47 protein-coding genes are annotated in these 57,671 nt (G+C 73.3%); 25 read left to right on the forward strand and 22 right to left on the reverse strand.

The window, feature by feature from the left end; genetic code table 11:
* Positions 1-146 precede the first annotated feature (146 nt).
* The 8 genes from ABEA04_RS02270 to ABEA04_RS02305 form a co-directional block, all read right to left on the reverse strand.
* On the reverse strand, positions 147-596 hold the full coding sequence (locus ABEA04_RS02270; protein WP_345454108.1) for a response regulator: 450 nt from the start codon (positions 594-596) through the stop codon (positions 147-149).
* Positions 571-2,166: a sensor histidine kinase gene (locus ABEA04_RS02275; protein ID WP_345454110.1), complete on the reverse strand. Its 1,596-nt coding sequence runs from the start codon at positions 2,164-2,166 to the stop codon at positions 571-573. Before ABEA04_RS02275 ends, ABEA04_RS02270 begins: the two co-directional genes overlap by 26 nt.
* Entirely contained in the window at positions 2,163-3,317 is a 1,155-nt protein-coding gene (locus ABEA04_RS02280) for a PP2C family protein-serine/threonine phosphatase (RefSeq protein WP_345454112.1), read from the reverse strand. The genes ABEA04_RS02275 and ABEA04_RS02280 overlap by 4 nt, the downstream gene beginning before the upstream one ends.
* A 227-nt stretch (positions 3,318-3,544) precedes the next feature.
* Positions 3,545-4,321: an alpha/beta hydrolase gene (locus ABEA04_RS02285; protein WP_345454114.1), complete on the reverse strand. Its 777-nt coding sequence runs from the start codon at positions 4,319-4,321 to the stop codon at positions 3,545-3,547.
* A gap of 21 nt (positions 4,322-4,342) precedes the next feature.
* The gene (locus ABEA04_RS02290) at positions 4,343-4,666 is read right to left on the reverse strand and encodes an STAS domain-containing protein (RefSeq protein ID WP_345454116.1); all 324 of its coding nucleotides are present in this window, start codon (positions 4,664-4,666) and stop codon (positions 4,343-4,345) included.
* Positions 4,667-4,975: 309 nt separating this feature from the next.
* A complete protein-coding gene (gene gabT / locus ABEA04_RS02295) occupies positions 4,976-6,346 on the reverse strand; it encodes a 4-aminobutyrate--2-oxoglutarate transaminase (protein ID WP_345454118.1) in 1,371 nt (456 codons plus the stop codon).
* Positions 6,343-7,572 (reverse strand): saccharopine dehydrogenase family protein, encoded by a 1,230-nt coding sequence (locus tag ABEA04_RS02300; RefSeq protein ID WP_345454120.1) that lies wholly within the window; start codon positions 7,570-7,572, stop codon positions 6,343-6,345. The genes gabT and ABEA04_RS02300 overlap by 4 nt, the downstream gene beginning before the upstream one ends.
* 162 nt (positions 7,573-7,734) lie before the next feature.
* On the reverse strand, positions 7,735-9,177 hold the full coding sequence (locus tag ABEA04_RS02305) for a gamma-aminobutyraldehyde dehydrogenase (RefSeq protein ID WP_345454122.1): 1,443 nt from the start codon (positions 9,175-9,177) through the stop codon (positions 7,735-7,737).
* 144 nt (positions 9,178-9,321) lie between these two features.
* Between ABEA04_RS02305 and ABEA04_RS02310 the strand changes: the two genes are divergently transcribed.
* The 4 genes from ABEA04_RS02310 (at position 9,322) to ABEA04_RS02325 (ending at position 13,137) form a co-directional block, all read left to right on the forward strand.
* Positions 9,322-10,821, forward strand: coding sequence for an APC family permease (locus ABEA04_RS02310; protein ID WP_345454124.1), 1,500 nt, complete (start codon positions 9,322-9,324; stop codon positions 10,819-10,821).
* On the forward strand, positions 10,818-11,234 hold the full coding sequence (locus ABEA04_RS02315; RefSeq protein WP_345454126.1) for a universal stress protein: 417 nt from the start codon (positions 10,818-10,820) through the stop codon (positions 11,232-11,234). The genes ABEA04_RS02310 and ABEA04_RS02315 overlap by 4 nt, the downstream gene beginning before the upstream one ends.
* A 70-nt stretch (positions 11,235-11,304) precedes the next feature.
* Positions 11,305-12,672, forward strand: a complete 1,368-nt coding sequence (locus ABEA04_RS02320; protein WP_345454128.1) for an aspartate aminotransferase family protein — start codon at positions 11,305-11,307, stop codon at positions 12,670-12,672.
* A 12-nt stretch (positions 12,673-12,684) separates the two neighbouring features.
* Positions 12,685-13,137: an Lrp/AsnC family transcriptional regulator gene (locus ABEA04_RS02325; protein ID WP_345454130.1), complete on the forward strand. Its 453-nt coding sequence runs from the start codon at positions 12,685-12,687 to the stop codon at positions 13,135-13,137.
* 141 nt (positions 13,138-13,278) lie between these two features.
* Here the strand turns inward: ABEA04_RS02325 and ABEA04_RS02330 are convergent, their stop codons facing one another.
* Both ABEA04_RS02330 and ABEA04_RS02335 read right to left on the reverse strand, forming a co-directional pair.
* Positions 13,279-14,220: an endonuclease domain-containing protein gene (locus ABEA04_RS02330; RefSeq protein ID WP_345454132.1), complete on the reverse strand. Its 942-nt coding sequence runs from the start codon at positions 14,218-14,220 to the stop codon at positions 13,279-13,281.
* A 335-nt stretch (positions 14,221-14,555) separates the two neighbouring features.
* Positions 14,556-15,887: a GH1 family beta-glucosidase gene (locus ABEA04_RS02335; protein ID WP_345454134.1), complete on the reverse strand. Its 1,332-nt coding sequence runs from the start codon at positions 15,885-15,887 to the stop codon at positions 14,556-14,558.
* Between the two features lie 61 nt (positions 15,888-15,948).
* Here ABEA04_RS02335 and paaK point away from each other — a divergent pair, with 61 nt between their 5' ends.
* Positions 15,949-17,265 carry a phenylacetate--CoA ligase PaaK gene (gene paaK / locus ABEA04_RS02340; protein ID WP_345454136.1) on the forward strand — a complete coding sequence of 439 codons (1,317 nt, stop codon included), beginning with the start codon at positions 15,949-15,951 and terminating at the stop codon, positions 17,263-17,265.
* A gap of 117 nt (positions 17,266-17,382) precedes the next feature.
* On the opposite strand, the gene ABEA04_RS02345 is transcribed toward paaK, so the two are convergent.
* Together ABEA04_RS02345 and ABEA04_RS02350 are read right to left on the reverse strand one after the other, a co-directional pair.
* Positions 17,383-19,314 carry a glycosyl transferase gene (locus ABEA04_RS02345; protein ID WP_345454138.1) on the reverse strand — a complete coding sequence of 644 codons (1,932 nt, stop codon included), beginning with the start codon at positions 19,312-19,314 and terminating at the stop codon, positions 17,383-17,385.
* A gap of 122 nt (positions 19,315-19,436) precedes the next feature.
* Positions 19,437-20,702 (reverse strand): MFS transporter, encoded by a 1,266-nt coding sequence (locus ABEA04_RS02350; protein ID WP_345454140.1) that lies wholly within the window; start codon positions 20,700-20,702, stop codon positions 19,437-19,439.
* Between the two features lie 71 nt (positions 20,703-20,773).
* Between ABEA04_RS02350 and ABEA04_RS02355 the strand changes: the two genes are divergently transcribed.
* Together ABEA04_RS02355 and ABEA04_RS02360 are read left to right on the forward strand one after the other, a co-directional pair.
* Positions 20,774-21,733: a MerR family transcriptional regulator gene (locus ABEA04_RS02355; RefSeq protein WP_345454142.1), complete on the forward strand. Its 960-nt coding sequence runs from the start codon at positions 20,774-20,776 to the stop codon at positions 21,731-21,733.
* Positions 21,734-21,761: 28 nt separating this feature from the next.
* Positions 21,762-22,178 carry an ATP-binding protein gene (locus tag ABEA04_RS02360; protein WP_345454144.1) on the forward strand — a complete coding sequence of 139 codons (417 nt, stop codon included), beginning with the start codon at positions 21,762-21,764 and terminating at the stop codon, positions 22,176-22,178.
* A gap of 4 nt (positions 22,179-22,182) precedes the next feature.
* Here ABEA04_RS02360 and ABEA04_RS02365 read toward each other — a convergent pair whose 3' ends face one another.
* On the reverse strand, positions 22,183-22,509 hold the full coding sequence (locus ABEA04_RS02365) for an STAS domain-containing protein (protein ID WP_345454146.1): 327 nt from the start codon (positions 22,507-22,509) through the stop codon (positions 22,183-22,185).
* A 75-nt stretch (positions 22,510-22,584) separates the two neighbouring features.
* Here ABEA04_RS02365 and ABEA04_RS02370 point away from each other — a divergent pair, with 75 nt between their 5' ends.
* The 3 genes from ABEA04_RS02370 (at position 22,585) to ABEA04_RS02380 (ending at position 26,110) form a co-directional block, all read left to right on the forward strand.
* Positions 22,585-23,931 carry a PP2C family protein-serine/threonine phosphatase gene (locus ABEA04_RS02370; protein ID WP_345454148.1) on the forward strand — a complete coding sequence of 449 codons (1,347 nt, stop codon included), beginning with the start codon at positions 22,585-22,587 and terminating at the stop codon, positions 23,929-23,931.
* Positions 23,928-24,971: a cobalamin B12-binding domain-containing protein gene (locus ABEA04_RS02375; protein WP_345454150.1), complete on the forward strand. Its 1,044-nt coding sequence runs from the start codon at positions 23,928-23,930 to the stop codon at positions 24,969-24,971. Before ABEA04_RS02370 ends, ABEA04_RS02375 begins: the two co-directional genes overlap by 4 nt.
* 95 nt (positions 24,972-25,066) lie before the next feature.
* Positions 25,067-26,110, forward strand: coding sequence for an aldose epimerase family protein (locus ABEA04_RS02380; RefSeq protein ID WP_345454152.1), 1,044 nt, complete (start codon positions 25,067-25,069; stop codon positions 26,108-26,110).
* Here the strand turns inward: ABEA04_RS02380 and ABEA04_RS02385 are convergent.
* From ABEA04_RS02385 to ABEA04_RS02400, 4 genes are all read right to left on the reverse strand, one after another.
* Positions 26,100-27,050 carry a GNAT family N-acetyltransferase gene (locus tag ABEA04_RS02385; protein WP_345454154.1) on the reverse strand — a complete coding sequence of 317 codons (951 nt, stop codon included), beginning with the start codon at positions 27,048-27,050 and terminating at the stop codon, positions 26,100-26,102. The two genes, ABEA04_RS02380 and ABEA04_RS02385, sit on opposite strands and share 11 nt — an antisense overlap.
* 76 nt (positions 27,051-27,126) lie before the next feature.
* A complete protein-coding gene (locus ABEA04_RS02390) occupies positions 27,127-27,693 on the reverse strand; it encodes a YceI family protein (protein WP_345454156.1) in 567 nt (188 codons plus the stop codon).
* A gap of 665 nt (positions 27,694-28,358) precedes the next feature.
* Positions 28,359-28,490 carry a hypothetical protein gene (locus ABEA04_RS02395; RefSeq protein ID WP_345454158.1) on the reverse strand — a complete coding sequence of 44 codons (132 nt, stop codon included), beginning with the start codon at positions 28,488-28,490 and terminating at the stop codon, positions 28,359-28,361.
* 172 nt (positions 28,491-28,662) lie between these two features.
* On the reverse strand, positions 28,663-29,484 hold the full coding sequence (locus ABEA04_RS02400; RefSeq protein WP_345454159.1) for a TrmB family transcriptional regulator: 822 nt from the start codon (positions 29,482-29,484) through the stop codon (positions 28,663-28,665).
* Between the two features lie 223 nt (positions 29,485-29,707).
* Between ABEA04_RS02400 and ABEA04_RS02405 the strand changes: the two genes are divergently transcribed.
* The 3 genes from ABEA04_RS02405 (at position 29,708) to ABEA04_RS02415 (ending at position 37,671) form a co-directional block, all read left to right on the forward strand.
* On the forward strand, positions 29,708-30,388 hold the full coding sequence (locus ABEA04_RS02405; RefSeq protein ID WP_345454160.1) for a helix-turn-helix domain-containing protein: 681 nt from the start codon (positions 29,708-29,710) through the stop codon (positions 30,386-30,388).
* Between the two features lie 95 nt (positions 30,389-30,483).
* Positions 30,484-34,863, forward strand: coding sequence for a S8 family serine peptidase (locus ABEA04_RS02410; protein WP_345454162.1), 4,380 nt, complete (start codon positions 30,484-30,486; stop codon positions 34,861-34,863).
* Positions 34,864-35,922: 1,059 nt separating this feature from the next.
* Positions 35,923-37,671 (forward strand): DEAD/DEAH box helicase, encoded by a 1,749-nt coding sequence (locus tag ABEA04_RS02415; RefSeq protein ID WP_345454164.1) that lies wholly within the window; start codon positions 35,923-35,925, stop codon positions 37,669-37,671.
* A 68-nt stretch (positions 37,672-37,739) separates the two neighbouring features.
* Here the strand turns inward: ABEA04_RS02415 and ABEA04_RS02420 are convergent, their stop codons facing one another.
* On the reverse strand, positions 37,740-38,675 hold the full coding sequence (locus ABEA04_RS02420) for an NAD(P)/FAD-dependent oxidoreductase (RefSeq protein WP_345454166.1): 936 nt from the start codon (positions 38,673-38,675) through the stop codon (positions 37,740-37,742).
* A 57-nt stretch (positions 38,676-38,732) separates the two neighbouring features.
* Here ABEA04_RS02420 and ABEA04_RS02425 point away from each other — a divergent pair, with 57 nt between their 5' ends.
* The 3 genes from ABEA04_RS02425 to ABEA04_RS02435 are packed head-to-tail and all read left to right on the forward strand — an operon-like array spanning position 38,733 to position 42,155.
* Positions 38,733-39,194 carry a MerR family transcriptional regulator gene (locus ABEA04_RS02425; RefSeq protein WP_345454168.1) on the forward strand — a complete coding sequence of 154 codons (462 nt, stop codon included), beginning with the start codon at positions 38,733-38,735 and terminating at the stop codon, positions 39,192-39,194.
* A gap of 37 nt (positions 39,195-39,231) precedes the next feature.
* Positions 39,232-40,176 (forward strand): SGNH/GDSL hydrolase family protein, encoded by a 945-nt coding sequence (locus tag ABEA04_RS02430; RefSeq protein ID WP_345454170.1) that lies wholly within the window; start codon positions 39,232-39,234, stop codon positions 40,174-40,176.
* Positions 40,177-40,229: 53 nt separating this feature from the next.
* Entirely contained in the window at positions 40,230-42,155 is a 1,926-nt protein-coding gene (locus ABEA04_RS02435; RefSeq protein ID WP_345454172.1) for a penicillin-binding transpeptidase domain-containing protein, read from the forward strand.
* 35 nt (positions 42,156-42,190) lie between these two features.
* Here ABEA04_RS02435 and ABEA04_RS02440 read toward each other — a convergent pair whose 3' ends face one another.
* Positions 42,191-42,652: a barstar family protein gene (locus ABEA04_RS02440; RefSeq protein WP_345454175.1), complete on the reverse strand. Its 462-nt coding sequence runs from the start codon at positions 42,650-42,652 to the stop codon at positions 42,191-42,193.
* A 161-nt stretch (positions 42,653-42,813) separates the two neighbouring features.
* Here ABEA04_RS02440 and ABEA04_RS02445 point away from each other — a divergent pair, with 161 nt between their 5' ends.
* Positions 42,814-43,365 (forward strand): VanZ family protein, encoded by a 552-nt coding sequence (locus tag ABEA04_RS02445; RefSeq protein WP_345454177.1) that lies wholly within the window; start codon positions 42,814-42,816, stop codon positions 43,363-43,365.
* A gap of 173 nt (positions 43,366-43,538) precedes the next feature.
* On the opposite strand, the gene ABEA04_RS02450 is transcribed toward ABEA04_RS02445, so the two are convergent.
* Both ABEA04_RS02450 and ABEA04_RS02455 read right to left on the reverse strand, forming a co-directional pair.
* Entirely contained in the window at positions 43,539-44,549 is a 1,011-nt protein-coding gene (locus tag ABEA04_RS02450) for a DUF2510 domain-containing protein (RefSeq protein ID WP_345454179.1), read from the reverse strand.
* Positions 44,550-44,669: 120 nt separating this feature from the next.
* Positions 44,670-45,896: an HNH endonuclease signature motif containing protein gene (locus ABEA04_RS02455; RefSeq protein ID WP_345454181.1), complete on the reverse strand. Its 1,227-nt coding sequence runs from the start codon at positions 45,894-45,896 to the stop codon at positions 44,670-44,672.
* Positions 45,897-46,018: 122 nt separating this feature from the next.
* On the opposite strand from ABEA04_RS02455, the gene ABEA04_RS02460 reads away from it, so the two are divergent.
* The 6 genes from ABEA04_RS02460 (at position 46,019) to ABEA04_RS02485 (ending at position 51,837) form a co-directional block, all read left to right on the forward strand.
* The gene (locus ABEA04_RS02460) at positions 46,019-46,246 is read left to right on the forward strand and encodes a hypothetical protein (RefSeq protein WP_345454183.1); all 228 of its coding nucleotides are present in this window, start codon (positions 46,019-46,021) and stop codon (positions 46,244-46,246) included.
* Positions 46,247-46,370: 124 nt separating this feature from the next.
* A complete protein-coding gene (locus tag ABEA04_RS02465; RefSeq protein WP_345454185.1) occupies positions 46,371-47,831 on the forward strand; it encodes an MFS transporter in 1,461 nt (486 codons plus the stop codon).
* Positions 47,832-47,864: 33 nt separating this feature from the next.
* Positions 47,865-48,254, forward strand: a complete 390-nt coding sequence (locus ABEA04_RS02470; protein ID WP_345454187.1) for a hypothetical protein — start codon at positions 47,865-47,867, stop codon at positions 48,252-48,254.
* Positions 48,255-48,281: 27 nt separating this feature from the next.
* Positions 48,282-48,788: a SigE family RNA polymerase sigma factor gene (locus ABEA04_RS02475; RefSeq protein WP_345454189.1), complete on the forward strand. Its 507-nt coding sequence runs from the start codon at positions 48,282-48,284 to the stop codon at positions 48,786-48,788.
* Positions 48,785-49,927, forward strand: coding sequence for a hypothetical protein (locus tag ABEA04_RS02480; protein ID WP_345454191.1), 1,143 nt, complete (start codon positions 48,785-48,787; stop codon positions 49,925-49,927). Before ABEA04_RS02475 ends, ABEA04_RS02480 begins: the two co-directional genes overlap by 4 nt.
* 119 nt (positions 49,928-50,046) lie before the next feature.
* Positions 50,047-51,837 (forward strand): SpoIVB peptidase S55 domain-containing protein, encoded by a 1,791-nt coding sequence (locus tag ABEA04_RS02485; protein ID WP_345454193.1) that lies wholly within the window; start codon positions 50,047-50,049, stop codon positions 51,835-51,837.
* Positions 51,838-51,878: 41 nt separating this feature from the next.
* On the opposite strand, the gene ABEA04_RS02490 is transcribed toward ABEA04_RS02485, so the two are convergent.
* Positions 51,879-53,384, reverse strand: coding sequence for a SulP family inorganic anion transporter (locus ABEA04_RS02490; protein WP_345454195.1), 1,506 nt, complete (start codon positions 53,382-53,384; stop codon positions 51,879-51,881).
* 172 nt (positions 53,385-53,556) lie between these two features.
* Here ABEA04_RS02490 and ABEA04_RS02495 point away from each other — a divergent pair, with 172 nt between their 5' ends.
* Positions 53,557-53,958, forward strand: coding sequence for a MerR family transcriptional regulator (locus ABEA04_RS02495; RefSeq protein WP_345454196.1), 402 nt, complete (start codon positions 53,557-53,559; stop codon positions 53,956-53,958).
* 98 nt (positions 53,959-54,056) lie between these two features.
* Positions 54,057-56,819 (forward strand): helix-turn-helix transcriptional regulator, encoded by a 2,763-nt coding sequence (locus ABEA04_RS02500; RefSeq protein WP_345454198.1) that lies wholly within the window; start codon positions 54,057-54,059, stop codon positions 56,817-56,819.
* Positions 56,820-57,671 lie beyond the last annotated feature (852 nt).

The following is a 57,671-nucleotide window of genomic DNA, read 5'->3' on the forward strand; positions in this document are numbered from 1 at the left end:
CGAGGAGCCCTGGCGACGAGCCTCGAGACCGCCGGCCCTTCACGCGAACGTCCGCGAACGGCGTCCCTTCGACAGGCTCAGGGTCCGTGGGCGGGTTCGCGTCGACGGCCTCGAGCGGGCGTTGGGCCCGCTCGATGAGCGGTGACTCAGTCGGGCAGCTGGGCGACGTTGCCGAAGAAGTCGTCGATCTGGCGGACGACCTCGGTGAACTGGTCGAAGTCGACCGGCTTGGAGACGTGGACCGAGGCGTGGAGGTCGTAGCTGCGGGCGACGTCCTCCTGGGCCTGGGAGGTGGTGAGGACGACGACCGGGATGCGGCGCAGCTCGGGGTCGGCCTTGACCTCGGCCAGCACCTCGTGGCCCGACTTCTTGGGCAGGTTGAGGTCGAGCAGGATCAGGTCGGGGCGGTCGGCGCCGGCGTAGTCGTCGGTGCGGCGCAGGTAGCTCAGCGCCTCGACGCCGTCGGTGACGACGTGCAGGTCGGTGGAGAGCCGGCCGGCGGCGAGCGCCTCCTGGGCGATCATCACGTCGCCGGGGTCGTCCTCGACGAGCAGGACCGACAGGGGCTGATCAGGTTGCAGCGAGTGACGGCTCATCCGGGTCCACCTCGTCGACGGGGGCCTGGGTCACAGGCAGGGTGAATCGGAACCTAGCACCAGGCCCGTCCTTCTCCGCCAGCCAGATCCGGCCACCGTGGAAGTCGACGATCTTGCGGCACAGCGCGAGCCCGATCCCGGTGCCCTCGTACTCCCCGCGCAGATGCAGCCGCTGGAAGATCGTGAAGATCCGCTCGGCGTACTGCGGCTCGATGCCGATGCCCTCGTCGTCCACGGTGACCACCCAGGAGGCGCCGTCCAGCTCGGCGCTGACGTGCACCCGCTGCGGGCGGTCGGGGTCGCGGTACTTCACCGCGTTGCCCACCAGGTTCTGCAGCAGCGCGGTGAGCAGCGTGGGGTCGCCGGGCAGCTGGGGGAGCGGGCCGTGGGTCACGGTGGCGCCGGCCTCCGCGATCGCCGTCTCGAGGTTGGACGTCGCCCGCTCCAGCTTGACCTCGAGGTCGACCTCCGAGAGCTCCCCGTTCGAGCGGCCGACCCGCGAGAAGGCGAGCAGGTCGGTGATCAGCACCTGCATGCGCCGGGCGCCGTCGACCATGAAGCCGATGTAGGTGCGCGCCTTGTCGTCGAGCTGGTCGGCGTACTGCCGCTCGAGCAGCTGGCAGAAGTTGGTGACCTTGCGCAGCGGCTCGGACAGGTCGTGGGAGGCGACGTAGGCGAACTGCTCGAGGTCGGCGTTCGACCGGGCCAGCTCGGCGCCGCGTCGCTCGAGGACGGCGCGGGCGCGCTCGACGCGGGCCAGCTCGTCGGCGAGGCGCTCGCGCATGACGTCGACGTCGTGGGCGAGGGCGACGACCTCGGCGGGTCCGGTCGGCTCGATGCGGCGCTCGAGGTCGCCGCCGGCGACCAGGCGGGTCTGGGCGGCCAGCCGGTCCATCGGGTCGAGCACCGAGCGGCGCAGTCCCCGCCACAGCACCAGGGCGGCCGCGAGCAGGACGGCGATGCCGAAGGCCACCGAGTACCAGACCAGCGTGAAGGCGCGCTCGCGGGCCGCGGCCGCGTCGTCGCGGCGCTCGTCGATGACGGTCTCGAGGGCGGAGGCCGCCTGCCGGACGGCGTCGAAGCGCGCCTTGGCCGCCTGCGACCCGCTGCGGGCCGCGGCGCCGCGCTCGCCGTCCCGAGCCGCCGCGATGACGGGTTCGGCGACGTCGGTGTGCCACACGTCGAGGGCGCCCTCGAGGTCGTCGAGCAGCGCCACCAGCTCGGCGTCGCCCGCGAGCAGCTCGCGCAGCTCGGCCCGCTGGTCCTCCTCGACGACCAGGTAGGTCTCGTAGGGGTCGAGCAGCCTCTCGTCGCCGCCGACGGCGAACCCGCGCACGCCGGTCTCCTGGTTGACCGAGGCCGTGAGCACGCCACGGCTGGCCACCACGGCGGGGTACCAGCGCTCGATCACCTCGTCGCCGGTGCTCTTGGCCCCGAGCAGCGAGACGACGACCAGCACGATGAGCACGACGAGCAGGCCGAGGATGACCACGATCGAGGTGGTGACGCGGCGGCGCAGGCTCCAGGCGGAGGCGGCGCCGCGCCCCGCGTCGGCCTCGGCCGGGGTCACGCGTCGTCCGCGACGGTGAGGACGATCACCGCCGTGTCGTCGGCGGCCCGCACCGGCGCGTTGCGCACCAGCTGGGCCATGAGCGCCTCGGGCGGCAGGCCCGAGACGACGGCGCGGGTGGCCTCGGCGGCCAGCTCGTCGGCGCCGATGCTGGTGACGTCGTCGGCGCGGCGGTAGGCGTCGAGCAGGCCGTCGGTGAACAGCAGCAGCGAGCTGCCGGGCCGGACGACGGTGCGGGTGACGGGCCACTCGGCGGCGATCGGCAGCCCGCGCAGCCCCACCGGCGGGCCGACCTGCGCGTCGACGTAGCGCGCCCGCTCGCCCTCGCACAGCAGCGGCGGCGGGTGGCCGGCAACGCGCACCGAGACACCGAGGTCGCGGTCGATGGTGACGTCGCAGAGCGTGGCGAACCCGTCGTCGCCGCCCTCGGCCTCGAGCAGCCGCGCCAGCACGTCGAGGATCTCGTCGTCGGGCGCACCGGCCAGCACCAGCGCCCGCCACGCCACGCGCAGGTGGACGCCGACCGCGGCCTCGTCGGGACCGTGGCCCATGACGTCGCCCACCACGGCGCGCACCCGGCCGTCGGCGGTCTCGACGACGTCGAAGAAGTCGCCGCCGAGGACGGCCTGCGCGCGGCCGGGCCGGTAGTGGCTCACGCACATCACGAACGGGGTGCGCAGCATGGGGCGCGGCAGCAGGCCGCGCTCGAGGCGGGAGTTCTCGGCCGAGAGCAGCCGCTCCTCGCGCAGCTGCAGCTCGGTCAGCTGGGTGCGGCGCCGTTCGACGGCGTAGCGGATCGTGCGGTCGAGCAGCTCGGGGGTGATGTCGTCCTTGACGAGGTAGTCCTGCGCGCCGCCGGCCACCGCGTCGACGCCGGCGCGGTCGTGGCGGCCGGTGAGCACGATGACCGGGACGTCGGTCTCGGCCGCGACCAGCGCGTGCAGCGCGTCGAGGCCCTGCGCGTCGGGCAGGCCGAGGTCGAGCAGCACGCACGTGGTGTCGTGGTCGAGCGCCGCGACGCCGTCGTGCACGGTGCGGCGCCACACGACGTCCGACTCCGCGAGCCCGGCCTCGCGCAGGCACTCGCGCACGAGCAGGGCGTCGCCCTCGTCGTCCTCGACCAGGAGGACGCCGCTCAGGCTCTGCGCCATCGCTGCTCCTCATCGTGGGGGCCGGGGTGCCCGCGTCTCGCGCGCCCCGCAGCCTACGGGCGCGGGAGGTGCACGGTGGCGGAACCGTCCGATCGCGGTCGCCCGGGCGTGGCGGCGGGTCTCGCCCGGTGCCGCGGGGTGGTCGTGGCGCGGGTCGATTCGTTCGATTGAACGGTTCGGGCGCGGGATCGGCCCGACCGGCGGCCCAGATCGTTCGATCGAACGGATCAGGGGCCGGTCGCACCCAGCGGCAGCCACGCGACGACGTCCTTGACCACCGCGTCCCACAGACCCCACTCGTGCTCGCCGGGGCGCTCGTCGGTGGTGACGGGGACGCCGCGCTCGCGGGCGCGGGCGGCGAGGCGGCGGTTGGCGTCGAGCAGCAGCGGCTCGTCGAGCCCGCAGGCGACGAACAGCCGGGGGAGCGAGGCCGGGTCGGCGGCCTCGAGCAGCGCGAACAGGTCGTCGGCGTCGCCGATGCGGCCGCCGAAGACCCGCTCGTGCAGCTCGGACCGCTCGGGCCGCTCGCGGATCAACCCGATGTCGGCGACGCCGGAGAGGCTCGCCGCGGCGGCGAACCGCTCGGGGTGGGTGAGCGCGAGCTTCAGCGCGCCGTACCCGCCCATCGACAGGCCCGCGACGAAGGTGTCCTCGCGCGCGGTGGAGACCCGGAAGAACGAGGAGACCACCGTGGGCAGCTCGTGGGAGACGAAGCGCCAGTAGGGGTGGCCGTGCACCTCGTCGGCGTAGAACGAGCGGCCCACGGCCGGCATGACGACGGCGAGGCCGCGGGCGGTCGCGTAGCGCTCGATCGAGGTGTAGCGGGTCCAGGCGGTGTGGTCGTCGGACAGCCCGTGCAGCAGGTAGAGCACCGGTGGCGGGCGGTCGGCGTCCCCGCCGCCCTGGACGCCGATCTGCTCCTCGGTGGCCTGCGGCAGCACCACGGTCATCGAGGTGCCCACCTGCAGGGCCTCGGAGAAGAAGTCGCAGCTGATCAGGGCCATGCGCCCAGCCTCGCAGGCCGGTCAGCTCGCGAGCAGGGGCTCCACGAAGTCGAAGTGGTGCCGGCGTCCGGTGGCGCGGGCGAGGTCCCAGAACCGGTCGGACGCGGCGGCGAGCCGCAGCCCGACGCCGTCGGCGCCGGCGGCGGCCCAGTAGCGGGCCAGCTGCCCCATGCCCGAGGAGTCCACGAAGTCGACGGCGCGCAGGTCGACGTCGAAGCGGCGCACGCCGTCGCCGGCGAGCGAGCTGACGCACTGGCGGACGTCCCAGGCGCCGGCGACGTCGAGGTCACCCGCGACGAGCAGCGTCACGCCGATCTCGTCGGGCCGAGCGGTGATGATGGTCATGGGGTGTCCAGCGGGGTCGTCGGGTCGGTCTCAGCGCCCGAGCAGCACCCATCCCGCTGTCATGGCCACGACGAGCAGCGCCAGGAGTGCCGCCACCTCGCTGCGCCCCACGACTGCCTTCCGGTCCGGTGTGTTGCCCGAGTCCTCTCCGTCGAGTCTGGGGGGCACGGCGCTGCGAGGACACATCCCTGGACCGAACTGGTCACCCATATGACTAGACCGGGCCAGGCGGTCTAGTCATTTCGGGTCCACCCCGGCACCGGTCGGGTCCACCCCTCGCCCGTGGCCCGGGCGGCTCCCGGGCCGTGGTCAGGCGCGCAGCGTCGCGTCGACGACCTCGTCGAGGACGTCGAGCGCCTCGGCGAGCAGGTGGTCGGGCATGACCAGGGGCGGCAGGAAGCGGAAGACGTTGCCGAAGGTGCCGCAGGTCAGCGTCAGCAGCCCGGCCTGGTGGCAGGCGGCGTTCAGACGGGCGGTGAGGGCGGCGTCCGGCTCGGTGGTGCCGGGCCGCACGATCTCGGCCGCCAGCATTGCGCCACGACCGCGGACGTCGCCGATCACACCGGTGCGGTCGGCGAGCGCGCGCAACCGGGGCAGCATGGCCGCCTCGATCGCGCGCGCCCGCTCCGCGAGTCCGAGCTCTCGCATCGCCGCGACCGCCCCCAGAGCAGCCGCGCACGCCACCGGGTTGCCGCCGTAGGTGCCGCCGAGCCCGCCGGCGTGGACGGCGTCCATCACCTCGGCGCGGCCGACGACGGCGGCCAGCGGCATCCCGCCGGCGACCCCCTTGGCGACGGTGACCAGGTCGGGGACGACGTCCTCGTGCTCGCAGGCGAACCACGCGCCGGTGCGGCACATGCCGGTCTGGATCTCGTCGGCGACGAGCAGGACGTCGTGCGCGCGGCACCAGGCGGCCAGCGCGGGCAGGAAGCCGGGCGCGGGCACGACGAAGCCGCCCTCGCCCTGGATCGGCTCGACCACGACGCAGGCGACGTTGCCGGCGCCGACCTGCGACTCGATCGTGGCGATGGCGCGCGCCGCGGCCTGCTCGCCGGTGATCGGCGCGGCCTCGCGGAACGGGTAGCTCATCGGGGCGCGGTAGACCTCGCCGGCGAACGGCCCGAAGCCCTGCTTGTAGGGCAGGTTCTTCGCCGTCATGGCCATCGTGAGGTTGGTGCGGCCGTGGTAGGCGTGGTCGAAGACGACGACCGCGTCGCGGCCGGTGTGCACCCGCGCGACCTTCACGGCGTTCTCGACGGCCTCGGCGCCGGAGTTGAACAGCGCCGCCTTCTTCGCGTGGTCGCCGGGCGTCAGGTCGGCCAGCGTCTCGCAGACCTCCACGTAGCCCTCGTAGGGCGCGACCATGAAGCAGGTGTGGGTGAACGCCTCGGCCTGCGCCGCCATGCGGCTCACGACCCGCGGCTCGCTGTTGCCGACGCTCGTGACGGCGATGCCGCTGGCGAGGTCGATGAAGGAGTTGCCGTCGACGTCGCGGACGACGCCGCCGCCCGCCCGCTCGACGTAGACCGGCAGCACCGAGCCGACGCCGCCCGCGACGGCGGTCTGCCGACGGGCGTGCAGCTCGCGGCTGCGGGGGCCGGGCACCTCGGTGACGAGGCGGCGCACCTGCTCCGGCCCGGTGGCCGGCTGGGTGGTGGTGGGGTCGGCGGTCGTGGTCATGACACCTCCTGCATCCCCCAGGGCACGCCGTGCTCGGTGAGCAGGTCGAGGAACGGCCGGGCCGGGAACGCCTCCGGGCCGAGGACGCCGGTGCCCTGCCACACGCCGGTGGCGAGCAGCTCGAGCGCGACGACCGGGTTGACGGCGGTCTGCCACACCACGCACTGGTGGCCGTACTCCCTCATCGACCACTCGTTGTCGACCACGTGGTAGAGGTACGTCGAGCGCGGCTGCCCGTCCTTGCCGGTGCCGGTGACCCACAGGCCGGCGCACGTCTTGCCCGTCATTCGCGGGCCGACGGTGGCGGGGTCGGGCAGCACGGCGGCGACGACGTCGCGCGGGCTCACCTCGACGCCCTTGACCCGCACCTTCTCGGTGGAGTCGAGGCCGAGGGTGTGCAGCACCTTGAGGATGGTGATGAACTCCTCGCCGAGGCCGTACTTGAAGGTCGCGCGCTTGCAGTTCACCCAGCGCGGCATGAGGAGCACCTCCTCGTGCTCGACGTTCACGCACTCGACGGGGCCGATGCCCTCCGGGAAGTCGAAGACCTCGGGCTCGCTGAACGGCGGCGTGGTGTGCCAGTCACCGGCGCCGGTGCCGTCGCCGGCCCAGATGACCGGCGGGTTGAGGCACTCCTCGATGGTGGTCCACATCGAGAACGACGGCGCGAAGACCTCGTTGCCGTCGTCGTCGCGGACGACGAGGTTGGCGCCGTCGCGGGTGCCGAGCTCGTCGATGTCGCTGAACAGCTCGTCGGCCGCGTGACGGGCGAAGACGTCGCTGAGCCCCGGCTCGACGCCGATGCCGAGCAGCGCCAGCCGGCCGGCGTCCTCCCACGCCTGCGCGCGGGCGAACTGCTCGTCGCCGAGCTTGACCCCGCACTGCTCGTGCGGGTCGGTGGGGTGCGGCTTCGACAGCGACATCGCCATGTCGAGGTAGTCGGCGCCGGCGGCCAGCGCGCCCTCGAAGATCGGCATGTCGAAGACCGGGTCGACGGCGTTCATCACGTGGGTGATGCGGTGCTCGCGGCACAGCGCGGTCACCGCGTCGGCGTCCGAGGCGTCGATCTGCGTGGCGGTGAACCGCTCGTCGACCGCGGACGCCGCCCGCTCTGCCCGGGCGAGGTCGTAGTCGGCCACGACCACGGCCTCGAAGAAGTCACGGCGCGCCGCGATCGCGGTGAACGCACCGCCGACGCCCCCGGCGCCGACCAGCAGGATCCTCATCTCTTCAGCCCTTCTCGCGCTTCGTGCCTGGCTTGACCACACGGACCCTGAGCTTGTCGAAGGGCCCCTCCGTCCTCGCTGACGTTCCCGTCATCCCTGCGAGGTCTCGAGGCTCCTCCCTCGTTCCTCGGTCGGAGCACCTCGACCACCGTCAGACCACCGTCAGTCGCCCGTGTAGGACATGACGTGCTTGATGCGGGTGTAGTCCTCGAGGCCGTACATCGACAGGTCCTTGCCGTAGCCGGAGTGCTTGAAGCCGCCGTGCGGCATCTCGGAGACGAAGGGGATGTGGGTGTTGATCCACACCGCGCCGAAGTCGAGGCCGCGCGACATCCGCAGCGCCCGGGCGTGGTCCTTGGTCCACACGCTGGCCGACAGCCCGTACTGGACGTCGTTGGCGAGCCGCAGCGCCTCGGCCTCGTCGGTGAAGCGCTGCACGGTCATCACCGGACCGAAGATCTCGGTCTGCACCTGCTCGTCGTCCTGGCGCAGGCCCGAGAGCACGGTGGGCTCGTAGAAGTAGCCGCGCTCGCCCTGCCGCACGCCGCCGGTCTCGACGCGCGCGTGGTCGGGCAGCCGGTCGACCATGCCCGAGACGTGCTCGAGCTGGCGGGCGTTGTTGAGCGGGCCGTAGTAGGTGTCCTCGCTGTCGGGCGGACCGGTCGGCATCCCCTTCGCGGCCTCGGCCAGGGCGGCGACGAACTCGTCGTGGAGGCCGTCGGCGACGAGCACGCGGGTCGCGGCGGTGCAGTCCTGGCCGGCGTTGAACAGCCCGGCGCCGGCGATGCCCTCGGCGGCCGAGGCGACGTCGGCGTCCTCGAAGACCACCACCGGTGCCTTGCCGCCCAGCTCGAGGTGCACCCGCTTGAGGTCGGACGACGCGGACGCCGCCACCTCCATGCCGGCCCGCACCGAGCCGGTGATCGCCACCATCTGCGGCGTCTTGTGCGCGACCAGCGCGCGGCCGGTGTCGCGGTCGCCGCACACCACGTTGAGCACGCCCGGCGGCAGGAACTCCTGGCACAGCTCGGCCAGCAGCGTCGAGCTCGCCGGGGTGGTGTCCGACGGCTTGAGGACGACGGTGTTGCCGCCCGCCAGCGCGGGCGCGATCTTCCAGATCATCATCAGCAGCGGGTAGTTCCAGGGCGTCACCTGACCGACCACCCCCACGGGCTCCCGACGAACCCACGAGGTGTGGTCGGCCAGGTACTCCCCGGCCGAGCTGCCCGAGAGCACCCGGGACGCACCGGCGAAGAACCGGAAGTGGTCGGAGGCGTAGGGCATCTCCTCCGACTTGGTCAGGTGCAGCGGCTTGCCGGTGTCGCGGCACTCGACCTCGTTGATCTCGTCCTCGCGCGCCTCGATCGCCTCGGCGATGCGCAGCAGCGCGCGGGCCCGGTCCTGGGGCGTCATGCCGCCCCACTCCTCGAAGGCGCCGGCCGCCGCGGCGTAGGCGCGGTCGACGTCCTCTTCGCCCGAGCGCGGCGCGGTGGCGTAGGCCTCGCCGGTCGTGGGGTCGACGACCTCGTAGGTCTCCCCGGACGCCGACGGCACGAGCTCACCGCCGACGACGTTGTTGAACACGGTCCCTGACGTGTCGGACATGGACAGGGACGATAACGACGATTCCGCTGATTCGACAGGTCTAGGCGGCAAGAAGGCATGGATTCCGTCGTGAGGGTTGCGTCGTCCGAGTGAAAGCGGTGTGATGATCGGACGCCGTGCCGTCCCGCGCAGGAGGACCGAACCGTGGCCACGCTCGACAAAGACACCGACGACGCTCCGCCCGGCTCCGGCGGCGCCGACCTCAAGCCCGGCGCCATCGGCTTCTTCGACGCCCTGGTCATCGGCCTCGCGGCCACCTCGCCGGCCTACTCGCTGGCCGCGGTCATCGCGCCGATCGTGCTCCTGGTGGGCGTCTACGCCCCCGGCGTGCTGCTGGCCAGCTTCGTGCCGATGCTGCTGATCGCCTCGGCGTTCTACTACCTCAACTCCGTCGACCAGGACTGCGGGACGACGTTCTCGTGGGTCACCCGCGCGATGGGGCCCTGGTTCGGCTGGCTCGGCGGCTGGGCGATCGCGATGACCGGCGTCCTGGTCATCGGCTCGCTGGCCGAGGTCGGCGTGCTGTTCACCATGTTCACCTTCGGCCTCGACACCGCCGCCGAGAGCACCTGGCTGGTGCGCGGTCTCACCGTGCTGCTCATCGTGCTGATGACGGCGATCTGCGTCTTCGGCACCGAGGCGTCGGCGCGGCTGCAGAACGCGCTCATCGTGGCCCAGGTGCTCGCGCTGGTCGCGTTCGCCGCCGTCGCGTTGGTGCGGGTGGCCAACGGCAGCTCGAGCCTCGACTCGATCGACCCGTCCCTGTCGTGGCTCAACCCGTTCGGGGAGGGCGGAGCCGCGTTGACCGGGGGCCTGCTGCTCGGCGTCTTCGCCTACTGGGGCTGGGAGTCGGCGGTCAACCTCACCGAGGAGACCACCGACTCGGCGTCCACGCCCGGCCGCGCCGGCATCGTCTCGACCGTCGTGCTGCTCGGCACCTACGTGGCGGTGGCCTTCGCCGTCGTCGCCTACGCCGGACCGAGCTTCCTCGCCGACAACAGCAGCGAGGAGGAGTACATCTTCGCGCTGCTCTCGACCGAGGTGATGAACGGCTGGGACTGGGTGGTCTACCTGGCCGTGGCGACGTCCGCCATCGCCTCGACGCAGACCACGATCATCCCGGCCTCGCGCACCGGCCTGAGCATGGCGCGGCGCTACGCGCTGCCCCGCAGCCTGGCGCACATCCACCCGCGGTTCCGCACTCCCGACGTCTCGACGTGGGTCGTCGCCGTCATCGCGATCGTCTGGTACCTCGTGGTCTCGGCGCTCAGCGAGAACGCGCTGTTCGACTCGCTGACCGCGCTCTCGCTGCTCATCGCGTTCTACTACGCGCTCACCGGCATCGCGTGCGCCATCTACTTCCGCCGCCAGCTGCTGCGCTCGGCCAAGAACCTGCTGCTCATCGGGGTCGGCCCGGTCGTCGGTGCGGTGATGCTGCTGTGGCTGCTCGTCGAGTCGATCGGCGACATGGCCGACCCCGAGAACTCCTACAGCGGCCAGACCTGGTTCGGCGTCGGCCCGCCGCTGGTGATCGGGGTGGGCATCGCGCTGCTGGGCGTGGTGGTCATGCTGGTCTGGCGCGTCACCGACGCCCGGTTCTGGCGCGAGCGGCCCGGCGTCGCCACCGACAGGGAGGTCTCATGAGCATCGTCCTCGGCTACGACGAGTCGCCGGGCGCGCGGCACGCGCTGACCGTGGCGGTCGACGTCGCCCGCCGCTACGGCGAGCCGCTGGTGCTGGTCTACGGCACCTCGCCGCCGGGCGGGCTGGGGGAGGAGTTCCGCTCCCACCGCGAGGCCATCGAGGAGCAGGGCCGCACCGTGCTCGAGCACGCCGTCGAGGTGGCCCGCGAGGCCGGCGTCGAGACCGTCGTCGAGCAGGTCTCGGCCAAGCCCGTCGACGCGCTGATCGAGGTGGCCGACCGCCACGACGCCACCGTCATCGTGGTCGGCATCTGGGGCGAGACGCCGCTGCGCGGCGCCATCCTCGGCTCGACCTCCCACAAGCTGCTGCACCTCTCGCGGCGTCCGGTGCTCTGCGTGCCCGAGCCCGAGTGACGCCCGCCCCCTGGCCCCTTGACACCCCCCACCCCGCTCCCGCACCCGTCCGAACCCGGAGAGACCTCCCGTGAACCACACCCAGCAGGCCGCCCGTGACCACCTGTGGCTGCACTTCACCCGCCACTCCACCTACGAGCACCACCCGATGCCGGTCATCGAGCGCGGCGAGGGCTGCTACGTGTGGGACGCCGAGGGGCGGCGCTACCTCGACGGCCTGGCCGGGCTGTTCGTCGTCCAGGCCGGGCACGGGCGCGCCGAGCTGGCCGAGGCCGCGGCGCGGCAGGCCGAGAAGCTGGCCTTCTTCCCGCTGTGGAGCTATGCCCACCCGGGCGCCGTCGAGCTGGCCCAGCGGATCGCCGGCTACGCCCCCGGCGACCTCAACCGCGTCTTCTTCACCAGCGGCGGCGGCGAGGCCGTCGAGACCGCGTGGAAGCTGGCCAAGAACTACTTCAAGCTCACCGGCAAGCCGATGAAGCACAAGGTGATCAGCCGGGCCGTGGCCTACCACGGCACGCCCCACGGCGCCCTGTCGCTGACCGGCATCCCGGCCATGAAGGCCGCCTTCGAGCCGCTTGTGCCGAGCGCGTTCCGGGTGCCCAACACCAACCACTACCGCGCGCCCGAGGGCCTGCAGGGCGAGGGCACCGAGGAGGCGTTCGGCCGGTGGGCGGCCGACCGCATCGCCGAGGCCATCGAGTTCGAGGGGCCCGAGACGGTCGCCGCGGTCTTCCTCGAGCCGGTGCAGAACGCCGGCGGCTGCTTCCCGCCCCCGCCGGGCTACTTCCAGCGGGTGCGCGAGATCTGCGACGAGTACGACGTCCTGCTGGTCAGCGACGAGGTCATCTGCGCCTTCGGCCGGCTCGGCGCGATGTTCGGCGCGGAGCGCTACGACTACCAGCCCGACATCATCACCTGCGCCAAGGGGCTCACCTCCGGCTACGCCCCGCTCGGCGCCATGATCGCCACCGACCGGCTCTTCGAGCCGTTCGGCAAGGGCGAGGCGATGTTCGCCCACGGCTACACCTTCGGCGGCCACCCCGTCTCGACCGCGGTGGCGCTGGCCAACCTCGACATCTTCGAGAAGGAGCGGCTCAACGAGGGGGTGCGCGAGCGCGAGGGCGCCTTCCGCGGCACGCTCGAGAAGCTGCTCGACCTGCCGCTGGTGGGCGACGTGCGCGGCGACGGGTTCTTCTACGGCATCGAGCTGGTCAAGGACAAGCAGACCAAGGAGACCTTCGACGAGGACGAGTCGGAGCGGCTGCTGCGCGGATTCCTCTCCGGCGCGCTGTTCGAGGCCGGGCTCTACTGCCGTGCCGACGACCGCGGCGACCCTGTCATCCAGCTCGCCCCGCCGCTCGTGGCCGACCAGGCGGTCTTCGACGAGATCGAGTCGATCCTGCGCGACGTGCTCACCCGCGCCGCCGAGCGGTTGTGAGTCGCTAGCGGCATGGACCAGCCGATCGACGACGTGGGGCGTCGGATCGTCGAGCTGCTGCAGGCCGACGGCCGGATGTCGTACGCCGCCCTGAGCCAGCAGGTCGGGCTCTCCGAGGCCGCCGTGCGCCAGCGGGTCAACAAGATGACCGCCGACGGCACCATGCAGGTCGTCGCCGTCACCGACCCCCTCCAGCTCGGCTTCCGCCGCCAGGCCATGGTCGGAATCACCGTGCAGGGCCCGCTCGAGCCGGTCGCCGAGGCGCTCGCTGCGATCGACGAGGTCACCTACCTCGTGCTGGTCGCCGGCGGGTTCGACCTGCTGTGCGAGGTGCTCACCGCCGACGACGAGGGCCTCCTCGACCTGCTGTCCTCCCGCATCCGCGCCGTCCCCGGCGTCACCGCCACGCAGACGCTCACCTACCTCCGCCTGGTCAAGCAGACCTACGCCTGGGGGACGCGGTAGACCGGTCGCAGTCGGCGGCGCACGCCCCGGGGTGCTGTTCCGAGCGATCGTTCGGTTCGTGCGGGCGGTGGGGGGTTTGTGGGTGCTGTTCCGAGCGATCGCTCGGTTCGTGCGCGGGCGGGGAGCGCCGCTCGGCCGGGATCACGCCGCGAAGTGGTGCCGCCACTCGTCGTCCAGCTCGGCGACGCCCTCCATGCCCCGGGCGATGAGGAGGCGTCGGATGCGGTGCAGCGTGTGGGCCGGCTCGCGGAAGACGCCCGTCGCGGTGACGACCAGGATCCGGTAGCCGTCGTCGTCGAGCTCCTCGCGGCGTTCGAGGTCGCCGCGCCACTGGGCCGTGTCCTCGGCATGCTGGCGCCCGTCGTACTCGACGATGACCTTGACCTCGGGGTAGTAGAGATCGAAGCGGCGCTTGAGCGTCCCGTCGTCCCAGTAGACGCGGTGGTTTATCACTGGCTCGGGCAGGCCCGCGAGGACGATGAGCAGGCGCAACCTGGTCTCCATCGGGGTGTCGACCCCCGTGCGGACCAGCAGCGCGGCGGCCAGGGCGCGCCCACGGTAGTAGTCCGTGCTCGCCTCGCACATCTGCACCAGCCGAGCCGGATCGATGTCGTACCGCTTGGCCAGCGCGTCCCCGAGGATGACCATGTCGACCAGTGACAGCCAGCCGGCGCAGTCGATGAAGGTGGCCACCGGGTCGGTGACCCGCAGGCCGCGCCGACGGATGACGCGGCGTCGTCGCTCGGTGACGTGCGGCTTGATCTCGCGCCGGAACCGCCTGTCGCGGTGCCGGAAGACCGTGACGTGGGCGAACGGCTGGTCGGGCACGGGGAGACCGAGCACGAGGGCGGCGGACATGTGACTGGCGACGGCGTCGGCGGGGTGGATGTGCAGCGCCGCCCTGACCAGGGCCAGGTCGTCAAGCGCGGAGGTGTGCATCCACACGCGCGGCAGTACCTGCCGGTAGTCGCCGCGTCGCAGGGTTGCCGCGGTGCCGCCCGCTGCTATCAACTCGCGCCGCGTGAACGGCCCGGAGAGATGCGGGTGCACGGCGGACGGGGCGAGGCTCAGGTCGGGCGTCATGCGGAGGACCGTGCCCGAGTCGCGGTCCCGGCGCTTCGGCTATCCACAGCCCCTGCTGAGCGTGGTCTCTCGCCGACCGCGGTGACGACGTACCCCGTGGGTGCTGGGGACGTCCTGGACACGGGCGCAGGGGTCGTCCCCCAACCGTGCGATCGCTCGGTTCGTGCACGGAATCGTGCGCCCCGCCGTCGTCAACCGAGCGATCGCTCGGTTCGTGCTCGTGACGGCCGGGCCGGGCGCATGAACCGAGCGATCGCTCGGTTCGTGCGCGGCTACCGGCTCGACCCGCGCCTGATCCGAGCGATCGCTCGGATCAGGCGCCGCGGACCGTCCGCCTAGCCCGGCGCCGCCTGCGCCCGGACGACGTCCGCGTACCACCGGAACGACCGCTTCGGCGTCCGCACGAGGGTGTCGTAGTCGACGTGCACGAGGCCGAAGCGCTGGGCGTAGCCCTCGGCCCACTCGAAGTTGTCGAGCAGCGACCAGCAGTAGTAGCCGCGGACGTCGGCGCCGTCGTCGATCGCGGCGGCCACCGCGCGCAGGTGGGCGTCGAGGTAGTCGATGCGGGGCTGGTCGTCGACGACGCCGTCGGCGTCGGGGCCCGTGCCGTAGGAGCAGCCGTTCTCGGTGATCACGATCGGCGGCAGGCCGGGGTAGCGCTCGCCGAGGATCGCGATCTGCTCGCGCAGGCCGTCGGGTGCGACCGGCCAGCCGAAGTCGGTGGTGGGGTAGCCGGTCACCTCGCGCAGCTCGAACGGGATCGCCGCGCCCTCTGGCGCCGCGGCCACCGCCTGCGGGTTGCAGTAGTTGAGGCCGTAGAAGTCGAGCGGCGCCGCGATCGCCTCGAGGTCGCCGTCGGCCACCGGCAGCGCGTCGGCCAGCAGGTCGGGGTAGCGGCCGAGCAGCACCGGGTCGCCGAAGAGCCGGTTCCACAGGGCGTCGAACAGCTCGGCGGCACCCCGGTCGGCCTCGCTCTCCGAGACGGCTCTCACCGGCGCGTGGTTGGACGCCGTCCCGACGGCCCGCGCGCCGCCCGCCCGCAGCGCCGCGAGCGCCCGTCCGTGCGCCAGGTTGAGGTGGTGCGCGACCGGCAGCGCGTCGAAGCCGAGCTCGAGCCCCGGCGCGTGCCAGCCGAGCCCGTGCCCGAGCAGCGTGACCACGTTGGGCTCGTTGACCGGCACCCACTGCGCCACCCGGTCGCCGAGCCGCTCGACGCAGGCGGCGGCGTAGTCGGCGAACCGCTCGGCCGTCTCGCGCGAGGGCCAGCCGCCGGCGTCCTGCAGGGTCTGGGGAAGGTCCCAGTGGAACAGGGTTGCCATCGGCGCGACGCCCGCCTCGACGAGCGCGTCGACCAGCCGGTCGTAGAAGTCGAGCCCGGCCGCGTTGACCGGCCCCGACCCGCCCGGCTGCACCCGCGGCCACGCGATCGAGAACCGGTAGCCGCCCGCGCCCAGCTCGCGCAGGAGCGCGACGTCCTCGGTCCACCGGTGGTAGTGGTCGCAGGCCACGCGACCGTCGCTGCCGTCGCCGATGCGGCCGGGCTCCGCGGCGAAGGTGTCCCACACGCTGGGGCCCTTGCCGTCGGCGTCCCACGCCCCCTCGATCTGGTACGACGCGGTGCTGGTGCCGAGCACGAAGCCGGCGGGCAGGCGGGGCAGGTCGGCCACGCGGCCATTCAACCGCTGCCGGGGTGGACGCGCACCCGTCCGGACGCCGACGCTGGGCACCGTGCGCGACCTCAGCCCCCAGCCCGGTGACCTCGAGCCCATCGAGACCGCGTCGATCGACGAGCTGCGCGCGCTGCAGCTCGAGCGGCTGCGCTGGTCGCTGCGCCACGCCTACGAGAACGTCGCCCACTACCGCCAGGCGTTCGACGCCGCCGGCGCCCACCCGGACGACGTCCGCGACCTCGCCGACCTCGCCCGGTTCCCGTTCACCACCAAGGCCGACCTGCGCGAGCACTACCCGTTCGGACTCTTCGCCGTGCCGCGCGAGCAGGTCGCGCGGGTGCACGCGTCGTCCGGCACCACCGGCAAGCCGACGGTGGTCGGCTACACCCGCGACGACCTCGCCACCTGGGCCTCGGTGGTCGCGCGCAGCATCCGCGCCGCCGGCGGCCGGGCGGGCGACGTGCTGCACAACGCCTACGGCTACGGGCTGTTCACCGGCGGCCTCGGTGCCCACGCCGGCGCCGAGCTGCTCGGCTGCACCGTCGTGCCGGTCTCGGGCGGCATGACCGAGCGGCAGGTGCAGCTGATCGTCGACTTCGAGCCGCGGCTGATCATGGTGACGCCGTCCTACATGCTCGCGATCGTCGACGAGATGGAGCGCCAGGGCGTCGACCCGCGGACGACGTCGCTCGAGGTCGGCATCTTCGGCGCCGAGCCGTGGACCAACGACATGCGCCGCGAGATGGAGCGCCGCCTCGACATGCACGCCGTCGACATCTACGGCCTCTCCGAGGTGATGGGCCCGGGCGTGGCCAGCGAGTGCGTCGAGACCAAGGACGGCCTGCACGTGTGGGAGGACCACTTCTACCCCGAGGTGATCGACCCGGTCACCGGCGAGGTGCTGCCCGACGGCGAGGAGGGCGAGCTGGTCTTCACCTCGCTGACCAAGCAGGCGATGCCCGTGGTGCGCTACCGCACCCGCGACCTCACCCGGCTGCTGCCGGGCACCGCGCGCACCATGCGCCGCGTCGAGAAGATCACCGGCCGCACCGACGACATGATCATCCTGCGCGGCGTGAACCTGTTCCCCACCCAGATCGAGGAGCTCGTGCTCGGCGACGACCTCTCCCGCGACCTCTCGCCCCACTTCCAGTGCCGCCTGACGCGCGAGGGCAACCTCGACGCGCTCACCGTCGTCGTCGAGCACCGCGAGGGCGCCGACGCCGCGGCCGCGCGCGAGGCCGGCGTCCGGCTGCGCGAGCGCGTCAAGGCCACCGTCGGCGTCAGCGTCGGCGTGGACGTCGTCCCACCCGGCTCGGTGGAGCGCTCGGTCGGCAAGATGCGCCGGGTCGTCGACCAGCGCCCGGCGCGCTGACGGCGGTGGGCAGTTTCACCACTTAAGCGGTGAAACTCCCGGTTCCACGACGAAGCTTCGTCGCAGAACCCGCAGGTTCGTCGCCACCGCCCCGGCCGGCCCGCCTCGCCCCAGCCGTCAGTCGGTCAGGTCGCGCACGTCCCACACCACCACGCCACCGATGGCGACACCGCGACGGTTGAGCAGCGCGTCGATGGTGGTCACCAGCGCCTGCTGGTTGGCGCGGGGGCCGACCACGACCACCTCGGCGTCCCAGAAGTCGAGGTCCTCGCGGGCGAGACGGCGGTCCTCCTCGGTCACGGCGGCGGCCGTGCCGGTGCTGTCGACGGTGCTGAACAGCGTGGACGTCGGGCGCGGCACCGCACCGTAGCGGCCGTCCTTGACCTCGGGCGAGGTCGGGCCGACGAAGTAGCCCTCGGGCAGCAGGAACTGCAGGTCGGTGGCCACCTGCCAGCGCAGCGGCTCGGTCTCGCCGGTGCTGGGCAGCGGCGCGGTGACCACGACGCCGCCGGGGTCGACGTACTCGCGCCACTGGTCGCCGGCGAAGAACTCCGGCACCGGCGGCCGCTCGACGGTCAGCAGCGGCTTCGGCGCGATCGGCAGCAGGACGGCGGCCAGAGCCCCCGCCCAGAGCAGCCGCACCGGCAGCGCCCGCGGGTCGGCGTCCGCGTCGGCAGCGTCGTCGGCGGCGGCCGGGGCCAGCCCCCAGCCGGACGACGCCACCCACACCCGGTGGGTCGCGATCGCCAGCAGCCCGCCGACCAGTGGCACCGCACCCATCGCCAGCCGCGACTCGAGGATCGAGTCGAGCAGCGGGAGCGTGTCGAACAGCGCCCAGGGGCTGGGCCAGTCGGTGGGCAGCCGGTCCTTGGTGATGACCGAGCCGAGCGAGAGCACCGACATCACGATCGCCGCCACGGCGAGGGCCCGCGCGGTGACGTCGCGCCACAGCCAGACCGTGAGCATCACGACCAGCGCGATCAGCGGCCAGCCGAAGAACGCGTTCTCCTCGGTGCGGTTCAGCGAGACCGCGGCGGCCGCCTCGGGGGCGCCGGCCACCGACTGCGTCGCGAAGCGGGTCAGGGCCCAGACGTCGTTGCCCGACGGGCCGTGCAGCAGCGAGTGGAAGCTCTGCGGCCCGAAGAACTGCCAGTAGAGCATGAAGCCGACGATCACCAGGCACACCGCGGCGCCGACGCCCAGCCCGGTCGCGGCCGGCCGCACCATCGCCCGCGCCTCGTGCCGGTGGGCCACCAGCCACACCGCCGCGAAGAGCACGAAGGTCATCGCGAAGATGGCGAGCGCCTCCTCGCCGAGCGTGATCTGCCAGGCCACGAGCAGGCCGAGGACGACGCCGTCGCGCACCGGCCGGGCGCCCCGCGCGACCTGGATCGTCTTCAGCGCGATGAACGGCAGCACGAACAGCACGACGAAGTTCGGGTGGGCGTTGGCGTGGCTGATCATCGCGGGCGCGAACGCCGCGAACCCGCCGCCGATCGCGGCCGCCGTCCGGTTCGGCACCAGGTGGCGGGAGAAGACCCAGTACCAGCCCGAGGCGGTGCCGGCCAGGCCCGCGGTCAGCACGATCGCCCAGGTCAGCGTGGCGCCGAAGACCCACGTGAGCGGGGCGAGGGGGATGTTGAGGCCGGGCATCGCGGCGTTGGCGGCCAGGTTCACGCCGTACGGGTAGTTCTGCAGGTCGGTCTCGAACGGGTTGCGCAGGTGGCGAACGTTGTCGGCGACGACGGTGGAGTACCACTCCCACTGGTTCTGGTCGTGGCCCCCGTTGATGAGGTAGCCGCGGGACAGGTCGCCCCACAGCCCGTGGTAGAGCCAGATCGTCGCGAGCAGGAAGCCCCCGCAGATCAGCAGGTCGGCGAGCTCGATGCGCCCGGGCCGACCCGCCGCCGCGCGCGACCCGGGCGCCAGGGTCTCGCTGCCGGACGACGCGGCGTGGCGGCCGGGGGAGGCGTCCGGCGCGACGTCGGGCTCGCCCTCGTGGTGGGGCCGGACGACGCGGCGCAGGCGGCCGAGAGGCAGCCGGTCCATCGACGGGTCCTCTCGTGGTCGGCGTGGCGGGTGGGCCCGGTCGGCGGCCAGTATCGCCGGTGGGTGCGCACGCGTCACCCGAAGCGCCCGGCCGCCGGTGGTGGCCGGCCCGACCGGTCCGGTCAGGCCGTCGCGCCCACCCGCTCGAGGTGCCGCTCGGCGGCCCGGGTGGCGGGGTGCAGCAGCACGGCGGCCACGACGACCACGCCCGCGATCACCAGCCAGCCCTCGGCGCCCCACTCCATCGCGAGGAAGGTGTAGGCGGCGGGGGCCCACACCGTGCCGAGCGTGTAGCCGAGCTGCGCCACGCCCTGGTACTCGCCGCGGCGGGCGGCGTCCGACAGCTCGGCCTGCAGCCCCCACTGGCCGGCCGACTGCAGCAGCTCGGCGCCGGTGACCGTCACGTGGCCGGCCCACACCAGCGCGATCGTCACCCAGCCGACGGTGTCGTGGGTGACCAGCACGATGCCGCAGGAGAGCACGAAGAACGCCGCCCCGCGGCGCTCGGCCCGCAGCGAGTCGGCGACGGTGGTGATGCCCCGCGCCGCGGCCACCTGCAGCGCCACCGCCATCACCGTGTTGGTGCCGAACAGCCACGCCAGCAGCACCCGCGGCGCGTCGGTCTCCTCCACCAGCCACAGCGGGATGACGACGTTCAGCAGCACCTGGTGGCTGCCGAGGACGCCGTCGCACACGCACATCGCCAGGAACCCGCGGTTGCGCAGCGCGCTCGCCGGCCCGCGGCCGCCGACGGCCGCCTCGAGCGGCGCGGCGCCGTCCTCCGGTGCGTGCGCGACCACGGGGGGCAGCCGGGCGATGAGCGCGGCGTTGAGCAGCAGCAGGACGGCGGTGACCACCGGCACGGCCCGGATGACGCCGTCGTCGTTGGTCGCCAGCGCGATGCCGGCCAGCAGGGCGCCGAGGGTGTAGCCGACGTTGCGCGCGGCGCGGAAGTAGGCCTGCGAGCGCACCCGCTGGTCGCGGGGGAAGACGTCGATGCGGTAGGCGTTGCGCGAGGCGCGGTTCGCGGTCTGCACCAGGCCGAGCCCGATCATCATCACGATGTAGCCCGTCATCGAGCCGACCACGAGCCACAGCAGGTAGACGACGGCCTCGATCAGCGCGCTCAGCGACCACACCCGCTTGGCCCCGTAGCGGTCGGCCAGCTTGCCGAGCGGGACGGCGAGCGCGAACGTCGCGACGCCCGCCACGGTGAGCCCGAGCCCGACCTGGGCGGCGGAGAGCCCGACGACCTGGGTGAAGAAGACCGCGCTGCCGGTGAGGAAGACGCCGTCGCCCACGGCCGAGAGCACCGACTGGGCGGACAACCGTCGCACCAGCGACGTCGGTCCGGCCAGCCGCAGCAGGCGCTCGAGGTGTCTCGACATCAAGAGGACTCTACGTTCGGGTGAACCAGAGGGTGACCCCCCTGGCGGCTCGGCGGGCCTATATTTGCGGCATGAACGACGCCGGGTCGCCCTTGCGCCTGGTCGACCACGCCTCGTTGTCGATCGGCGACCTCGCCGAGCGCACCGGGGTCACCACGGCGACCCTGCGCATCTGGGAGACCCGCTACGGCTTCCCCGAGCCGTTGCGGCGCAACAGCGGCCACCGCCGCTACCGCGAGTCCGACGTCGAGCTGGTGCGTCAGGTGGTCGAGCTGCGCGAGTCGGGCCTGCGCCTCGACGCCGCGATCGAGGCCGTCGGGCGCCGCGCCGAGGACCCCGCCCGCAGCACCCAGCGGGCGGCCGACCCGGCGCCCGCCACCACCTCGCCCGCCGCCGACGCCGCGCCGTTCACGCCGTCGGTCTTCGCCACGCTGCGGCAGCGTCATCCGCAGGCCGTGCCGCAGCGGCTGCGCAAGGACACCCTGCGCCGCCTGTCGTGGGCCATCGAGGACGAGTTCTGCGCCCGCGCCCGTCCCGGCTCCGTCTACGGCTTCTTCCAGCAGGAGCGGTTCTACCGCTCGGCGGCCGACCGGTGGGCGCAGATCGCGCTGCTGTCGGGCCGCGCCTACGCCTTCGCCCAGTTCGGCGACGCCCTGCCCGACGCGGCCACCGTGGGTGGTCCCCACCTCGTCGACCTGCCGACCCGCCACGTCATGACCCGCGAGTGGGTGCTGGTCTGCGACGTCGCCGCCACCCCCGCTGCGCTCGTCGCGTGGGAGCTGCCCGGCCAGGGTGCCCACGGCGACACCGAGCGGCGCTTCGAGTCCATCTGGAGCGTCGACCCGGTGCTGGTGCGCGACGCCGCCCGCGCCTGCGCCGCGGTCGCCGCCTCGCTCGACGCCCCCGAGGCCGCCGAGGCCCAGCGCCGCGCGTCCGGCCCGCCCGAGGCCGCCGTCGACGCCCTCGGCGTCACCGCGCTGTTCAACCGCGTGCTCGCCTACGCCGACGCCCCGGCCGGGATGGCCCGGTGACGCCGCGACCGGCCGAGCGGGTCGGTCGATGAGCACCGCCTACGACGGCCGGCTCGCCCTCGACGTCGACCTCGGTGCCCCGGCCACGGCCCGGGCTGAGCTCGAGGAGCCGCTGCGCCGCCACGGCTGCGGCGACGTCCAGATCCGCGACGCCCTCATGGTCGTCAGCGAGCTGGTGATGAACGCGCTCGTGCACGGCGAGGGCGACGACCGTGGCCAGGTGCACCTCGCCTGGCAGGTCGACCCCGACTGCGTCGTCACCGTCATGGTCACCGACAGCGGCGGCAGCTCGGTGCCGCACCTCGAGGAGCCCGGCGCCCGCGAGGGCGGGGGCCGCGGGCTGCGGCTGGTCGAGGCGCTCAGCGACTCGTGGGCCGTCGACACCGACGGCGGGCGCACCACGGTCACCGCCGTGATCACCCCGCGCGACTCGCAGGCGGGCTGACGCCTCAGTCGGAGGCGATCGAGCCGGGCTCGTCGGAGGTCAGGTGCGGGATGCCGGTGATGTCGAGGATGCGCTGGGCCGGGCAGCCGGTGCGCGCGACGATGTCGAGCACGCCACCGGAGTCGCGCGCCGCCGCGCGGGCCCGCGCGAGGATGCCGATGCCCGCGCTGGGCAGGAACTCGACCTCGCTCACGTCGACCTTGAGCGCGCGGTTGGTCGTGACCAGGCCGGCCAGCCGGTCGCGCAGCTCGGAGATGGAGTACTCGTCGACGCTGCCGCCGACGCGCAGGACGACACCGTCCCACTCCATGCTCAGCGGTGTCTCGAACACGGGGCGACCCTACTGGCCCGAACGGCCTTCACACACGAGGCCCACGATTTCAGCCTTACGGCGTAGGCTGGCCGGGTGAGCAGTCGGGAGTCGGTGTCCGCCGACCTCTCGACACGCCTCGACGACGACGCCCTGACCGCCGCCGCGGAGGGCGTGGTCGCCACCGCCGAGGCCCGCGCCACCTACCTCAACGACCTCACGAGCGCCGTCTCGGCCCTCTCCCACCCCGCGCGCGGGGTCGAGACCTTCGTCGCCGGGCTGGTCGACGACCTCGTCGACCTCGCCCAGGTCGCGGTGCGCACGCACCAGGGCTGGCTGGTCGCCGGTCAGGTGCACGGCCACCGCATGGTCGACGTCCACACCTACGAGGTCGGGCGCAACCAGGGCCGGGTCATGAAGTCGCTGCTGCAGCAGCGGCAGACCGAGACCTGGCTGCTGCCGCCCGACACCCCGCAGCGCGCCGAGGTGCTCGGGCACCTCTTCGGCACCACCGAGCTGCTGCACGAGGTCGAGTCGCTGCACGCGGCCACCCTGCTGATCGTCCCGATGGTCGCCCGCGGCCGCTGCTTCGGCCTGGTCGTCATGGCCCGCCGGGCGCCGCTCGGCTTCGACGACGGCTACATCGCCTTCCTCGAGCAGGTCGTCGGCCGCATCGCGGTCTCGCTCGACGCCTGCTGCGTGGTCAGCGACAACCGCCACGTCGCCTCCACGCTGCGCCGCTCGCTGCTGCCCCGCGCGCTGCCCAGCAGCAGCCGTCTCGACCTCGCCTCCTACAGCCGCGTCGCGCAGGAGGACATCACCGTCGGCGGCGACTTCATCGACCTGCACGGCAGCGGCGACGACCAGACCCTGCTCATCGGCGACGCGGTCGGCAAGGGTGTCGCGGCCGCGATCGCCGCCAAGCGCATCCGCAGCGCGGTGCGCACCGGCAGCATGGTCGACCGCGACCCCGCGTTCGTGATGCGGCTGACCAACCAGGTCATCGTCAGCGAGGACGACGACGTGGTCGAGAGCCTGGCCACCGCCGTCTGCGCCCGGCTGCAGCGCGAGGACGACGCGCTGCGCGTCACGCTGGTCAACGCCGGCCACCCGCTGCCCATCGTGCTGCGCACCGACGGCACGGTGCAGACCGTCGGCGGCCACGGCCCGGCGCTGGGCATCTTCGACGACGCCGACTACGAGTCGCAGACCGTCGTGCTCGGCCCCGGCGACCTGCTCCTGCTCTACACCGACGGCGTCACCGAGGCCCGCGGCGAGCGCGACCTGTTCGGCGAGGTGCGGCTGCGCGACGTCCTCACGGGCCTGGCCGGTGCGCCGGCCAGTGCGCTGGTCGAGGCCGTCGCGATGTCGATCTCGCAGTTCGCGAGCGACAGCGAGGACCGCGACGACACCGCGATCGTCGCCGTCCGCCTGCTGCCGTGACCACCGCCGAGGCCCTGCCCACCGGCCGGGTCGCCGAGGCGCTCGACGACTACTGGGACGCCGTCTCGGCCAACGACGCGGAGCGTGCCCTGCAGGTGGTCGGCGCCGCCCTCGACGACGGCGCCCGGCTGTCCGCCGTCCTCGACGACGTCGTCGCCGCGTGCCAGCGTCGCGTCGGGGGCCTCTGGCTCGACGGCGAGTGGAGCGTCGCGCGCGAGCACGCCGCCACCGCGGTGAGCGAGTACGTCGTCCGCGCGCTGCTGGCCCGCGTCGGCGGTGAGGCCGGGCACGAGCCGGCCGAGCCCGGCGAGCGCCCGTCGCCCGCCCTGCTCGTGGCCTGCGCCGAGCGGGAGTGGCACGCGCTGCCCGCGCTCGTGGTGTGCACGCTGCTCACCGAGGCCGGTCACCGGGTGCGCTTCCTCGGCGGCGACGTCTCCACCCGCACCCTGCAGGGCGCGCTGCTCGACGTGCCCACCCAGGCGGTGCTGATCAGCGCGTCCCTGGCCAGCTCGCTGCTGTTCGTGCGCCGTCACGTCGAGACCGCCAGCCACTCCGGCATCCCCACCGTCGTCGGCGGCCACGGCTTCGACCCGGCCGGACGACGCGCCCGCGCGCTGGGCGCCACGGCCCAGGCGAGCGGCGGGGCCGACGTCGCGGGCGTGGTCGCCGGGCTGCCGGCGCGCGTGCGCCCGGTCGAGCCGCTCACCGGCCCCGGCCCGAGCGAGGCCGCGCTGCTCGCGCCCCGCACCACCGCCGTCGCGCGGGGGGCGATGAGCCGGCTCGCCGAGCGGCCCGACGCGCCCGAGGGCCACCTCGCCGACGTCCTCGCCGACCAGCTGCCCGTGGTCGTCGGCTGCGTGGTCAGCGGCCTGCTGGTCGACGAGCCCGACGTCGTCCGCGAGACCGGCGGCTGGCTCGGCCGCGTGCTCGACAGCCGCGGGGGCGGCCCCGAGCTCGTCGACCTCGCCCTCGCCGCCGTCCGCGACGAGCTGCACGACTTCCCCACCGCCGTCACCCTGCTCGACGCCGCCACCGCCTGACCCGGCCCGCGAGACCGACCCGACCTCACGGACCCCGAGCCTGTCGGAGGGCCCTCCGCCCGCGCGTCACCGGAGGTCCTCGCTAGGTTGCCGACATGACGCGCGAGCGGTTCGGGACGACGCCGGAGGGGCGGGACGTCGAGCTGCTCACGATCGGCACCGCCCCCGGACCGGTGCTCACCGTGCTCACCCTCGGTGCGACGGCGCACCGGCTCGAGGTCGAGGGCGGTGACGGGCGGCGGCGCGACGTCGTCCTCGGGCACGGCACGGTCGAGGAGCGGCTCGCCTCGGGCGACTACGTCGGCGGCACCATCGGCCGCTACGCCAACCGCATCGCCGGCGGGCGGTTCGAGCTCGACGGGCGCGAGGTCGTCGTCGGCGCGCACGACCGGGGCAACTCCCTGCACGGCGGCCCCGACGGCTTCGACCGCCGGGTGTGGGACGTCGTCGAGCACGACGCCTCGGTCGTCGTGCTGCGTCTCGTCAGCCCCGACGGCGACCAGGGCTTCCCGGGCACGCTGACGGTCGAGGTCCGCTACGAGGTCGACGGCGACACGGTCCGGGTCACCCACGAGGCGACCACCGACGCCACCACGCTGTGCAACCTGACCAACCACGCCTACCTGAACCTCGACGGCGACGGGTCGGGCAGCGCCGACGACCACCTGCTCACCGTCGTCGCCGACGCCTACACGCCGGTCGACGACACCGGCATCCCGCTCGGCGCGCACGCCCCGGTCGACGGCACGCCGTTCGACCTGCGCGCGCCCACCCGGGTCGGGACGGCGTCCCGCACCCCGCACGAGCAGCTGGTGACCTCACGCGGGATCGACCACAACCTGGTGCTCACCGGGTGGCAGCCCGACGGCCTGCTGCGCCACGCCGCCACGCTCGCCTCGCCGGCCACCGGCACGACCGTCGAGCTGTGGTGCGACCAGCCGGGGCTGCAGGTCTACACCGGCAACTTCCTCGACGGGTCGCTGCGCTCGACGGACGGCGTCGCCTACCGCCAGGGCGACGGCGTCGCCCTCGAGCCGCAGCGCTTCCCCGACAGCCCGCACCACCCGGAGTGGCCGTCGGCGGTGCTGGAGCCGGGGGAGCGCTACGTCGCGCGGCTGGAGTGGCGGTTCAGCCGTTGAGGTGCGCCGCGCGGTGCACCCAGTTCTCGGTGACCTGCATGCCCACCTTCAGGTAGAGCCCGAGCGCGCCGGTTCGGCTGTCGGTGTTCAGGCCGGCGGTCTCGACGCCGCGCTCGCGGGCCGCGGCGAAGCTGTCGACCATGAGCGCCTGGGCCAGTCCCTCGCCGCGGCGGTCGCGACGGGTGGCGAGCCGCGCGATGTAGGCGTCGCGCGCGCCGGACTGCTCGTCGACGAAGATCTGCACCACGGCGACGGCGACCACCTGCGGCTGCTCGCCGGTCTCGTCGACGACGACCCGCAGGTGCCACGGCTCGAAGCCGGGACGCTCCAGCACCGTGGCACGGAACTCCGACATCGGCTCGCGCTCGCGCTCCGACCACTCCAGGAACGCGTCCTCGATGACGTCGTGGACGACCTCGTGCTCCTCGGGGCGGGCGGCGCGCACCACGTGGCCGGCGGGCAGGTCGCGTTCGGGCACCCGCGCACCCGCAGGCAGGTGCAGCACCCACGAGGTCCACCGCACGTGGTAGCCGAGCGCGGTGAGCAGCCGGTCGCCGGCCGAGCCCTCGGGCACGGGCATCCCGACGATCTCACTGCCGCGCTCGCGGGCCGTGCGTCGCATCCAGGCGGCGAGCCAGGTGCCGATGCCGCGCCCCCGGTACGACGGCTCGACCGCCGCCTCGCCGCGCTCGTCGTAGGTCAGCTCGGCGTAGCCGACGACGCGGTCGCCGTCCAGGACGCCGATCGTGCGGGTCGCGACGTCGAAGCTGGGGCGCTGCCAGTCGCCGACGACGTCGGCCTCCTCGATCTCGACACGACCGTCGAGCTCGAGGCGCTGCTCGGCGGCGAGCAGCTCGTAGGCGACGCGCGCCTCGGCGAGCGTCAGGGGGCGGGAGGTGAGGCCCGCGGGCAGCTCGGGGTGGTCGTCGCGTGCGGTCACGGGGCCGAACACTGGCAGCCCCGCGACCGCGCCGCGACCGAGTTTGCGAGCCCCCGCGCGGCGGGGGCGGGGTGGATCAGGCGTTGCGGATGGCGGAGATGTCGAACTCGAGCTTGATCTTCTCCGAGACCAGGACGCCGCCGGTGTCGAGCTTGGCGTTGAACGACAGACCCCAGTCGCTGCGGTTGACGGTGGTCGAGCCCTCGAAGCCGAGGCGCACGTTGCCGAACGGGTCCTGAGCGGTGCCGACCTCCTCGAAGCGGATGGTCACGCTGTGGGTGGTGCCCTTGATGGTCAGGTCGCCGGTGATCGCCCACTCGCTGCCGTCGCGCTCGACGGAGGTGGAGACGAAGCGGATCTCGGGGTTCTCCTCGGCGCCGAAGAAGTCGTTGCTGCGCAGGTGGCCGTCGCGGTCGGCGCTGCCGGTCTCGACGCTGTCGGCGGCGATCGTGATCGCGACGTGCGAGGCGGCGGGGTTCGCGGTGTCGACGTGCGCGGTGCCCTCGAAGGTGCCGAACTGCCCCCGCACCTTGGTGACCATCGCGTGCCGCGCCACGAAGCCGAGGCGCGAGTGGACGGGGTCGATGGTGTAGTCGCCGGTGATGTCGTCGAGAGCGGTGGTGCCGGCGTCGAACTCGGTCATGGTGGTCCTCCACAGGGGTCTGGTTGAAGATCGAACCATCGTCTAACGGACTGCGGTCCGTTTTATTCCAGTCTCTGTGGTGCCTCCGCTCGGTCCTCGCTTCGGCGCGTGTTCGCGGCGCCTCCACGCGAACGGATCTGCGCCGGACGATGGTCGAGGTGTGAGGAGCCCTGGCGACGAGCCTCGAGACCACTGGCCCTCGGCGCCCGGGCCCGTCCACGGACCCTGAGCTTGTCGAAGGGCTCTGCCGGTCAACGCCGCGGCGGGCGGGACGACCAGCCGCCGGTGTTGTTTGGCGCCTCCGCTCGTTCCTCGCTTCGGCGCGTGTTCGCGGCGCCTTCACGCGACCCGGTTCGCTCCTGCGCGCGGAGGGCTCGCTCGTTCCTCGCTGCGCCCTCCGTGCTCGTCACTCACCAGGTCGCGCGCCGCGAACGGGTCTGTGGTCGACCCGACCGGTCGATGGTCGAGGTGTGAGGAGCCCTGGCGACGAGCCTCGAGACCTCGCAAGGGTGATGCCAACGTCCCCACACGGACCCTGAGCTTGTCGAGGGGCCCCGCCGGTCACCGGCCGCGACAGGTGCCACGACGCCACAGGGCCGCCGTCCCGGGAACGGGACGGCGGCCCTGTGGTGCCGGACGCGCGGCGTCCGGCGGATGCGTGCGACTCAGGCCGCGTGCGTGATCGACACGGTCTCGCCGGGCGCGGACCAGACCATCTCCATGCGCGTGCGTCCGCGCTCGTCGGTCACGGGCACCCAGTGCAGCTCGAGCTGGCCGTTTCGCTTCTCGTCGGTCATGTGACACCTCCAGTTCACCTTCTGTTCACCAACGATAGCCGATCCCCACCACGGACCACGAATGAACGCGAGAACGCGTCGCGCTCCCCACCTGAAGGGGTGCAGGCGCGACGAGGCCGCAGGAGCGCTCCCCGCGGGGTGAGTCCTGTGGCTGGTGTGACGAGACGGGCGGTCAGCCGCCCACCGACGGCGCCGCGGCGTCGTCGAGGTGCACCGCGCCGGCCCAGATCGACTCGAAGGCGATGGCCAGCGTGGCCGCGAGCATCTCGTGGTGGATCACCACGGTGGTCACCGACGGGTCGGCGGCGACGGGGTCGGGCATGTTGAAGGCGACCGTGCGGCCGTCGATGACGCTCAGCTTGATCGGCAGGTCGTCGGCGATGCGCACTTCCTCGCCGAGCTCGGCGTAGCGGCGCAGCACCTCGGGCATCCGCGGCACGTCGAGCAGCGAGCGGTCGTAGATGGCGCGCTGCCGCACCGTGAGCGGCAGCACCGTCGCCTCCTCCAGGGACGACGGCGGGGCCAGGTAGGGCGGGCGCACGAGCACCAGCACCTCGCGCTCGGCGGCGTTCCACAGCTCCTGCACCCGCCGGCCGGCCTCGCGGCTGTCGCGCAGCACCTCGACGTAGTCGAGCGGGTCGCCGTGGCCCTGTCCGAGGTGGAACAGCGAGGCGAGCCGGTCGGCGCTCTCCCGGGCCGCGGCCGCCGCGCGGGCGGCGTCCTGCTGACGCTGCCCGATGAGCCGCTCGGTCACCAGCTCGGGCGACTCGGCGGCGTAGCGCAGCGGCTTGTCGCCGACCACGCGGGCCAGGCGCCGGTCGGTGAGCGAGGCGAGGACGTCGTAGACCCGCGGCCGTGGGATGCCGGCCAGTCGGGCGACCTCGGTGGGCGTGGCGTGCTCGCGGCCGAGCAGCGCCAGGTATCCCGAGCTCTCGTACTGCGTGAGGCCGAGGCCCTGCAGGGCGGCTCGGTCCGCATCGGTCGGCGCGGTCATCGCTGCGACGATACCGAGCCCGACACCGCGACCTTACCGACGTGTAACCATTGACAGTGGTAACAGTGCGAGTCTTTACTTCTCGCACCTGCTCAGGCTGGCGCTCTCGTACTTTCTCGGGTTCTCGGACGAAGGGCTACCTCATGCCGTCATCGCGCCTGCGCTCCGGGCCCGCGCCCGGAGCGCCCACCGCCCTGCCCGTCACCGGCCGGCCAGCCCTGCGATGACCGTGCACCGGCTGGCGACCGGCGCCGCCGAGCCGTCCCTCGTGCCGGTCGGGCCGGCGGCCTCGTCCGAGCCGGCCGCGTCGGCCACGCCGTCCGCGGTGCCGAGCATGGTGATCGCGGTCGCGCCGTCGGCCGCCGAGCGGGTGCAGCTGGCCGCCACGCTGGCCGGCATGAGCCCGGCCGCCCCGGTGCTCATGGTCGCCAGCGCCGGCGAGGCCGTGGCGCTGCTCGCCGGGCTCGAGCAGGTCAGCGTGCCGGTCGCCGTCCCACCGCCGGTCGCGGTCCCGACGGCGCCGCCGCCACCCACGGCCGACCCCGAGCTGAGCGTCGACTCCGACGGGCGCATCCTCGGCTGCCGGGGCCGGGCGGTCACCCTCTCGCCCCTCGAGCACGACCTGATCGTGTGCCTGCTCGAGGACGTCGGCCGCACCTGGGCCTACGACGAGCTGCACCGGCGCGTGTGGGGCAACGACCACCTCGGCGACCGCTCCGACGTGCAGTCGGTGGTCAAGCGCCTGCGGCACAAGCTGCGCCGCCTCGACAGCCCGCTGCACCTCGACGTCGTCCGCGGCGTCGGGCTGCGCCTGGTGCCGCGCCGGCCGTCGCCCACGAACTGCCCGACTCTGCCCACGGCTTGCCCACCGCTGTCGATTGCCGCGGTCGGACGCCGTCCCTAGCGTCGTGACCTCCGGGTCGTCCGACCCGGAGCCCCCACTGCACGACCACACCTGCGCCTGCCCCCGCAGGCGCCTCTCGGGAGGATCGCTCACCCATGTCCCCACGCCGTCAACGGGTCCTGTCCATCTGGGCCCTCGTCCTCGCCGTGGTCGCGGCCGTCCTCGCGGTGGCCACACCGCCGGGCTCGGCCGCCCCGGCCCCCGACGCCGACAAGATCAAGCCCCAGCTCGCCAAGCAGCTCGACAGCAAGGGCGAGGCCAGCTTCTGGATCCGCTTCCAGCAGCCCGACCTGTCGAAGGCGGCGAGCATCGCCGACTGGGACGAGCGCGGCCGCTACGTCTACGAGACCCTGAGCAAGGCGGCCGAGAAGAGCCAGGGCGCCGCCACCTCGCTGCTGGAGTCGCAGGGCGTCGACTTCCACGCCTACTACGCCACCAACGCGATCCGGGTCTCCACCGGGGACGCCGACCTGGTGAACACGCTGGCCGCCCAGCCGGCCGTCGTCGGGCTCTACCCGACCTCGGAGTACCAGATCGAGAAGCCGACCCCCGGCAAGGACGTGAAGGGCCCCGACGCGCTCGAGTGGGGCGTGGCGAACATCAACGCCGACGACGTCTGGAACCAGTTCGGCACCCGCGGTGAGGGCCTGGTCATCGGCAACATCGACAGCGGCGTCCAGTACGACCACCCGGCCCTGGTGAACCAGTACCGCGGCAACAACGGCGACGGCACCTTCACCCACGACTACAACTGGTTCGACGCCGCCGGCGAGTGCCCCGACGCGCCCTGCGACAACGACGGCCACGGCACCCACACGATGGGCACGATGGTCGGCAGCGACGGCGGGGCCAACCAGGTCGGCGTCGCGCCCGGCGCGACGTGGATCGCCGCCAACGGCTGCTGCCCCTCCGACGAGGCGCTGATCTCCTCGGGCGAGTGGATGCTCGCCCCCACCGACCTCGAGGGCAACAACGCCGACCCGAGCAAGCGCCCCAACATCATCAACAACTCCTGGGGCACCCAGGTGCCGACCAACGACCCCTTCATGGAGGACGTGCTCGAGGCCTGGGAGGCCGCCGGCATCTTCGGCACCTGGTCGAACGGCAACAACGGCCCCGCGTGCCAGACCAGCGGGTCGCCGGGCAGCCGTACCATCAACTACTCCGTCGGCGCCTACGACGTGAACAACGGCATCGCCGACTTCTCCTCGCGCGGCGTGGGCCAGGACGGCGAGATCAAGCCCAACATCTCCGCCCCCGGCGTCAACGTGCGCTCGACGCTGCCGGGCAGCACCTACGGCTCCTACAGCGGCACCTCGATGGCCGCTCCGCACCTCGGCGGCGCCATCGCGCTGCTGTGGTCGGCCGCCCCGGGCCTGGTCGGTGACATCGAGGGCACCCGCGCCCTGCTCGACGGCTCGGCCGTCGACACCGAGGACGACCAGTGCGGCGGCACCGCCGACGACAACAACGTCTTCGGCGAGGGCCGCCTCGACGCGCTCGCGCTCGTCACCGCCGCCCCCACCGAGGACGCCGGTCGCCTCGAGGGCACCGTGACCGACGCCGAGTCGGGCGAGGGCATCGACGGCGCCGCCGTCACCATCGCGGCCGGCGAGGACTACAGCCGCACCGTCACCACCGACGCCGAGGGCGACTACGGACTCGCGCTCCCGGCCGGTGACTACACCGTCACCGCCGCCGCGTTCGGCTACCCGACCACCACCGAGGACGTCACCGTCGTCGCGCAGGAGACCACCACGCAGGACTTCGCCCTCACGGCGTCCGACGTGGTCACCGTCGGCGGCTCGGTGCTCGACGGCTCCGGCCACGGCTGGCCGCTCTACGCCAAGCTGGACGTCGCCGGCCCCGGCCCCGACGCCTGGACAGACCCGGCCACGGGCGAGTTCTCGATGACGCTGCCGGGCGACGCGACCTACACCGTCACCGTCACCGCGCAGTACCCCGGCTACGAGACCGCGACCCGTGAGATCACGGTGGCCGGTGGCGACGTCGTCGAGGAGATCGAGCTGCCCGTCGACGACAGCACCTGCACCGCCCCCGGCTACACCTTCACCACCGAGGGCGTCACCGAGACCTTCGACGGCGACACCGCCCCCGCGGGCTGGACGGTCACCGACGAGGAGGGCAACGGCCAGGTCTGGACGTTCGACGACCCGGGCGACCGCGGCAACCTCACCGGCGGCGAGGGCGGCTTCGCCATCGTCGACTCCGACGAGTACGGCAGCGGCGGCGCCCAGGACACCTCCCTGGTCAGCCCGGTCATCGACATGAGCGACCTCTCCGCGCCGGTCGTCGGGTTCAAGCAGGACTACTACAACCTCGGCGACACCGCCGACGTCGACGTCAGCATCGACGGCGGCGAGACCTGGGAGACCGTCCTCAGCCAGACCAGCAGCGTGCGCGGCCCGGACGAGAAGGTCGTGCAGCTGCCGATGGCGGCCGGCCAGCCCGAGGTGCAGGTGCGCTGGCACTACTACGACGCCGGCTACAACTGGTGGTGGCAGGTCGACGACGTCTTCGTCGGCAACCGCACCTGCGACCCGGTCCGCGGTGGGCTCGTCGTGGGCAACGTCTACGGCCCGACCGGTCGCGCCGGCGTCAACGGCGCCACCGTGACCAGCCTCGACAAGCCCGACGAGAAGGCGACGACGGCTCCCACGCCGGCCGACCCGAACCTCGACGACGGCTTCTACTGGATGTTCTCCTCGATCACCGGTCAGCACCGGTTCGAGGCGACCGCCAACCAGTACGGCTCGCAGGTCAAGCGCCTCGGGGTGCCCAACAACTGGGTGGTGAAGGGCAACTTCCGCCTCGCCGCCGGGCAACTGAGCGTCACGCCGGCCCAGCTCGACGCGACCGCCGTCCTCGGTGGTGCGCCGAAGTCGAAGACGTTCACCGTCACCAACACCGGCAACCGGCCGGTCGAGGTGGAGTTCGCCGAGCGTCCGGGCGGCTTCGACCTGCTCTCGGCCGACGGCTCGCGCCTGACCTCCGACGCGATCGCGGACGCCGACGGCGCCCCGCTGCAGCGGCTCAAGGTGCCGACGTCCCTCGGCAACGTCTCGAAGGGCGGCCGCTCGATGGGCGTCACCGGCACCCCGACCGTGAAGCCGAACGAGGCGCCGTGGACCGACATCGCCGACTACCCGGGCGTCGTCATGGACAACCGCGTCGTCACGGTCGACGGCGTGGCCTACTCCATCGCCGGCGGCGACGGCACCACGTCGTCCGCCGAGGTGTGGGCCTACGACCCGGCCACCCTCACCTGGGCCGAGAAGGCGCCCCTGCCCGGGGCCCGCAACGCGGTCGCCGCCGGCAACGTCGGTGGTCAGATCGTGGTGACCGGCGGCTGGGCCGAGGCCGGCCCGAGCCCGGCGACGTTCGTCTACGACCCGGCCACCGACGCGTGGAGCGAGGGCGCCGACGCGCCCGTCGACCTCTCGGCGTCCGGCCAGGCCGTGGCCGACGGCAAGCTCTACGTGGTCGGCGGCTGCACCACGGCCGACTGCCTGCCGATGTCGAACGCCGTCGCGGCCTACGACCCGGCGGCCGACACCTGGACCGAGCTGGCCGACTACCCCGACGCCGTCGCCTTCGCCTCCTGCGGCGGCATCGACGGGATGGTCTACTGCACCGGCGGCAACGACGGCAACGCCGGCACCGCCGCCAGCTACGTCTACGACCCGGGCGCCGACAGCTGGACGGCGCTGCCCGACGCCCCCGTCGACACCTGGGCCAGCCAGTACGCCGTGGGCAGCGGCCAGCTCGTCGTCAACGGCGGCGTCCAGGGGGCGGCGGTCTCGAACCGCTCGTTCGCCTACGACCCCGCCGCCGGCGCCTGGGCCGACCTGCCGAACTCCAACACCGCCCGCTACCGCGGCGGCATGGCGTGCGGCGTCCACAAGATCGGCGGCTCCTCGGGTGGCTTCACCGCCACGGTCGACAGCGAGACCCTGCCCGGCTTCGACGACTGCGCCGCCGCGGCGGCCGACGTCGAGTGGCTCTCGCTGAACAAGACCTCGGCCACCCTGGCGCCCGGCCAGTCGACCACCGTGCGGGTCACCATGGACCCGAACGTGGCGCAGCCCGGCACCTACACGGCGTCCGTGGCGATCTCGGAGGACGCGCCCGGCTCGGTCGAGCCGGTCGAGGTCACGATGACCGTCACCCCGCCGAGCACGTGGGGCAAGCTGGTCGGCACGGTCAGCGGCCGCTCCTGCGCCGGCGCGGTCGCGCCGCTCGCCGGGGCCACCGTCGCGGCCGACTCCTTCGCCGGTGAGTGGACGTTCAGCACCGGCGCCGACGGCACCTTCGCCTACTGGTTCAACGCCAAGGTCAGCCCGCTGACCATGATCGCGGCGAAGGACGGCTACCGCCCGCAGTCGAAGTCCGTGCGTCTCTACCGCGGTGAGGAGGTCCGCGCCGACTTCACCCTCGCCAAGACGGGCTGCTAGCCCCCGTCCGGCACATACCGGAGGCCCGCTTCCCCCTCGTTGGGTGGGGGAGGCGGGCCTCTCGGTGTCGACCTCACGATGGTAGAGGTGCAAGGAGCCCTGGCGACGAGCCTTGAGACCTCTGAGGGCCCACGGGATCGTGACGACGCGGATGACGCAGCGGAGCGACCACGGGGTCGGGACCACACGGCCAGCCAGCGACGCGACGGAGCGTGCGTGGCGTCGGGACCACACGGACCCTGAGCTTGTCGAAGGGCTACTCCAGGTCAACGGGCCGCGGCGTGATGGGGTGACCGGCCGCCTGTATTGAATTGCGCCTCCGCTCCTTCCTCGCTTCGGCGCGTGTTCGCGGCGCCGTCGGCGATCGTCGTTCCCCCGTGCGCGCGGGAGGCTCCGCTCGTTCCTCGCTCCGCCTCCCGTGCTCCTCCTCCACGACGATCGCGCGCCGCGAACGCAACCCATGACCCCGCCGGGCAGACCAACGCAACCACGGACCCGCCAGGGTCGGGCTGCGGACCGAGCGCCAGCGAGACCGACCGCAGCGAAGCAGGGTCAGCCAGGAGACGACGTGATGACCCGACCGGGGCTGGTGGCGGTGCTGGGCATCAAGGCAGCGAAGAACGCCGCGAACACGCGCCGAAGCGAGGTACGAGCGGAGGCGCAATCAGATACAGCGGTCGAGATCTGCCACCACGCCGGCCCCGTTGACCGTCAGGGGCCCAACGACCGCGCTCAGGGTCCGTGTGGTCCGGATCCTGAGTGTGCTCTGTTGCGTCGACGTCCGTGTGGTCTGAATCCTGAGTGTGCTCTGTTGCGTCGACGTCCGTGTGGTCTGAATCCCGAGAGCGCTCTGTTGCGTCGACGTCCGTGTGGTCCTGACCCCATGGACGCTCCGTGGTCTCGAGGCTCCTCGCCAGGGCTCCTCGCACCTCGACCATCGTGACTGTGCCCTCGAACGGGCGCACGGTTCGCGGAGATGGCCGACGTCCGAGACCGGGTGACCCAACCCACCGCAGCGCAGAATCACCCGTAGCGCCGCGACCCGCGTAGATTTGACCGGTGAGCTCAGACCCGGCCGACCCCACGGACACGGCGGTCACCTTCGCCGACCTCGGCCTCGGCGACGCCGTCCTCAAGAGCATCGCGGCGGTGGGCTACGAGTCTCCGTCGGCGATCCAGGCCCAGACCATCCCGCCGCTGCTCGAGGGACGCGACCTCGTCGGCCTCGCGCAGACCGGCACCGGCAAGACCGCGGCGTTCGCGCTGCCCATCCTCGACCGGCTCGACGTCGGCCCCGGCACGCAGAAGACGCCGCAGGCGCTGGTGCTCGCGCCCACCCGCGAGCTCGCGCTGCAGGTGTGCGAGGCGTTCGAGAAGTACGCCGCCCACACCCGCGGCGTCCACGTGCTGCCGGTCTACGGCGGGCAGGGCTACGGCGTGCAGCTGAGCGCGCTGCGCCGCGGCGTCCACGTCGTCGTCGGCACCCCCGGCCGCATCATGGACCACCTCGACAAGGGCACCCTCGACCTGTCGGCGCTACGGTTCCTGGTGCTCGACGAGGCCGACGAGATGCTCAACATGGGCTTCGCCGAGGACGTCGAGACGATCCTCGCCGACACCCCCGACGACAAGCAGGTCGCGCTGTTCAGCGCCACCATGCCCGCCCAGATCCGCCGGCTGTCGAAGAGCTACCTGACCGACCCGGTCGAGATCAACGTCAAGGGCAAGACGGCCACGGTCGCCAACATCGCCCAGCGCTACCTGATCGTCGGCTACCCGCAGAAGGTCGACGCCCTCACGCGCATCCTCGAGGTCGAGAACTTCGAGGGGATGATCGTCTTCGTCCGCACCAAGAACGAGACCGAGACGCTCGCCGAGAAGCTGCGGGCGCGGGGCTACTCCGCCGAGGCGATCAACGGTGACATCGCGCAGGTGCAGCGCGAGCGCACGGTGAACCGGCTCAAGGACGGCAAGCTCGACATCCTGGTCGCCACCGACGTCGCCGCCCGTGGTCTCGACGTCGACCGCATCAGCCACGTCGTCAACTACGACATCCCCACCGACACCGAGTCCTACGTGCACCGCATCGGCCGCACCGGCCGTGCGGGCCGCTCGGGCGACGCGATCTCGTTCGTCACCCCGCGCGAGCGCTACCTGCTGCGCCACATCGAGAAGGCCACCAAGCAGCCGCTCACCGAGATGCAGCTGCCGTCGGTCGAGGACGTCAACACCACGCGCCTCGCCCGCTTCGACGACGCCATCACCGCGGCGCTCGGGCAGACCGACCGCATCAACGGCTTCCGCGACATCGTGGCCCACTACGTGCGCAACAACGACGTGCCCGAGGTCGACGTCGCCGCGGCGCTCGCCGTGGTCGCGCAGGGCGACACGCCGCTGCTGCTCGACCCCGCCGCCGAGCGCCCCCGCCAGACGTTCTCCGACAAGCCCGGCCGCGGCGACAAGCCCGGCCGCGGCGGTCGCTCCGACGGCGACGACCGGGGCCCGCGGCGTCCGCGCCACGACACCGGCAAGCCGATGAAGGCCTACAAGATCCAGGTGGGCAAGCGGCACAAGGTCGAGCCGCGCCAGATCGTCGGCGCCATCGCCAACGAGGGCGGCCTGTCGCGCGGCGACTTCGGGCACATCCAGATCCGGCCCGACTTCTCCGTCGTCGAGCTGCCGGCCGACCTGCCGGCCGAGGTCTGGAAGAAGCTCGAGAACACCCGCATCAGCGGCAAGCTCATCGAGCTCTCCGAGGACCGTGGCCCCAAGCGCCCGCCGCGGCGCGACAAGCCCCAGCACGGCTGACCGGCCGCCCCGGCCGCCCCGGCCAGCCCTGCCGGCCCGGCCCGGCCAGCCAGCCGGACGTCGTCCGGTCAAGCGGGGACGGCGACGGGTGCCGGCGCGCTGATCAGCTCGAACAGGCACCCCGCCGCCGCGGTCTGACCGGCCGCCGCCGCGCCGAGCACCGAGGCCATCGGCATCGGCAGCGACGCCGCGTGCGCCAGGTCGCCGGCCGCGAAGACGCCGGCGCGCGAGGTCCGGCCCATGACGTCGACCTCGACGCAGCCCGAGCCGAGCAGGGTGAGCCCGAGCTCGCCGGCGAACGGCGCCGACTGCGCGAAGGCGGTGACGACCAGGACGCCGCCGACCTCGGAGTCGCTGCCGCCGTCGAAGGAGACGGTGGCGCCGAGCGAGCTGCGGCAGAACCCGGCGACCGGCTCGGGGCGCACGCTCGCGCCGAAGCGGGCCACGGCGGCCGCGGTCTCGTCGTCCACGTCGGCCCCGTCGGCCAGCACGACGACCTCGGAGGCGATCGGGGCGAGCATGGCGACCATCCGGGCGGCGTGCGGTCCGGTGCCGAGGACGCCGACCGGGCGGCCGGCGTACTCGTGGCCGTGGCAGAACGGGCAGTGGGCGGCCACGGTGCCGAACAGCGGGGCCAGGCCGGGCGTGTCGGGCAGCGTGTCGCGGACGCCGGTCGCGAGCAGCACGAGCCGGGTCGCGACCGGGCCGGAGTCGGTGCCGACGAGGTAGCCGTCGCCGTCCGGCACGACCGAGACGACGGCCTCGTCGCGCACCTCGACCGTGTCGTAGGCCGCGAGATCGGCGCGCGCCAGCGCCCGGAACTCGGCCGGCGGCCGGGAGTCGTGCGTGACGAAGTTGTGCATGCGGTCGGCCGGGTCGTTGCGGTACTCACCGGAGTCGAACAGCAGCACCCGGCGGTGCATCCGGCCGAGCGTCAGGGCCGCCTGCAGGCCGGCGGGCCCGCCTCCGACCACCACGACCTCGTACGGCTGCGTCTCGTTCATCGTGCATCCTCTCGTTCGGAACTTGTCTCAACCACGAGGATGTGACTTCATGCTGACATGAAGTCAAGCCGCACTGCACCGGTCTGGTCGATCGGCGAGCTGGCCGACCGGTTCGGGCTCGCCACGCACGTGCTGCGGCACTGGGAGGACGTCGGCCTGCTCGCGCCCGAGCGCGACGCCGCCGGACGCCGCCGCTACGGCAAGGACGACCTCGTGCGGGTCGCCACCATCCTCAGCAGCAAGGTCGCCGGCATGAGCCTCGAGCAGATCCAGGTGCTGCTCGACGCCGACGCCCCGCAGCGGCACGCCGTCCTCGACGCCCACGTCGCCGACCTCGACCGGCGGATGGCCGAGATGCAGCGCTCGCGCGAGATGACGCTGCACGCCCTGTCGTGCCGGGCCCACGACATCGCCGCCTGCCCCGGGTTCCGGCGTCACGTCGACGGGCTGGTCGAGGGCAGCGAGTCGTGGGTCCAGGGTTTCCCCGGTTCCGCCCGCCCGGCGACGGTGGTGGACTGACGGGCGTCCCCATCGGCCCTTTCTCGGAGGTCCCCCCGTGCCCGTCCGCCCCCGCGGCGTCCTCGCCGCCCTCGCCGTCCCCGCGCTCGTCGCGACCGCCCTCACCGCCTCGCCGCCCGCGCAGGCGGCGGCCGAGCAGTACGTCGCCCTCGGCGACTCCTACTCCTCGGGCGTGGGCACCCGCAGCTATCTCGACGACGGCACCAGCTGCAAGCGCTCGCCGGCCGCCTACCCGAGCCTGATCGCGGCGCAGAACGGGTGGAGCCTCGACCTCCGCGCCTGCTCCGGCGCCACCATCCCCGACGTCGAGGGCCAGCTGGCCGCGCTGACCGCGAGCACGACCAAGGTGACGGTGTCGGTCGGCGGCAACGACGCCGGGTTCGCCGACGTCCTCACCGAGTGCGCGCAGCCGGGCTGGATGAGCGACTGCGACGAAGCGGTCGACGGCGCGCAGGCCTTCATCTCCGGCACGCTGCCGGGACGGCTCGCCGGGCTGTACTCCGACATCGGTGCGGGCGCGCCGTCCGCGGACGTCGTGGTGGTCGGCTACCCGCGGGTGTTCATGGGCGAGGACTGCAACGCCGCCACCTTCTTCTCGCCGGAGGAGGAGGCGCGGCTGAACGCCACGGCCGACCAGCTGAACGGCGTCCTCGCCTCGGCCGCCTCGAACGCCGGGTTCGCCTTCGCGAACCCGACCAACGCCTTCATCGGGCACGCGGTGTGCGACGACCCGGAGTGGATCAACGGGCTGTCGAACCCCATCGACGAGAGCTACCACCCCAACACCGCCGGCCACTCCTCCGGCTACGCCCCGCTCGTCGGGTCGCTGCTCGGCGGGGCCCGGACGGCGCCCACCGCCGCCGACGCCGCCACGGCCCGCGCCGACGCCGACGAGCAGGTGGACAAGCAGCGCGAGTGGCGCGCCTTCGACCGCACCATCGAGCCGACGACGTTCCGGCTCGTCGCCCCGGCGGCGCGCTGACGGCGCCCGGTTCAGGTTCGGGTCCTCACCCGGTCGGCTGGTAGAACCGGGACATGCGAATCGCCCGATCCGCAGCGCTGCGACCTGCGCTGGCCGCCCCGCTCGCCCTGCTCCTCGCCGCCACGCTGGTGGCCTGCAGCGAGGACGAGCCCGACCCCGCCGACGCGGGCGAGAAGGCCGACGGCACGGCGGCGGCGCTCGTCGAGGGCCTGGCCTCGGGCGACCTGCGCGACGTCCCGTTCACCGAGCTGACCGGCGCCGAGGCCACCAAGGACTTCGAGGGCGTCGTCGCCGAGATGGACGACATCGAGCCCACCGTCGAGCTCGGCACCGTCGCCGAGGACGGCGACAGCGCGAGCGCCACCCTCACCTGGACCTGGCCGCTCATCGAGGGCGAGGACTGGACCTACAAGGCGCCGGTGGCGCTCGAGCGCGGGTCGGTCGACGACAGCGAGGAGTGGGCGATCGTCTGGGACCACAGCGTCGTCGAGCCCAGCCTCAACGCGAACTCGGTGCTCGAGGCCGACCCGGTCTCGGCCGAGCGCGGCGACATCGTCGGCGCGAACGACGCCAAGCTGGTCACGAACCGGCCGGTCGTGCGGGTCGGCATCGACCGCACCCAGGTCGGCAAGGGCCAGGCGGGCGCCTCGGCCGAGCAGCTGGCCCAGCTGGCGGGCATCGACGTCGGCTCGTTCGTCTCGGCGGTCGAGGGCGCCGGCGACCAGGCCTTCGTCGAGGGCATCGTCCTGCGCGAGGACGACGTCCCCCCGGCCCTGCTGTCGGGCTACGAGTCGATCAAGGGCGCGCGGCTGATCGCCGACGAGATCCCGCTCGGCCCGACCCGCGACTTCGCGGCGCCGATCCTCGGCACGGTCGGCGAGGTGAGCGCCGAGATGATCAAGGCCGACCCCACGCTCGAGGTGGGCGACCGCGTCGGGCTCTCGGGGCTCGAGGCCCGCTACGAGGACCAGCTGCGGGGCGCCGAGGGCGTCGTGGTGAGCGCGGTCGGCACCGACGGCGCGGCGCGCGAGATCCACAGGACCAAGGGCGGCAAGGGCAAGAACCTCGTCATCACCCTCGACGAGGGGCTGCAGACCGAGGCCGAGAGCCTGCTCGCGAACACCACGCCGGCGAGCGCGCTGGTCGCCATCCGGCCGAGCGACGGCGCCATCCTGGCCGCGGCGAACGGGCCGGGCAACGGCGACCAGAATCTCGCCACCTTCGGCCAGTACGCGCCCGGGTCGACGTTCAAGAGCGTCAGCAGCCTGGCGCTGCTGCGACGCGGCCTGAAGCCCGACGACGTCGTCGACTGCAGCTCGACGGTGATCGTGGACGGCGCGCAGTTCGAGAACTACGACGACTACCCCTCGAGCGGGCTCGGCAACGTGCCGTTCCGCACCGCGCTGGCGAACTCGTGCAACACCGCCTTCATCCGTGAGCGCACGCGGCTGAAGGGCTCCGACCTCGCGGACGCCGCCGCCTCGCTCGGCCTCGGCGTCGACCACGACCTCGGCTTCCCGGCCTACTTCGGCCAGGTGCCGCCGCCCGAGACCGAGACCGGTGCCGCCGCCGACATGATCGGCCAGGGCACGGTGCTCGCCTCCCCGATGGCGATGGCCACCGTGATCGCCTCGATCCAGAACGGCTCGCTCGTCGTCCCCCGCCTGGTCGAGCAGGTCGACGTCGCCCCGCCGGACGGCGTCGAGCCCGTCACCGAGGGCGAGGCCGAGCAGCTGCGCTCGCTGCTGCGCTCGGTCGTCACCGACGGCAGCGGCGGGTTCCTGCTCTCGCTGCCCGGCCCCGAGGTCATCGCCAAGACCGGCACCGCCGAGTTCCAGGACGGCGACCAGCTCAAGACCCACGCCTGGATGGTCGGCGCCCAGGGCGACCTCGCCGTCGCCGTCTTCGTCGAGGAGGGCTCCTCCGGCTCCGGCACCGCCGGCCCGATCCTCGAGGCGTTCCTGCGGGCGGCGGGCTGAGCGACGTCCGGTGGTCGGCTGGCGGCGGGCGTCGCTCAGCCCGGGTGGCGGAAGTCCGGCCCGTCCCCCACGACGAAGACGTCGAGGTCGACCGCCCACTCGGCCCCGGCAGGCAGGCTCGGCATCGTCCCGTACTTGCAGCTGAGCAGTCCCCAGCCCACCTCGGCAGCCGTGGCGGGGGCGTGTCGGGCGGCCACGTCCATGTCCCGCCACACGACCGCGATCAGCGCTCCGTCGTTCTGGTGGACGAAGTGGCCGAAGCAGTCGTCGAACGCGTCCCAGTTGGCGCCGCACCAGTCCGGGAAGTCGAAGGCGGCGTGCAGCTGGGCGTGGGCGGCCTCGTGGGAGGTCATCGCCCGCCCGTCGAGCGTGATCCGGCGGTAGCTCCAGCGCTCCAGGAAGTCGTCGACGAGGGGCCACGCGTCGTTGCGCACGCGGTGCAGGGGCCCGGACAGCCACGGCAGCTCGCCCCGTACCGACGGCCGGTTCGAAACCATCTCGCGACCCTAGCGGCGGGAGCAGCCGGCCCGTCGGCACCTGAGGCCCACGGACCGGTACCTGGTGCCGATGGGCGGAGGGTGCCGCTGGGGGAGTGTGGGCTCGGGCTGGTCGCTGAGGTGCGGCCGGCCGACGTGCCGCCGCAGATCGGAGTGCTCAGGTGTTTCGCGAGGTCCCGGTGTTGCCGGTGGTGGTCCCGCTGGCCGTGCTCGTCCTCGTCCTCGCGACGTGGCACCTGCGCCGCACCGGGATGCTCACCGCGCCCCGGGCCACGGTCGGCCTGGCCTGGGCGGTCTACGCCGCGGGGGTCGTGGCCAACACGATCTTCCCCATCTACCTGGACAAGCCCGGCGGCGGTCCTCGGACGGGCCTGCTGAACCTGACGCTCGGGTCCGGCTACGAGCCCGCCGACGCCCTCATGAACATCTGCGTCTTCGTGCCGGTCGGCGTCCTCGTGGCACTGGTCGCGCCCAGGTGGCCGGCATGGGCGGTGCTCGCCGCGGCCACCGCCCTCAGCCTGGTCGTGGAGACCACCCAGCTCGTCACCGCCCGCAAGCTCGGCGGAGGCCACGTCGCCGACGTCAACGACCTGCTGTTCAACCTGGTGGGGGCCGCGCTCGGGCTCCTCCTGCTCTCCGCGGCGTCACGCATCCCGGCCGTCACCGGCCTGGTCGACCGGTTCCGCTGGGCGTGGACGGGTGCCGACCGGTAGCGGGGCACTCCCGGCACCGCCGCGTTCCTGGACGTCGACCAGCCCGAGTTCCGCGCGACGCTCGTCGGCACCCAGGGCGCTTGTCGTCGCCGCGTTCGTCACGGCCGCATCCGGCTGCGGATCGCCGGCCCAATCTGCAAGGCCTAGCGAGCCCGGCTGAGATCAGCGAGATCTCATCGCGACGGCTTCGGGCGCATACGGATCCGAGTGGTCCACTCGAAGCCGTCCCAGAACCTCTCATCGGCCATCCCGTCCGGGTCCGCATAAAACCCGGGTGCCCGGCTCTCGCCTCCTGGCGTACCTGCGATCGCATCTTCTGTGGTTGGCGACTCAATCGGGTCGTCGGTCGCGTCCGGCACGACCAGCGGGGATCGGCCGTCGGCCGACGGTTCGAGGTCGTTGTCGCGCAGCCACGACTGCGGGACCTCCGAGGCCTTGAGCGCTGCGACCGACATCTCGAGTTGGAGGTGGTTGCCCTTCACGATGCCTCGCGCGACCGGCACTCGGCCGGAATCGGAAAGCAGGCGAACGAGCGGCAAGAAGTTCTTGCTCATCGCGGGTGTGAGTGAGCCGACCGCCGTTTCGTCGATCCACACCTGCACGACCTCTCGCGTGGACCGGGCGAGCTTCTCCGTGAGCGGCTGGAGGGAGCAGTAAACCCATGCCGCTCCTTCGGGACGGATCCACGCTCTGGCCTGGGCGCCGCCGGCGGCGACCGTCACGGCCACCTTCTGCTTACGTCCCTCGGGGAGCTCGACCGAACGGTGATTTGGCCTGGCGTTGATGGGTCGCAGCAGGTGTGGCTCCGCCAGCGAAATGTAGGCGGTCACCCAGATGCTGTCGCGGCCAAGTGCGTCTACGTCCAGCCCTGAGTCCTCCCATGCGTCCTGGTTGTCGTAGATGCGCACCTGAGCGGTGACGCGCGGCACTTGCTGCACGGTCGTCATCGCGCGGAAGACATGCAGGTAGCCACGTGCCACGTCCGCTGGCACCCAGCCGACCGTCGTGGTCCCGACATCCGCGCGTATGCGGTCGCCGTCGATGTGCAAGGTGGCGTCGGCGCGCAGTTGTTCGCGCCCCTGGGGGGTGAGCGCGCCGACCAATGTCTTGACCGCGCTCTTGTCCGCAGGCGGCTCGAGGGGAACGTAAGCCCCGACCTGACCCCACAGATCGACCTGCTCCACCATTGCCACCTCCGTATTCAGCCGGGAACAGCAGCCATCGTCTCGAAAGTAAAGGCATCGCGGGCGCGATTGACCGATCCGGCGACGAACACCTCCACCATCGGGTGGGGCGGCCCAGTCTCAGTTGCGCCTCGGGTATCGGATGCCGGTGGTGTGCGCCTGGTGGTGGTGGAACGGGCACAGCAGCACGGCGTGATCGGTGTCGGTGGGGCCGCCGTCCTGCCAGGACACCGTGTGGTGCACGTGGCAGAGCGCGCCGAGGACGTCGCAGGCCGGGTACTGGCAGGTGCGCTGCTCGACGATGAGGGCGAGTCGTTGCGCCGGGGTGTGGAATCGCGCGGCGCGGCCGAGGTGCAGCACGTGGCCCTCGGTGTCGAGGACGGCGGGCATCAGCCGGGCCTCGCAGGCCCAGCGGGCGAGCTGGCCGGGTGAGACGTCGACGCCGGTGTCGAGGCGGGCGGCGCGTCGGGCGCCGAGCAGCGTCTCGTGGTCGACGGTGACGACGACGGTGGCGCTGAGGCCGCCGAGCTTGGGTAGTGCGTCGCGCGGGAAGCGCTCGACGTACTCGCTGAACGCCTGACCCATCCGCTCGGGCGTCGGGCGCTGCCAGTCGTAGCTGCCGGCGCCCTCGGTGGCCCGCACGTGCTTCGGCGCCGCGAGCCCGAGCAGGGCCTTGCGCAGCATCGAGGCCTGCGCGGCCGGCAGGGTGAACCGGCCGTGGGCGAGGCCCTCGCCGTCGTCCCACAGGTGGAAGGTCGTGCGCTTGCGGGCCCGCGCCTCCTGCTTCTCCAGCAGCCGGGCCTCGTGCTCGTCGGCGCGGTCGGGGTCGACGGCCTCGAGGATGCGGCGCCCGAGCCGGCGCAGCTCATCAGCGTCGAAGTGCGCGGCCTGCTCGACCAGGTGCGCCTCGGCCTGCTCGCGGTGGTGGACGTCGTCCGCCTCGAGGCCGTCGACAGCGGCGGTGATGACGCGTGCCTGCTCGGCGTGGACCCGGCCCGCCGCGACCGCCACCCGCGTCGGCTCGTGCGTGCGCAGCGACTCGGCCAGCCGCGTGGTGCGCGCCGCCTCGGCCGGGGTGACGCGCGTGGTGCGGGCCAGCCACGCCGACAGCGACCGGACGCCGAGCTCGGCGGGCAGGTCGAGGTCGCCGGCCTGACCCACGACCCGCGCCTGCAGCTCGTGCACGCGCGCCAGCCCGGCCGCGAGCCGCGGCACCAGCTCACGCGTCTTGGTGGCGTCGAGCGACCACGCCGGGACGTCGACCAGCGCCTCCAGCCCACGCTCCAACCCCTCGACGAACCGCAGGATCGGGTGGGCCGATCCGGAGTCGTCGAGGTGCTTGGTCATGCCTCCATCCAAGCCGTGACCACTGACAGTTTCGGGCGAGAATCCCGCTCAACCACGGGGGTTGTGGAGAACTCGAAGGCAAACGACTGACACGGTCGCGTACGCCCTGAAACGAAGCGCGGGTGACGAACGCCGAGGTCGGGGTGGTCTTCGGCGTCGCGTTCGCGTCGTTCTGCGTGTGCGGCGCCGTCTCGCAGACGTTGCGCCAGCGGGAGTACGCGAGGCGAAGGGGATGGCTCGACGCGATGACGCCGGGAGCGGTGCTTCCCAGCAGACGGTCGATGGGGTGGGGGCTGCTTCTGGCGGCCGGGTGGGTGCTGGTCGCCTTACCGGTCGTCCTGCTCCTCTGACCGACCGCGGCGCGGGTTCGGGCCGCCGTGAAACCGACGTGAAGCCGTCGTGACACCGGCGCTCCCTAGCGTCCCCGACGTCGTCCGGCCTGCGGACGACGCCGACCCGCTGAAGGAGGCCACCATGTCCACGACCGCACCCGTCACCGCGACAGGCAGTCGCACGTACCCGTCGCTCAAGGCGGCGTGGATCCCGCTGGCCGCGCTGTGCCTGGCGTTCTTCGTCGAGATGGTCGACAACACGCTGCTCTCGATCGCGCTGCCCACCATCGGCCGCGACCTCGGCAGCGGCACGACCGCGCTGCAGTGGGTCACCGGGGCCTACTCGCTGACCTTCGGCGGGCTGCTGCTCACGGCCGGCTCGCTGGCCGATCGGCTCGGACGCCGCCGCGTGCTGCTCGTCGGCCTCACGGTCTTCGGGCTGCTCAGCCTGCTCGTCGTCCTCGTCACCACCGCCGGCGAGCTGGTCGCGCTGCGTGCCGGGCTCGGCATCGCGGCGGCCGCGATGGCCCCGATCACCAACTCCCTGGTCTTCCGGCTCTTCGACGACCAGGCGCTGCGCATGCGGGCGATGACGGTGATGATCGTGGTCGGCATGTCGGGCTTCGTGCTCGGCCCGCTGCTCGGCGGGACGGCGCTCGCCCACGTGCGCTGGGAGTGGCTGCTCGTCGTCAACGCCCCGATCGCGCTGATCGCCTATGTCGGCGTGCGGCTCGGCGTCCCGGCCGACCGACCGGAGGACCTCACCGACGACCGCCTCGACCTACCCGGCGCCGTCCTCAGCGTCGCCACCATCGGCCTGGCGTGCTGGTCGCTGACCAGCGGCGTCGAGCACGGCTGGCTCGCCCCGCTCACCCTCGGCGCGGTCCTCGGTGCGGTGCTGGCCGGCGTCGCCTTCGTCCGGCACGAGCGCCGCAGCGCGGCCCCGATGCTCGACCTGCGCCTGTTCCGCGACGGCACCGTGCGCGGGGCCGCCATCGCCCAGGTCGGCACCTCGATCGCCATGGCCAGCGTGCTGTTCGGGCTCGTGCTGCACTTCCAGTTCGCCTACGGCTGGAGTCCCGTGCGCGCCGGCCTCGCCAACCTGCCGGTGATCGCGACGATGGTGCTCGCCACGCCGCTCTCGGAGTGGCTCGGACGCCGTCTCGGCCATCGGGTCGCCTGCCTCGTCGGCGCCGCGTGCCTGGCCGGCTCGCTCGCCGGGCTCTCGTGGGGCGTCGAGCACGGCTACCTCGCCATCGCGGTCTCGATGGTCGTCATGACGGTCGGCCTGCGCACCGTGATGACCATCTGCGCGGTCGCCCTGGTCGAGGCCATGCCCGCCAACCGGACGTCGATCGGCACCGCCCTCAACGACACCGCCCAGGAGGTCGGCACCAGCGTCGGCACGGCGCTGGTCGGCACGCTGATCGCCGCCCTCGTCACCACCACGCTGCCGGCCGGGGTGTGGAGCAGCGACCTGGTCGCCTCGTTCTTCCATGGCGAGCGCGTCGCCTACGGCCTGCTCGCGGTGCTCGTCGGGCTGATCGGTGCCGCCGGCGCCCTCACCCTCACCGACTCGCGCACCGTCGACGAGAACCCCTGAGCGGACCGCCGGCTGCGGTGGCAGCATCGGCCCGTGCACGACGTCCTGCGAGCCGCCCTCGAGCCCGTGCTGCGCGACCTGCGCCGCACGCAGACCGAGGAGCCGGTCGTGTACGACTCCTCGTGGGCGAACGACCTCCCCGACCAGCCCGCTGCCATGGTCGGCGGCCCCACGGGCGCCCGGGGTGTCTCGGTGCTCCTCGCCGACGACGAGGCCACCCGGGTCGCCTCCGCCGCCGACCAGGTGCAGGAGTACGTGATCGAGTCGCTGCTCACCGCCCCCACCAACTGGCCCCCCTGCCCGCACCACCCCGAGACCCACCCGCTCGAGGCGCACGTGGTGGACGACGTCGCCGCGTGGGTCTGCCCGCGCGGGGGTGGCGTCGTGGCGCCGGTCGGCGGGCTGAGCAGCCCGGGAACCTGATCGGCGTCCCGGGTTGTCTGAGTGGTGATGGACGACCGCACCGCCGACTTCACCGCCTACGCCTCCGGGCGCTGGGCGTCGCTGGTGCGCTCGGCCGTCATGCTCGGCTGCTCGCAGCCCGACGCCGAGGACCTCGCGCAGACCGCGCTCGTCAAGGCCTGGACCCACTGGCCGAAGGTGCGCCAGGCCGCCGAGCCCGACGCCTACGTCTACCGGATCATGGTCAACGCGCTGTCGACGAGCCGGCGACGCCGCTGGCACGGCGAGCGGCCCACCGAGCGGCTCGACGTCGAGCCCGACGGTGACGACCAGGAGGCCGGCATCGTGCTGCGGCACGCGGTCGTCGACGCCCTGCGCGCGCTGAGCCCCGACCAGCGGCAGGTGCTCGTGCTCCGTTTCGTCGCCGACCTCAGCGAGCGCGCGACGGCCGAGGTGCTCGGCGTCGCGGTCGGCACGGTCAAGAGCCGCACGTCGCGGGCCCTGGCGGCGCTCGACCCCGCCCCGCTCGCCGACCACGCAGGAGGAGAGTCGTGACCCAGGAGCAGCAGGACGCCGACCCGCGCGCCGAGGTGCTCGCGCGGGCCTCGCGCACCATCGACGTCGCCCCGCTCGACGTCGACCGCGTCGTCCGCACGGCCCGGGGGCGCCGGCGCACCCGGGCGGTGCTCGGCGCGGCCCTGGCCGTCGCGGTGGTCGCCGTCGGCGTCGCGGTCGCGACGAGCGGCTCGGACGACGCCCCCTCCGGCCCGGCCACGGCCGGCGCAGTCGAGCCCCTTCCGGAGCCACCGCCGGGCACGAAGTGGGTCGGCACGGACGGCGTCGTGGTCGCGGTGCCGCAGGACTGGCCGGTCGTCGAGAGCCCCTGCGGGGGAAACGCACCGGCCGAGGTCGTCGACGGCACCGCCGCCGCATCCGTGGACTGTTCCTTCGGCGGCGGCCAGGTCGCGCGCGTGACGCTGGCGCCGCTCGACAGCAACCCGCGACCGTCGACCGAGCGCACGTGCAGCGACGCGCCCACCAGCCGCTGCCAGGGCGGGTTGGTCTTCGAGGAGCGGGGCGCGACCGTGGTCGTGCAGACCGGCGGACCGGACGCCCGGACCCTGATGGACGAGCTGCTCGACAGCGCGACGGTGCTGCCCGACGGCTGGACCACCGTGCCGTTCGCGTCGTTCGCCACAGTGCCCCAGCGGGTCGCGCGCCTGGAGACCGCGGGGTTCGACGTCCGCGTGGAGGGCGACCTCGGCAACCGTGAGTCCGTCATCACGCATCCGCCGGTCGGGCAACCCGTCCGCACCGGGACGACCGTCGTCGTCTCCGCGGCCGAGGACGACGAATGGGACGACGCCGCGGTCTGGCGGCTCTCCGGAGACGCGCTCCCCAGGCCCGGTGACACCGAGGTGGCCACCACGGTCAGCCGTCTGGGCTGCAACAGCGGCGTCACCGGCGAGGTGCTCGAGCCGGACGTCGTCTACGGGCCGACGGCGATCATCGTCACCTTCTCGGTCGTCGCCGACCGTGGCGAGGCCACGTGCCAGAGCAACCGAGAGGTGCCGGTCGTGGTCCGCCTCGTGGAGCCCATCGGCGACCGCGAGCTGGTCGACGGCCGGTGCCTGCCCGGGGGTGCCGCCGAGACGACGACCCTGTGTGCCCGCGACGGCCGCCGCTGGCCCTGAGGGGTCACGCCGGGTCGGACGAATCTCCCGCATTCGGCCACGTCGAGGGCGATGCCGACCTAAGGTCACCGCGGCGTCGACCCGGACGCCGTCCTCACACGCGAAGGTGACCCGTCCCCATGCTCCGTTCGTCCCTCCCACGCCGCTCGAGCCTGGTCCCGGCCCTGGCCGTGACCGCCCTGGCCGCGCTGCTGCCGGTCGTCGGCGGCACCGCCGTCGCGGTCGCCGCGCCCGAGCCGGACTGCGCCGAGGCGTACCCGCTCGCCGACGTCGCACCCGGTCTCACCGTCGACGGCGCCACCGTGTCGCAGGGCACCGAGCCGCAGCCGTTCGACGGCACCGTGCTCGGCGTGGTGCGCGACGGCATCGCGCCCGGCGTCGACATGATCGTCGCCGACCTCGACTCGCCCGCGATCGAGGCGGCGGGCGGCATCTGGCAGGGGATGTCGGGCTCCCCGGTCTACGCCGACGGCCGGTTGCTCGGCGCGGTCTCGTACGGCCTGTCGAACGGTCCGTCGTCCATCGCGGGCATCACCCCGTTCGATGCGATGGACGACTACCTGCCCGAGGTGGAGCGCCGCGTGGCGCTCGGCCCCGCGCTGCAGCAGCGCGTCGTGCGGAGCGCCGACGTCTCCGCCCGCCTCGCGGGCGGTGGGCTCAGCGAGCTCGAGGTGCCGCTCGGCGTCTCCGGCGTGCCGGCCCGGCTGCTCGCCCAGGCGGCGCGCAAGGCCGACGGACGACCGTGGTTCAGCGGTCGCGCCCACGTGATGGGCAGCGCCGGGCGCGCGCCCGGCGGCCCGAGCGCCGACGCCCTCGTCGCCGGCGGCAACCTCGGCGCGTCGCTGGCCTACGGCGACGTGTCGATGGCCGGCGTCGGCACCGTCACCTCCGTGTGCGGCGACAGCCTGGTCGGCTTCGGCCACCCGCTGACCTTCGCCGGTGACGACCTCACCCTCGGCCTGCACCCGGCCGAGGCCGTCTACGTGCAGCCGGAGTCGCTCGGCGCGCCGTTCAAGGTCGCCAACCTCGGAGACCCGGTCGGCACCGTGACCGACGACCACCTCACCGGCATCACCGGCACCGTGGGCGCGTCGCCGGCGACCATCAAGGTCGTCTCCGACATCACCTCCGGCGAGCGGCATCGTGTCGGCACCTCCTACGTCACCGTGCCCGCCGCCCTGGGCGAGGTCGCCTTCTACCAGCACATCGGCAACCACCAGACCGTGGTTGACGAGTCCGGCCCGGGCACGGAGCGGCAGACCTGGACCATCCGCGGCTTCGACCGCGACGGCACCCCGTTCCGCATCGTCCACTCCGCCTTCTACGCCTCCGAGCAGGACCTGCTGTTCGCGTCGGCGTGGGGCCTGCCGGGGCTGCTGGAGCGGATCACCCGCCTGCCCGGCGTCCGCATCACCTCGGTGCGCAACGTCTCGGTCGTCGACCCCGACGCCGAGCTGCTCAAGCTCGGCCCGGTGAAGCAGCGCGTCCAGGGCGGCGACCTGGTGCCGGTCGACCGCCGGCGACCCGCCGTCGTCAAGCCCGGCGGCACGCTGCGCCTGGTGCTGAGCCTGCGTGGTGGCGCCGAGCCCCGGACGACGACCGTCTCGTTCGACATCCCGCGCACGGCACGGTCCGTCGAGGGCGCCTTCCTCGCTCGCGGCGGCGCCACCAGCGAGGACGACTTCTACGGCGGCGACGAGGTCATCGTCGTGGCCGGTCGCACGGCCGCCCCTCGCACCCGTCTCGACGCGCTGATCGCGTCGCTGCGCAACCAGCCGCGGGCCGACCAGGTGAGCGTCTCGATGTACCTCTACGGACGCCGCACCGAGATCGAGCGCACCGTGACGAGCAAGTCCCTCGGTGCCCCGGTGAAGGGGTACAAGGTCGGCTCGGTCGTGCTGGCGAAGTAGCCCGGCTGCCGATCGGCCGCGTGCCCCCGGGCCACCTGGCGTCAGTGCGACGCCAGGTGGCCGGACAGCCGCCCGTGCCGCTCGGCGCTCGCGGCGTTCAGCCCGACGATCTCGACGGTCTTGCCCCTGCGGGCGTAGGTGGCGGTGATGGCGTCGAGGGCGGCGACGGTCGAGGCGTCCCACACGTGGGACTCGCTGAGGTCGACGACCACCCGGTCGGGGTCGCCGGCGGCGTCCAGCTGCAGCGCGAGGTCGTTGGAGGAGGCGAAGAACAGCTCGCCGGTGACCCGGTAGACCGCGGTCGGCCCGTCGGGGGTCTCGACGACGTCGCGGCGGACGTCGGTCAGGTGCGCCACCCGGCGGGCGAACAGCGTCATCGCCACCAGCACCCCCACGACGACGCCGATCGCGAGGTTGTGGGTGGCGACCGTGGTGACGACGGTCGCGAGCATCACCGTGGTCTCCGAGCGCGGCATCCGGCGCAGCGTGCGCGGCCGCACCGAGTGCCAGTCGAAGGTGCCGACCGCGACCATCACCATCACGGCCACCAGGGCGGCCATCGGGATGATCGCGACGACGTCGCCCAGGCCGACCACCAGCACGAGCAGGAAGGTGCCGGCCAGGAAGGTCGAGAGACGCGTGCGGGCGCCGGAGGCCTTCACGCTGATCATCGTCTGGCCGATCATCGCGCAGCCGCCCATGCCGCCGAAGAAGCCGGTGATGACGTTCGCCGTGCCCTGGCCCCACGACTCGCGGGTCTTGTCGGACGGCGTCTCGGTGATGTCGTCGACGAGACGGGCGGTCAGCAGCGACTCGAGCAGGCCGACCAGCGCCATGGCCAGCGCGTAGGGCGCGATGATGCGCAGCGTCTCGAGGTCGAGCGGCACGTCGGGCACGAACAGCGCCGGCAGGCTGGTGGGCAGCTCGCCCTCGTCGCCGACGTCCGGCACGCTGACGGCCGCCAGCACGGTGAAGGCGGTCAGGGCGACGATCGCGACCAGCGGCGCCGGCACGACGGTGGTGACGCGCGGCAGGCCGACGATCACCGCGATGCCGACCGCCGTCATCACGTAGACCAGCCACGGCACGTCGACCAGGTAGGGCAGCTGCGCCAGGAAGATCAGGATGGCGAGCGCGTTGACGAAGCCGACCATCACCGAGCGCGGCACGAACCGCATGAGCCGCGCGAAGCCGCCGAGCCCGAGCGCGACCTGGATCAGCCCGCCCAGGATCACGGTGGCGACGAGGTAGTCGTAGCCGTGGTCGCGCATCACCGGCGCGATCACGAGCGCGACGGCGCCGGTGGCGGCCGAGATCATCGCCGGCCGCCCGCCGAGGAAGGCGATCGAGACCGCCATCGTGAACGAGGCGAACAGCCCGACGCGCGGGTCGACCCCGGCGATGATCGAGAACGAGATCGCCTCGGGGATCAGCGCCAGCGCCACGACGAGCCCGGCCAGTACCTCGGTGCGCAGCATGCGCGGCGACCTCAGGGCGTTGCGCACCGTCGGTGCGAGGACGTCGGGGGCGGGCGCGGTCGTGGGCAAGGCGGTGCTCCGTTTCGGGGCGGGCGGGACGGCGCCCGGAGGCCGGGCGGGACGCCGCGACGGCGTCCGCGAGAGGATGCACGGGCCGGGCCGGACCCCGGCACCACGTGCGATCCAGACCCTACCCTTACGTAAGGGTAGGGTTGCAATCCGGAACGGAGGCGAGCCGGCGATGAGCGACGACGACCGCCCGGCGACGTCCGGGTTCATGCACATCGGCGAGGTGGCCGCCCGCACCGAGCTGTCGCTGCGCAGCCTGCGCCACTGGGAGGAGGTCGGCCTGCTACCACCGTCCGGGCGCACCGAGGGCGGCTTCCGCCTCTACACCGAGGACGACGTGGCGAAGGTGCTCGTCATCCGCCGGATGAAGCCGCTCGGGTTCACCCTCGAGGCGATGAAGGACGTGCTGCACGACGTCGAGGCGCTGCACGACCCGGCCACCACCGCCCCCGACCGCGAGGCCGCGGCGGCGCGCCTGGCCGTCATCCGCGAGGACGCCGTGGGGCGGCGCGCGAAGCTGGCGCGTCAGGTCGAGATGGCCGACGAGTTCATCGGGCTGCTCGCCGATCCCTGACCGGCCCGGCCCGACCCGGTCCGCGACCGGGCGCGAGAGGGAACCTTCCCCTCGTGCGGGCCTGTCTTTACCAAGTGAACGACCCCTAACCTGTCCGCATGCCTCGGCTGGTGGGTCGTGCGGCGCTGCTGGAGGAGGTCCGTGGTCTCCTCGACGGCGGCGGATCGGTCGCGCTCGTCGGCCCGTCCGGGGTGGGCAAGAGCGCCCTGCTCGACGAGCTCGAGCAGCAGACCGCCGCGCGGGGCGACGCCGAGGTCGTGCGGTGCGCCGGGGCGCCCGACGAGGTCGCGCTGCCGTACGCGGCGGTGCGCGACCTCCTCGCGCAGTGCCCCGCCGACGCCGTCGGGGCGGCGATGCCGGCGTCGGTCGCCGACTGGGTCGCGGCCGGGCTGGTCGCCGTCGAGCCCACCGACGAGATGCGCTCCGACCTCGCGGCCGGGGTGCACGCCGTCCTCGAGGCGGCCTCGCAGCGGCGGCCCGTGCTCGTGCTGCTGGACGACGTGCAGTGGCTCGACGCCGAGTCGTCCGCCGTCCTGGGCTACGCCCGCCGGCGGCTGGCCGGCCGCCTGCTCGTCGTCGCCACCTTCACCACCGCCGACGCCGCCACCCCGATCGACGTCAGCGAGCTGGCCCTGCTCGACGTCCCGCCGCTCGAGACCGTCGAGATGGTCGAGCTGCTCTGCGACCCCCAGGGCCCCGGGCTCGCGCCCGACGTGGCGCAGCGGGTGCATGTGGAGTCGGGCGGCATCCCCGCCCTGGCGCTCACCATGGCCGGTCTCGTCGGCGAGCGGCCCGCCGTGCTCGGCCGCCCCGCGCCGCTGCCCGGCAGCATCGAGCGGGTGCTGCGCGAGCGCTACTGGGCGCAGCCGGACGACGTCCGCCAGACCCTGCTGCACCTCGCCCTCATGCACCGGCCGAGCGTGCGCGACCTCGAGCGCACCGGCCGCATCGGCGCCGAGCTCGACGTGCGGCGCGCCGCCGAGGCCGGCCTGGTGGCGCGCGGCGGCGAGACCACGCCCCGCTTCACGCCGTCGGCGCTGCGCGACGTCATCGTCGAGTCGTGCCCCGCCGCCGAGCGGGCCGAGCTGCACCGGCGGCTCGCCGACGCCGCCCGCACCGGCGCCCAGCGGCTGCGGCACCTCGCGCTGGCCGACCCGCGTCCGGACGCCGAGACGGCCCGCCGGCTCGCCGAGGCGGCGCGCGAGCTAGCCGTCCACGGCACGCGCGACCTCGCCGCCGAGCTGTACCTGCTCGCCGCCGACCGCAGCCCGGCCGACCTCGACGCCGAGCGGGTCGAGTGGCGGGTGGCGGCGGTCGAGACGGCGGCGCCCGGCAACCACGTCGACCTCGTGCAGCGAGCGCTCGCCGACGTGTGGGAGTCGCCGACCACGCCGGCGCAGGCGGTGCGGGTGCGGCTCGCCATCCCCGAGCTGAACGGCAACGCCGTCGCGCTGCTCGACGAGGTGCTCACCGGCGCGCTCGCAGACGCCGGCGACAACGACCTTCTGGTGGCCCGCGTGCTGCTGCAGCGGGCGCGCATCGCGCTCATGGAGGCCCGCCCCCACGCCGCGCTGAGCGCGTGCGAGCGGGCCGTCGAGGCGCTCGAGCGGCTCGTCGAGCACGGCGGCGACCAGCACGAGCTGGCCCTCGGGCTCACCACGCTCTCGGTCGCACGACGCTGGACCGGCGGCGACCACCGCGGCTCCCTGCAGCGGGCCCTCGAGCTGGCCCGGCCCGCGCCCGACGGCTTCCTGCACACCTCGCCGGAGTACATGGCGGCGCGCTTCGCCTTCTACGACGACCGCCTCGACGAGGCGTGGGAGTCGTTCCTGACGATGCTCGCCCAGGTCGAGCGCGGCGCCGGCACCGACCACGTGCACGTGCTGCGCTGCCTGGTCGAGGTCGGCGTGCGCGCCGGCCGCTGTCAGGAGGCCGTCGAGTACGCCGCCCGCGCCGCCCGCGTCGGCGAGGAGTTCGACCTCGACGCCCACACCAGCTGGTTCGTCGCCGCCCTCGCCGAGCTGGTGGGCGGGGACGTCGCTCGCGCGGCCACGCTGGCCCGCCGCGGCGCCGAGTCGGCCGAGGAGCAGGGCGACCTGCGCTACGTGCAGCGCCACCAGATCGTGCTCGGGCAGGCGCTGCTGCGCTCCGGCGACGCCCAGGGCGCGGCCGAGTCGCTGGCGCGGGTGCGGGCGGTCGAGACCGAGCGCGGCTTCGGCGACCCGACGGTCAACCGCTGGCACGCCGACCTGGTCTCGGCGCTCACCGCGCTCGGCCGCCTCGACGACGCCGCCGAGGTGCTGGGCGAGGCGCGCTACGCCGTCGAGCGGCGGCACGCGGACGGCGGCACCGACGGCGTCACCGCGCAGCTCGACCGCGCCGAGGCCGAGCTGCTCATCGCCCGCGGTGATCTCGACGCCGCCGTCGAGGTGCTCGACCGCTCGGTCAAGGTGGCCACCGAGTCGGGCCTGCGGCTCGACGTCGGCCGCGCGCTCGTGACCCGCGGACACCTCGAGCGCCGGCGCCGCCGGGTGGCGGCCGCCCGCGCAGCGCTGCGGGAGGCGCACGAGCTGTTCGTCTCGCTGCACGCCGACACGTGGGCGGCGCAGGTGCAGGCCGAGCTGCGTCCGGAGCCGGCGCGCGCCGCCGACGACCCGCTGCTCGAGCGGCTCACCGAGTCGGAGGCCCGCATCGCCCGCGCCGTCGCCGCCGGCGCCAGCAACCGCGAGATCGCCGAGCGCACCTACGTCAGCGTCAAGACCGTCGAGGCCACCCTCACCCGCATCTACCGCAAGCTCGACCTCCGCTCCCGCACCCAGCTCGCCGCCCTCCTCGTCCCCACCTCCCCCGACCGCGAGTAGCGGTCACGGTGGTCGAGGTGCGAGGCCGGCCACGGCCGAGCCTCGAGACCTCGCCAGGGTCCATGCCGACCTGACCCCACGGACCCTGAGCCTGTCGAAGGGACGACGTCCGCTCGCGTTCGCACGGGAGGGCCGGTGGTTTCGACGACGCTCGTTACTCGTTGCTCAACCACCGGCCGCTCCGGTGGTCGAGGTGCGAGGCCGGCCACGGCCGAGCCTCGAGACCGTGGAAGGTCCACGCGAACCCGCCCACACGGACCCTGAGCGTGTCGAAGGGACGCCGTCCGCGAAGGTTCACGTGACAGGCCGGTGGTCTCGAGGCTCGTCGCCAGGGCTCCTCGCACCTCGACCATCGTCGGGGACGTCGTCCGCGCCGGTGGTCGAGCCGTCGTCGAGACCGCAGAAGGTCCACGCGGACCCGCCCACACGGACCCTGAGCTTGTCGAAGGGACGCCGTCCGCTGGCCTGCGCGAGACCGTCGTAGAAACCGCGGAAGGACCACGCGAACGTTCCCGCGGAGGGCCGGTGGTTTCGACGACGCTCGTTCCTCGCTTCTCAACCACCGGCGGCTCCGGTGGTCGAGGTGCGAGGCCGGCCACGGCCGAGCCTCGAGACCTCGGAAGGTCGACGCGGACCCGCCCACACGGACCCTGAGCCTGTCGAAGGGAGGCCGTCCGCGAGGGTTCACGTGACAGGCCGGCGGTCTCGAGGCTCGTCGCCAGGGCTCCTCGCACCTCGACCATCGTCGGGGACGTCGTCCGCGCCGGTGGTCGAGCCGTCGTCGAGACCGCGGAAGGTCGACGCGGACCCGCCCACACGGACCCTGAGCGTGTCGAAGGGACGCCATCCGCG

The organism is Nocardioides marinquilinus (assembly GCF_039543705.1).
Taxonomy (GTDB): domain Bacteria; phylum Actinomycetota; class Actinomycetes; order Propionibacteriales; family Nocardioidaceae; genus Nocardioides; species Nocardioides marinquilinus.

Coding starts and splice junctions, on each gene's coding strand:
- ABEA04_RS02270 (WP_345454108.1), bottom strand. CDS start 596: ATGAGCCGTCACTCGCTGCAACCTGATCAGCCCCTGTCGGTCCTGCTC.
- ABEA04_RS02280 (WP_345454112.1), bottom strand. CDS start 3,317: ATGGCGCAGAGCCTGAGCGGCGTCCTCCTGGTCGAGGACGACGAGGGC.
- ABEA04_RS02285 (WP_345454114.1), bottom strand. CDS start 4,321: ATGGCCCTGATCAGCTGCGACTTCTTCTCCGAGGCCCTGCAGGTGGGC.
- ABEA04_RS02290 (WP_345454116.1), bottom strand. CDS start 4,666: ATGACCATCATCACCGCTCGGCCCGACGAGATCGGCGTGACGCTGCTC.
- gabT (WP_345454118.1), bottom strand. CDS start 6,346: ATGACCACGACCGCCGACCCCACCACCACCCAGCCGGCCACCGGGCCG.
- ABEA04_RS02300 (WP_345454120.1), bottom strand. CDS start 7,572: ATGAGGATCCTGCTGGTCGGCGCCGGGGGCGTCGGCGGTGCGTTCACC.
- ABEA04_RS02305 (WP_345454122.1), bottom strand. CDS start 9,177: ATGTCCGACACGTCAGGGACCGTGTTCAACAACGTCGTCGGCGGTGAG.
- ABEA04_RS02315 (WP_345454126.1), top strand. CDS start 10,818: ATGAGCATCGTCCTCGGCTACGACGAGTCGCCGGGCGCGCGGCACGCG.
- ABEA04_RS02325 (WP_345454130.1), top strand. CDS start 12,685: ATGGACCAGCCGATCGACGACGTGGGGCGTCGGATCGTCGAGCTGCTG.
- ABEA04_RS02330 (WP_345454132.1), bottom strand. CDS start 14,220: ATGACGCCCGACCTGAGCCTCGCCCCGTCCGCCGTGCACCCGCATCTC.
- ABEA04_RS02345 (WP_345454138.1), bottom strand. CDS start 19,314: ATGGACCGGCTGCCTCTCGGCCGCCTGCGCCGCGTCGTCCGGCCCCAC.
- ABEA04_RS02350 (WP_345454140.1), bottom strand. CDS start 20,702: ATGTCGAGACACCTCGAGCGCCTGCTGCGGCTGGCCGGACCGACGTCG.
- ABEA04_RS02355 (WP_345454142.1), top strand. CDS start 20,774: ATGAACGACGCCGGGTCGCCCTTGCGCCTGGTCGACCACGCCTCGTTG.
- ABEA04_RS02360 (WP_345454144.1), top strand. CDS start 21,762: ATGAGCACCGCCTACGACGGCCGGCTCGCCCTCGACGTCGACCTCGGT.
- ABEA04_RS02380 (WP_345454152.1), top strand. CDS start 25,067: ATGACGCGCGAGCGGTTCGGGACGACGCCGGAGGGGCGGGACGTCGAG.
- ABEA04_RS02390 (WP_345454156.1), bottom strand. CDS start 27,693: ATGACCGAGTTCGACGCCGGCACCACCGCTCTCGACGACATCACCGGC.
- ABEA04_RS02395 (WP_345454158.1), bottom strand. CDS start 28,490: ATGACCGACGAGAAGCGAAACGGCCAGCTCGAGCTGCACTGGGTGCCC.
- ABEA04_RS02400 (WP_345454159.1), bottom strand. CDS start 29,484: ATGACCGCGCCGACCGATGCGGACCGAGCCGCCCTGCAGGGCCTCGGC.
- ABEA04_RS02405 (WP_345454160.1), top strand. CDS start 29,708: ATGACCGTGCACCGGCTGGCGACCGGCGCCGCCGAGCCGTCCCTCGTG.
- ABEA04_RS02410 (WP_345454162.1), top strand. CDS start 30,484: ATGTCCCCACGCCGTCAACGGGTCCTGTCCATCTGGGCCCTCGTCCTC.
- ABEA04_RS02420 (WP_345454166.1), bottom strand. CDS start 38,675: ATGAACGAGACGCAGCCGTACGAGGTCGTGGTGGTCGGAGGCGGGCCC.
- ABEA04_RS02425 (WP_345454168.1), top strand. CDS start 38,733: ATGAAGTCAAGCCGCACTGCACCGGTCTGGTCGATCGGCGAGCTGGCC.
- ABEA04_RS02435 (WP_345454172.1), top strand. CDS start 40,230: ATGCGAATCGCCCGATCCGCAGCGCTGCGACCTGCGCTGGCCGCCCCG.
- ABEA04_RS02440 (WP_345454175.1), bottom strand. CDS start 42,652: ATGGTTTCGAACCGGCCGTCGGTACGGGGCGAGCTGCCGTGGCTGTCC.
- ABEA04_RS02455 (WP_345454181.1), bottom strand. CDS start 45,896: ATGACCAAGCACCTCGACGACTCCGGATCGGCCCACCCGATCCTGCGG.
- ABEA04_RS02465 (WP_345454185.1), top strand. CDS start 46,371: ATGTCCACGACCGCACCCGTCACCGCGACAGGCAGTCGCACGTACCCG.
- ABEA04_RS02475 (WP_345454189.1), top strand. CDS start 48,282: ATGGACGACCGCACCGCCGACTTCACCGCCTACGCCTCCGGGCGCTGG.
- ABEA04_RS02485 (WP_345454193.1), top strand. CDS start 50,047: ATGCTCCGTTCGTCCCTCCCACGCCGCTCGAGCCTGGTCCCGGCCCTG.
- ABEA04_RS02495 (WP_345454196.1), top strand. CDS start 53,557: ATGAGCGACGACGACCGCCCGGCGACGTCCGGGTTCATGCACATCGGC.
- ABEA04_RS02500 (WP_345454198.1), top strand. CDS start 54,057: ATGCCTCGGCTGGTGGGTCGTGCGGCGCTGCTGGAGGAGGTCCGTGGT.